Source organism: Amycolatopsis vancoresmycina (assembly GCF_000716785.1).
Classification (GTDB): Bacteria; Actinomycetota; Actinomycetes; order Mycobacteriales; family Pseudonocardiaceae; genus Amycolatopsis; species Amycolatopsis vancoresmycina.
Genome location: NZ_JNYY01000002.1, coordinates 1 through 54,923, shown reverse-complemented (window position 1 = coordinate 54,923; position 54,923 = coordinate 1). Strand labels below are relative to the sequence as shown.

The 54,923-nt window shown below is 70.9% G+C and carries 57 protein-coding genes and 2 tRNA genes (1 of these 59 running past the window's edge); 31 read left to right on the top strand and 28 right to left on the bottom strand.

Features of this window, described 5'->3' with window-relative positions:
- Positions 1–536 carry the 3' portion of a hypothetical protein gene (locus OO60_RS05780; RefSeq protein ID WP_033260982.1) on the top strand. 82 nt of this gene lie to the left of the window's left edge, so the window shows 536 of its 618 coding nt (coding positions 83–618); its start codon lies off the left edge, out of view; it ends in the stop codon at positions 534–536.
- A 2-nt stretch (positions 537–538) separates the two neighbouring features.
- Here the strand turns inward: OO60_RS05780 and OO60_RS05775 are convergent, their stop codons facing one another.
- Positions 539–1,198 carry a response regulator gene (locus OO60_RS05775; protein WP_003100727.1) on the bottom strand — a complete coding sequence of 220 codons (660 nt, stop codon included), beginning with the start codon at positions 1,196–1,198 and terminating at the stop codon, positions 539–541.
- Positions 1,195–2,778, bottom strand: coding sequence for a sensor histidine kinase (locus OO60_RS05770; protein WP_003100729.1), 1,584 nt, complete (start codon positions 2,776–2,778; stop codon positions 1,195–1,197). Before OO60_RS05770 ends, OO60_RS05775 begins: the two co-directional genes overlap by 4 nt.
- A 191-nt stretch (positions 2,779–2,969) precedes the next feature.
- Here OO60_RS05770 and OO60_RS05765 point away from each other — a divergent pair, with 191 nt between their 5' ends.
- The 4 genes from OO60_RS05765 (at position 2,970) to OO60_RS05750 (ending at position 6,653) form a co-directional block, all read left to right on the top strand.
- Positions 2,970–3,776, top strand: coding sequence for an ABC transporter ATP-binding protein (locus tag OO60_RS05765; protein ID WP_003100731.1), 807 nt, complete (start codon positions 2,970–2,972; stop codon positions 3,774–3,776).
- Positions 3,766–4,650 (top strand): ABC transporter permease, encoded by an 885-nt coding sequence (locus OO60_RS05760; protein ID WP_003100733.1) that lies wholly within the window; start codon positions 3,766–3,768, stop codon positions 4,648–4,650. The genes OO60_RS05765 and OO60_RS05760 overlap by 11 nt, the downstream gene beginning before the upstream one ends.
- A 22-nt stretch (positions 4,651–4,672) precedes the next feature.
- Positions 4,673–5,722, top strand: a complete 1,050-nt coding sequence (locus OO60_RS05755; RefSeq protein ID WP_003100736.1) for an ABC transporter substrate-binding protein — start codon at positions 4,673–4,675, stop codon at positions 5,720–5,722.
- Positions 5,723–5,942: 220 nt separating this feature from the next.
- Entirely contained in the window at positions 5,943–6,653 is a 711-nt protein-coding gene (locus tag OO60_RS05750) for a G1 family glutamic endopeptidase (protein ID WP_003100739.1), read from the top strand.
- 16 nt (positions 6,654–6,669) lie between these two features.
- On the opposite strand, the gene OO60_RS05745 is transcribed toward OO60_RS05750, so the two are convergent.
- Both OO60_RS05745 and OO60_RS05740 read right to left on the bottom strand, forming a co-directional pair.
- The gene (locus tag OO60_RS05745; RefSeq protein WP_003100740.1) at positions 6,670–7,278 is read right to left on the bottom strand and encodes a DUF1345 domain-containing protein; all 609 of its coding nucleotides are present in this window, start codon (positions 7,276–7,278) and stop codon (positions 6,670–6,672) included.
- A 67-nt stretch (positions 7,279–7,345) separates the two neighbouring features.
- Complete coding sequence (locus OO60_RS05740; RefSeq protein WP_033260981.1) at positions 7,346–10,270, bottom strand: ATP-binding protein; 2,925 nt, start codon at positions 10,268–10,270, stop codon at positions 7,346–7,348.
- Between the two features lie 447 nt (positions 10,271–10,717).
- Here OO60_RS05740 and OO60_RS05735 point away from each other — a divergent pair, with 447 nt between their 5' ends.
- A complete protein-coding gene (locus tag OO60_RS05735) occupies positions 10,718–11,821 on the top strand; it encodes a S1 family peptidase (protein ID WP_003100741.1) in 1,104 nt (367 codons plus the stop codon).
- 97 nt (positions 11,822–11,918) lie between these two features.
- Here OO60_RS05735 and OO60_RS05730 read toward each other — a convergent pair whose 3' ends face one another.
- Together OO60_RS05730 and OO60_RS05725 are read right to left on the bottom strand one after the other, a co-directional pair.
- Positions 11,919–12,323, bottom strand: coding sequence for an SsgA family sporulation/cell division regulator (locus OO60_RS05730; RefSeq protein WP_003100742.1), 405 nt, complete (start codon positions 12,321–12,323; stop codon positions 11,919–11,921).
- 183 nt (positions 12,324–12,506) lie between these two features.
- Complete coding sequence (locus OO60_RS05725; RefSeq protein ID WP_003100743.1) at positions 12,507–12,980, bottom strand: Lrp/AsnC family transcriptional regulator; 474 nt, start codon at positions 12,978–12,980, stop codon at positions 12,507–12,509.
- Positions 12,981–13,180: 200 nt separating this feature from the next.
- Here OO60_RS05725 and OO60_RS05720 point away from each other — a divergent pair, with 200 nt between their 5' ends.
- Positions 13,181–14,167, top strand: coding sequence for a beta-ketoacyl-ACP synthase III (locus tag OO60_RS05720; RefSeq protein WP_033260980.1), 987 nt, complete (start codon positions 13,181–13,183; stop codon positions 14,165–14,167).
- Here the strand turns inward: OO60_RS05720 and OO60_RS05715 are convergent.
- Positions 14,097–15,641 carry an adenylate/guanylate cyclase domain-containing protein gene (locus tag OO60_RS05715; protein ID WP_244885488.1) on the bottom strand — a complete coding sequence of 515 codons (1,545 nt, stop codon included), beginning with the start codon at positions 15,639–15,641 and terminating at the stop codon, positions 14,097–14,099. The genes OO60_RS05720 and OO60_RS05715 overlap by 71 nt on opposite strands.
- A 64-nt stretch (positions 15,642–15,705) precedes the next feature.
- On the opposite strand from OO60_RS05715, the gene OO60_RS05710 reads away from it, so the two are divergent.
- Positions 15,706–16,203 carry an FBP domain-containing protein gene (locus tag OO60_RS05710; protein WP_003078185.1) on the top strand — a complete coding sequence of 166 codons (498 nt, stop codon included), beginning with the start codon at positions 15,706–15,708 and terminating at the stop codon, positions 16,201–16,203.
- Here OO60_RS05710 and OO60_RS48165 read toward each other — a convergent pair.
- Genes OO60_RS48165 through OO60_RS05700 form a run of 3 tightly spaced genes read right to left on the bottom strand, consistent with a single transcriptional unit; the run spans position 16,200 to position 17,694 of the window.
- Positions 16,200–16,331: a hypothetical protein gene (locus tag OO60_RS48165; protein ID WP_276204570.1), complete on the bottom strand. Its 132-nt coding sequence runs from the start codon at positions 16,329–16,331 to the stop codon at positions 16,200–16,202. The genes OO60_RS05710 and OO60_RS48165 overlap by 4 nt on opposite strands.
- Before the next feature lie 14 nt (positions 16,332–16,345).
- Complete coding sequence (locus tag OO60_RS44430; protein ID WP_003078180.1) at positions 16,346–17,011, bottom strand: class I SAM-dependent methyltransferase; 666 nt, start codon at positions 17,009–17,011, stop codon at positions 16,346–16,348.
- The gene (locus OO60_RS05700; RefSeq protein WP_003078176.1) at positions 17,011–17,694 is read right to left on the bottom strand and encodes a FadR/GntR family transcriptional regulator; all 684 of its coding nucleotides are present in this window, start codon (positions 17,692–17,694) and stop codon (positions 17,011–17,013) included. The genes OO60_RS44430 and OO60_RS05700 overlap by 1 nt, the downstream gene beginning before the upstream one ends.
- Before the next feature lie 55 nt (positions 17,695–17,749).
- Between OO60_RS05700 and OO60_RS05695 the strand changes: the two genes are divergently transcribed.
- From OO60_RS05695 to OO60_RS05685, 3 genes are all read left to right on the top strand, one after another.
- Entirely contained in the window at positions 17,750–18,361 is a 612-nt protein-coding gene (locus tag OO60_RS05695; RefSeq protein WP_003078173.1) for a GNAT family N-acetyltransferase, read from the top strand.
- Complete coding sequence (locus OO60_RS05690; RefSeq protein ID WP_003078170.1) at positions 18,358–18,720, top strand: VOC family protein; 363 nt, start codon at positions 18,358–18,360, stop codon at positions 18,718–18,720. The genes OO60_RS05695 and OO60_RS05690 overlap by 4 nt, the downstream gene beginning before the upstream one ends.
- Positions 18,721–18,781: 61 nt before the next feature.
- Positions 18,782–19,552 carry a sulfite exporter TauE/SafE family protein gene (locus OO60_RS05685; protein WP_003078167.1) on the top strand — a complete coding sequence of 257 codons (771 nt, stop codon included), beginning with the start codon at positions 18,782–18,784 and terminating at the stop codon, positions 19,550–19,552.
- Here the strand turns inward: OO60_RS05685 and OO60_RS05680 are convergent.
- The 3 genes from OO60_RS05680 to hisC form a co-directional block, all read right to left on the bottom strand.
- A complete protein-coding gene (locus OO60_RS05680) occupies positions 19,545–19,724 on the bottom strand; it encodes a DUF397 domain-containing protein (protein ID WP_003078164.1) in 180 nt (59 codons plus the stop codon). The two genes, OO60_RS05685 and OO60_RS05680, sit on opposite strands and share 8 nt — an antisense overlap.
- A complete protein-coding gene (locus OO60_RS05675) occupies positions 19,721–20,593 on the bottom strand; it encodes a DUF5753 domain-containing protein (protein WP_003078161.1) in 873 nt (290 codons plus the stop codon). The genes OO60_RS05680 and OO60_RS05675 overlap by 4 nt, the downstream gene beginning before the upstream one ends.
- 89 nt (positions 20,594–20,682) lie before the next feature.
- The gene (gene hisC / locus OO60_RS05670; RefSeq protein ID WP_003078157.1) at positions 20,683–21,738 is read right to left on the bottom strand and encodes a histidinol-phosphate transaminase; all 1,056 of its coding nucleotides are present in this window, start codon (positions 21,736–21,738) and stop codon (positions 20,683–20,685) included.
- A 135-nt stretch (positions 21,739–21,873) separates the two neighbouring features.
- On the opposite strand from hisC, the gene OO60_RS05665 reads away from it, so the two are divergent.
- The 5 genes from OO60_RS05665 (at position 21,874) to OO60_RS05645 (ending at position 26,591) form a co-directional block, all read left to right on the top strand.
- On the top strand, positions 21,874–22,503 hold the full coding sequence (locus tag OO60_RS05665) for a dienelactone hydrolase family protein (RefSeq protein ID WP_003078154.1): 630 nt from the start codon (positions 21,874–21,876) through the stop codon (positions 22,501–22,503).
- A gap of 85 nt (positions 22,504–22,588) precedes the next feature.
- Entirely contained in the window at positions 22,589–24,568 is a 1,980-nt protein-coding gene (locus OO60_RS05660; protein ID WP_003078152.1) for an acetoacetate--CoA ligase, read from the top strand.
- Positions 24,569–24,605: 37 nt separating this feature from the next.
- Positions 24,606–26,321: a phosphatidylglycerol lysyltransferase domain-containing protein gene (locus tag OO60_RS05655; protein ID WP_003078149.1), complete on the top strand. Its 1,716-nt coding sequence runs from the start codon at positions 24,606–24,608 to the stop codon at positions 26,319–26,321.
- A gap of 65 nt (positions 26,322–26,386) precedes the next feature.
- Positions 26,387–26,476: transfer RNA gene (locus tag OO60_RS05650), tRNA-Ser, on the top strand.
- Positions 26,477–26,517: 41 nt separating this feature from the next.
- Positions 26,518–26,591, top strand: a tRNA-Arg gene (locus OO60_RS05645).
- A gap of 85 nt (positions 26,592–26,676) precedes the next feature.
- Here the strand turns inward: OO60_RS05645 and OO60_RS05640 are convergent.
- The 4 genes from OO60_RS05640 to OO60_RS05630 form a co-directional block, all read right to left on the bottom strand.
- Positions 26,677–27,711, bottom strand: coding sequence for a tyrosine-type recombinase/integrase (locus tag OO60_RS05640; protein WP_003078146.1), 1,035 nt, complete (start codon positions 27,709–27,711; stop codon positions 26,677–26,679).
- 297 nt (positions 27,712–28,008) lie between these two features.
- On the bottom strand, positions 28,009–28,530 hold the full coding sequence (locus OO60_RS46915; RefSeq protein ID WP_162186944.1) for a hypothetical protein: 522 nt from the start codon (positions 28,528–28,530) through the stop codon (positions 28,009–28,011).
- An 838-nt stretch (positions 28,531–29,368) separates the two neighbouring features.
- The gene (locus OO60_RS05635; RefSeq protein WP_003078144.1) at positions 29,369–32,356 is read right to left on the bottom strand and encodes an AfsR/SARP family transcriptional regulator; all 2,988 of its coding nucleotides are present in this window, start codon (positions 32,354–32,356) and stop codon (positions 29,369–29,371) included.
- A 198-nt stretch (positions 32,357–32,554) separates the two neighbouring features.
- Entirely contained in the window at positions 32,555–32,998 is a 444-nt protein-coding gene (locus OO60_RS05630; protein WP_240490669.1) for a hypothetical protein, read from the bottom strand.
- Between the two features lie 345 nt (positions 32,999–33,343).
- Here OO60_RS05630 and OO60_RS05625 point away from each other — a divergent pair, with 345 nt between their 5' ends.
- From OO60_RS05625 to OO60_RS05615, 3 genes are all read left to right on the top strand, one after another.
- The gene (locus OO60_RS05625) at positions 33,344–34,582 is read left to right on the top strand and encodes a hypothetical protein (RefSeq protein ID WP_003078141.1); all 1,239 of its coding nucleotides are present in this window, start codon (positions 33,344–33,346) and stop codon (positions 34,580–34,582) included.
- A gap of 245 nt (positions 34,583–34,827) precedes the next feature.
- A complete protein-coding gene (locus OO60_RS05620; protein ID WP_003078139.1) occupies positions 34,828–36,456 on the top strand; it encodes a glycosyl hydrolase family 18 protein in 1,629 nt (542 codons plus the stop codon).
- Positions 36,453–37,808: a cellulose binding domain-containing protein gene (locus tag OO60_RS05615; protein ID WP_033260979.1), complete on the top strand. Its 1,356-nt coding sequence runs from the start codon at positions 36,453–36,455 to the stop codon at positions 37,806–37,808. Before OO60_RS05620 ends, OO60_RS05615 begins: the two co-directional genes overlap by 4 nt.
- A 43-nt stretch (positions 37,809–37,851) precedes the next feature.
- Here the strand turns inward: OO60_RS05615 and OO60_RS05610 are convergent, their stop codons facing one another.
- Positions 37,852–39,156, bottom strand: coding sequence for an aspartate aminotransferase family protein (locus OO60_RS05610; RefSeq protein WP_003078135.1), 1,305 nt, complete (start codon positions 39,154–39,156; stop codon positions 37,852–37,854).
- Positions 39,157–39,243: 87 nt separating this feature from the next.
- On the opposite strand from OO60_RS05610, the gene OO60_RS05605 reads away from it, so the two are divergent.
- On the top strand, positions 39,244–40,149 hold the full coding sequence (locus OO60_RS05605) for a LysR family transcriptional regulator (protein ID WP_003078132.1): 906 nt from the start codon (positions 39,244–39,246) through the stop codon (positions 40,147–40,149).
- Here OO60_RS05605 and OO60_RS05600 read toward each other — a convergent pair.
- Together OO60_RS05600 and OO60_RS05595 are read right to left on the bottom strand one after the other, a co-directional pair.
- Positions 40,127–40,594 (bottom strand): hydrogenase maturation protease, encoded by a 468-nt coding sequence (locus OO60_RS05600; RefSeq protein ID WP_003078131.1) that lies wholly within the window; start codon positions 40,592–40,594, stop codon positions 40,127–40,129. The two genes, OO60_RS05605 and OO60_RS05600, sit on opposite strands and share 23 nt — an antisense overlap.
- 60 nt (positions 40,595–40,654) lie before the next feature.
- Positions 40,655–41,698, bottom strand: coding sequence for a tetratricopeptide repeat protein (locus OO60_RS05595; protein WP_003078130.1), 1,044 nt, complete (start codon positions 41,696–41,698; stop codon positions 40,655–40,657).
- Positions 41,699–41,876: 178 nt separating this feature from the next.
- On the opposite strand from OO60_RS05595, the gene OO60_RS05590 reads away from it, so the two are divergent.
- The 3 genes from OO60_RS05590 to OO60_RS05580 all read left to right on the top strand — a co-directional run bounded on the left by OO60_RS05590 (position 41,877) and on the right by OO60_RS05580 (position 44,072).
- Positions 41,877–42,548: an HNH endonuclease family protein gene (locus OO60_RS05590; RefSeq protein ID WP_003078129.1), complete on the top strand. Its 672-nt coding sequence runs from the start codon at positions 41,877–41,879 to the stop codon at positions 42,546–42,548.
- Between the two features lie 10 nt (positions 42,549–42,558).
- Positions 42,559–43,197, top strand: coding sequence for an alpha/beta fold hydrolase (locus OO60_RS05585; protein WP_003078128.1), 639 nt, complete (start codon positions 42,559–42,561; stop codon positions 43,195–43,197).
- A 131-nt stretch (positions 43,198–43,328) separates the two neighbouring features.
- Positions 43,329–44,072, top strand: coding sequence for a 3D domain-containing protein (locus OO60_RS05580; RefSeq protein ID WP_003078127.1), 744 nt, complete (start codon positions 43,329–43,331; stop codon positions 44,070–44,072).
- 139 nt (positions 44,073–44,211) lie between these two features.
- Here OO60_RS05580 and OO60_RS05575 read toward each other — a convergent pair whose 3' ends face one another.
- Complete coding sequence (locus OO60_RS05575) at positions 44,212–44,850, bottom strand: nitroreductase family protein (protein ID WP_003078126.1); 639 nt, start codon at positions 44,848–44,850, stop codon at positions 44,212–44,214.
- Between the two features lie 18 nt (positions 44,851–44,868).
- Positions 44,869–45,846 carry an aldo/keto reductase gene (locus OO60_RS05570; RefSeq protein WP_003078124.1) on the bottom strand — a complete coding sequence of 326 codons (978 nt, stop codon included), beginning with the start codon at positions 45,844–45,846 and terminating at the stop codon, positions 44,869–44,871.
- A 47-nt stretch (positions 45,847–45,893) separates the two neighbouring features.
- Between OO60_RS05570 and OO60_RS05565 the strand changes: the two genes are divergently transcribed.
- The gene (locus OO60_RS05565) at positions 45,894–46,373 is read left to right on the top strand and encodes a MarR family winged helix-turn-helix transcriptional regulator (RefSeq protein ID WP_003078121.1); all 480 of its coding nucleotides are present in this window, start codon (positions 45,894–45,896) and stop codon (positions 46,371–46,373) included.
- Here OO60_RS05565 and OO60_RS05560 read toward each other — a convergent pair whose 3' ends face one another.
- The 3 genes from OO60_RS05560 to OO60_RS05550 all read right to left on the bottom strand — a co-directional run bounded on the left by OO60_RS05560 (position 46,374) and on the right by OO60_RS05550 (position 48,048).
- Positions 46,374–46,793 carry an ATP-binding protein gene (locus OO60_RS05560; RefSeq protein ID WP_033260977.1) on the bottom strand — a complete coding sequence of 140 codons (420 nt, stop codon included), beginning with the start codon at positions 46,791–46,793 and terminating at the stop codon, positions 46,374–46,376.
- Between the two features lie 62 nt (positions 46,794–46,855).
- Positions 46,856–47,635, bottom strand: a complete 780-nt coding sequence (locus OO60_RS05555; RefSeq protein ID WP_003078113.1) for a SigB/SigF/SigG family RNA polymerase sigma factor — start codon at positions 47,633–47,635, stop codon at positions 46,856–46,858.
- Complete coding sequence (locus OO60_RS05550; protein ID WP_003078110.1) at positions 47,632–48,048, bottom strand: ATP-binding protein; 417 nt, start codon at positions 48,046–48,048, stop codon at positions 47,632–47,634. Before OO60_RS05550 ends, OO60_RS05555 begins: the two co-directional genes overlap by 4 nt.
- Before the next feature lie 162 nt (positions 48,049–48,210).
- Here OO60_RS05550 and OO60_RS05545 point away from each other — a divergent pair, with 162 nt between their 5' ends.
- The 3 genes from OO60_RS05545 to OO60_RS05535 all read left to right on the top strand — a co-directional run bounded on the left by OO60_RS05545 (position 48,211) and on the right by OO60_RS05535 (position 49,947).
- Positions 48,211–48,519 (top strand): WhiB family transcriptional regulator, encoded by a 309-nt coding sequence (locus OO60_RS05545; RefSeq protein ID WP_003078106.1) that lies wholly within the window; start codon positions 48,211–48,213, stop codon positions 48,517–48,519.
- Positions 48,520–48,749: 230 nt separating this feature from the next.
- Complete coding sequence (locus OO60_RS05540; protein ID WP_003078104.1) at positions 48,750–49,103, top strand: STAS domain-containing protein; 354 nt, start codon at positions 48,750–48,752, stop codon at positions 49,101–49,103.
- Positions 49,104–49,158: 55 nt separating this feature from the next.
- A complete protein-coding gene (locus OO60_RS05535; RefSeq protein ID WP_003078094.1) occupies positions 49,159–49,947 on the top strand; it encodes a metal-dependent hydrolase in 789 nt (262 codons plus the stop codon).
- Here OO60_RS05535 and OO60_RS05530 read toward each other — a convergent pair.
- Positions 49,910–50,116 (bottom strand): nuclear transport factor 2 family protein, encoded by a 207-nt coding sequence (locus tag OO60_RS05530; protein ID WP_003078092.1) that lies wholly within the window; start codon positions 50,114–50,116, stop codon positions 49,910–49,912. The genes OO60_RS05535 and OO60_RS05530 overlap by 38 nt on opposite strands.
- Positions 50,117–50,244: 128 nt before the next feature.
- Between OO60_RS05530 and OO60_RS05525 the strand changes: the two genes are divergently transcribed.
- The 3 genes from OO60_RS05525 (at position 50,245) to OO60_RS05515 (ending at position 51,721) form a co-directional block, all read left to right on the top strand.
- The gene (locus OO60_RS05525) at positions 50,245–50,805 is read left to right on the top strand and encodes a TetR/AcrR family transcriptional regulator (RefSeq protein ID WP_003078090.1); all 561 of its coding nucleotides are present in this window, start codon (positions 50,245–50,247) and stop codon (positions 50,803–50,805) included.
- Between the two features lie 68 nt (positions 50,806–50,873).
- Entirely contained in the window at positions 50,874–51,209 is a 336-nt protein-coding gene (locus tag OO60_RS47370; protein ID WP_033260976.1) for a hypothetical protein, read from the top strand.
- 38 nt (positions 51,210–51,247) lie between these two features.
- Positions 51,248–51,721, top strand: coding sequence for a hypothetical protein (locus OO60_RS05515; RefSeq protein WP_081655812.1), 474 nt, complete (start codon positions 51,248–51,250; stop codon positions 51,719–51,721).
- Here OO60_RS05515 and OO60_RS05510 read toward each other — a convergent pair.
- Entirely contained in the window at positions 51,718–53,355 is a 1,638-nt protein-coding gene (locus OO60_RS05510) for an ABC transporter permease (RefSeq protein WP_051767640.1), read from the bottom strand. The two genes, OO60_RS05515 and OO60_RS05510, sit on opposite strands and share 4 nt — an antisense overlap.
- Positions 53,352–54,248 carry an ABC transporter ATP-binding protein gene (locus OO60_RS05505; protein WP_033260975.1) on the bottom strand — a complete coding sequence of 299 codons (897 nt, stop codon included), beginning with the start codon at positions 54,246–54,248 and terminating at the stop codon, positions 53,352–53,354. Before OO60_RS05505 ends, OO60_RS05510 begins: the two co-directional genes overlap by 4 nt.
- A gap of 93 nt (positions 54,249–54,341) precedes the next feature.
- On the opposite strand from OO60_RS05505, the gene OO60_RS05500 reads away from it, so the two are divergent.
- A complete protein-coding gene (locus tag OO60_RS05500; protein ID WP_033260974.1) occupies positions 54,342–54,830 on the top strand; it encodes a GbsR/MarR family transcriptional regulator in 489 nt (162 codons plus the stop codon).
- Positions 54,831–54,923: the final 93 nt, after the last annotated feature.

Here is a 54,923-nt window from a genome sequence, read left to right as displayed (position 1 = left end):
TCGCGGCGAGCCTGCCCCGGCGCCGCCGCACCGACGACGAAACCCCGGCCGCCGAACCGATCTACACCCGGCCGCCGGTGTGCGACCAGGACCTGCGCCCGAAGTCGGTGGTGATCCGGCGGCGGACCCGCACCTGGCTCGGCGGCGGGGCCGCGGTGCTGCTCGTCGCGGCCGGGTGGCTGGGCGGCGGCCTGTTCACCGGCAGCCTGTTCGCCCCGGCGCCGGACGGGGACGCGGCCGCGCTGGACACGCGCCCGGCCGTCGCCGCGGCGCCCGCGCCGGAGCCGCCGGCCCCGCAGGCGCCGGTCGTCGTCACGCCGGCGCCGAAGACCGTGTACGTGCCGGTGCCCGCGAAGCCGGCCCCGAGACAGGCGCCGGCGCAGGCGAAACCGCAGCCGAAGAAGCCGGTGCCGGACGACCAGGCCGAGGCCCGGGTCGACCTGCCGACCTCGTCGGCCCCGCCGTCGGCCACCAACCCGGTGCAAGCCTGGGTCAGCGCGGCCGAAAGCATGATGCAGCGCTACGGCGGACGCTGACCTCAGGCGCCGGACCAGCGGTATTCGTGCTCCGGGCGGCCGGTGGCGCCGTACCGCAAGCGCATCTGGACCGTCCCCGACTCCGCCAGCGCGGTGAGGTACCGCTGCGCCGTCGCCCGCGCCATCCCGAGTTCCCCGGCGACCTCCGCGGCCGAGAGCGGTCGGCCCGCCTTGCGCAAGGCCTCCGAAACCAGCCTTGACGTCGCCGTCGACTGGCCCTTCGGCGCGGACGTGCGGTCCTGGTCGTGCAGCACGCGGTACGCGCGGTCGACGTCGTCCTGGGCCAGGGCCCGGTCTTCGGCGAGCAGGCCGCGGAACCGCGCGTACGAGGTGAGGCGTTCCGCGAGCTGGCGGGTGGTGAACGGCTTGATCAGGTAGTTGAGCGCGCCCGCCCGGATGGCCGCGGCGACCGACGCGCTGTCGGTCGCCGCGGACAGCACGATCGTGTCGGTCTGCAGCTCCGGCAGCACCGCGAGCCCGGACTCGTCGGGCAGGTAGACGTCGAGCAGGACGAGGTCCGGCGAGAGCTCGCGGACGCGGGCCCTGGCCTCGGCGGCGGTGTGCGCGGTGCCGACCACCGCGAACCCGGCCACCTCCTCGACGAACCCGGCGTGCACGCCGGCGACCCGGAAGTCGTCGTCGACGATCAGGGTGCGGATCATCCGTCCTCCGTCAGCATTCCGGGCAGTTTGGCGACGAACAGCGCGCCCGTCTCGCCTTCGCCGGGGTCGGCCAGCCAGACGTCGCCGCCGCGGGCGCGGGCGGCCTGCCGGGCCAGCGCCAGGCCCAGGCCGTGGCCGGGCGCGATCTTCGTCGAGACGCCTTCGTCGAACAACGTCCGCCGCAGATCCGCCGGCACCCCGGGCCCACTGTCCACAACGGACACATGCAGGGTGCCGTCCTCGGCCAGCAGGCCGACTTCGACCGTGGCCGGCCGTCGCGGGCCCATCCGCGCGGCGTGCAGGGCGTTGTCGACGAGGTTGCCGATCACGGTGTTCGCGGCGATCGGGTCGGTCACCGTCGACGGCACCCAGCTGTCTTCGGCGAGCTTGAGGGCGAGGCCCTTTTCCTGCGCCTGCTCAGTTTTCGCGACGAGCAGCGCCTGCAGATAAGGGTCGGCGACCGCGTCGCCCAGCTCGCTCGGCCGCGCCGACGACGAGTCCGTCAACGTCTGCAGGTACTCGACGGCCTCGGTGTGGTGGCCGAGCTGCAGCAGCCCGTACAGCGTGTGGAGGCGGTTGGCGAACTCGTGCCGCTGGGCGCGCAGGCCGTCGGACAGCGCGCGGATGCCGTCGAGCTCGCGGGTGAGCGTGTCGAGGTCGGTGCGGTCGCGGAAGGTGAGCACGGTCCCGATGTCCCGGTCGTCCAGCCGGACCGCGCGCGAGTTGATCACCAGCACGCGATTCCCGGCCACCGCCAGGAGGTTGTCGACCGGACGACCTTCGGCGACGGCCTTGTGCAGCCGCGGGCTGAGCTCGAGCTCGGACATCGCCGCGCCGATCGGGAGTTCGGTGCCGAGCAGGCGTTCGGCTTCGGTGTTGCGCACCGAGACGCGCGTCGCCTCGTCGACGGCCAGGACGCCTTCGCCGATGCCGTGCAGCACGGCTTCGCGCTCGTAGAGCAACTCGGTGAGCTCGTGCGGTTCGAGGCCGTGCGTGACGCGCCGCAGCCGCCGGTTCAGCAGCGCCGACGCGCCCGCGCCGAGCAGCAGTGCGCCGCCGGCGAACAGCAGCGTGCTCACCAGGAGCTGGTTGAACGCGCCGATCGGCTGGGCCACCTCGAACCCGACGCTCACCTCGCCGACCACCCGGCCGCGGCCGGCCGTCCAGATCGGCGTCTTGCTGCGCACGGACAACCCGAGTGTCCCGCTCTGCACCGCGCTGACCTCGTCGAACCCGGCGAGCGCGCGGTCCGGGGGCGTGCTGACCGGCTTCCCGATCTCACTCGGCGTCGGATGCGCGAGCCGGATCCCCTTGTCGTCGGTGATCACCACGAACAGCGCGTCGTTGACCGTGGTGACGGCCAGCGCGCGCTCCTCGAGCGCCCCGCCCGGGATCTTCGCGGCGGCGTTCGCGACGACGACCGGGTCCGCCGCCACGGACTTCGCGATGGCCAGAGCGCGTTGCCCGTACTGCTCGGTGAGGGTGGACCGCAGCAGGACGCTGACCAGGGCGACCCCGAGTCCCACGACCAAGGCGACCACGCCGATCTGCAGCAGCAGCACCTGCCTGCTGAACCGCATGCGCGGGAAGAGCGCCCACTTTGGCATGGCTCGGAACCATACCCCCTGGTCAGCGGGGTGCGCTAAATGAGCAAAACATGCATAACGCGCACTTGCCACGCAGAACGTCGACAAGCTTCACGCGGCCGCTACGCCTGCTTAACGTCCCTTCCCAACGTGAGCCCCACCACGTGACGAAGGAGTCACTCCCCATGGTTCCCCCACTGATCGAACTCACCGGAGCCACCAAACGGTTCCCGAGCGGGTCCGGTTCCGTGCACACGGCCGTCCGCGACCTGACCATGACCGTGCAGCCCGGCGAGTTCGTCGCCGTCGTCGGCCCCACGGGGTGCGGCAAGTCGACGACGCTTTCGCTGGTCTCCGGGCTGCAGCCGCCGTCCGCCGGCCGGGTGCGGGTGAACGGCGAGGACGTGAAGTCCATTCCGGACGGTGTCGGCTACATGTTCCAGACCGACGCGGTGATGCCGTGGCGCTCGGTGCTCGACAACGTCGCTTCCGGCCCGCGCTTCCGCGGGGTGCCGAAGGCCGAGGCCCGCGCGCAGGCCGTCGACTGGATCGCCCGCGTCGGGCTCGCCGGGTTCGAGAAGTACTACCCGCACCAGCTCTCCGGCGGCATGCGCAAGCGCGTCGCGCTGGCCCAGACCCTCGTCACCAAGCCGAAGATCATGCTGATGGACGAGCCGTTCTCGGCGCTGGACGTCCAGACGCGGGCGCTGATGCAGGACGAGCTGCTGCGGTTGTGGTCCGGTTCGGGGGCCGCGGTGATCTTCGTGACGCACGACCTCGACGAGGCCATCGCGCTGGCGGACAAGGTCGTCGTGCTGACGACGTCGCCGGCCACCGTGAAGGACGTCTTCGAGATCCCGCTGGACCGGCCGCGGAAGGTGGAGGACCTGCGGCTGACCGAGGAGTTCCGCAAGCTCTACGCGGACATCTGGGAATCACTGCGCAGCGAGGTCGACAAGGCCCGTGAGAAGGGAGCGAACCGTGTCGCTTGAGACCCCCGCGGCGCCGGCCACTTCGCTGCCGGTGCTGGAAACCGAACAGGACATCCTCACGAAGGCCAAGCGGGCCACGTCCCGCCGCAAGCGCAACACCTGGCTGCTGCGGCTGGCGCTGGTCGTCGTCTGGCTGGGCAGCTGGGAGCTGACCGCGACCTACTGGATCGACCCGTTCTTCTACTCGAAGCCGTCCCGGATCTGGCAGCGGCTGGTCGAGTGGGTCACCAGCGGCACCGACTTCGGCTCGCTCTGGTACCAGCTGTGGGTCACCGTCGAGGAAGCGCTGGTCGGGTTCGCGATCGGCGCGGTGGCCGGCGTGATCTTCGGTGTGATCCTCGGCCGCAGCCAGTACCTGGCCGACGTGCTCGCGCCGTTCATCAAGGCCGCCAACGCGGTGCCGCGCATCGTGCTCGCCTCGCTGTTCGTGATCTGGTTCGGGCTGGGGCTGGCGTCGAAGGTCGCCACCGTCGTGGTGCTGGTGTTCTTCGTGGTGTTCTTCAACGCCTTCACCGGTGCCCGCGAGGTGGACCGCAACCTGATCGACAACGCGCGCATCCTCGGCGCGGGCCGGATGCAGGTGATCAAGGCGATCGTGCTGCCGAGCGCGACGTCGTGGATCCTGTCCTCGCTGCACACCGCGTTCGGCTTCGCGCTGATCGGCGCGGTCGTCGGCGAGTACGCCGGGTCCAAGGCCGGCATCGGCTTCCTGATTTCGAACGCGCAGGGCACGTTCGATTCCGCGGGCATCTACGCCGCGATGATCATCATCACCGTCGTCGCCCTCCTGGCGGAGTGGGGCATCGGGAACCTCGAGAACCGGCTGCTGCGGTGGCGGCCCTCGATGTCCGCCTCCAGCCAGACCGTCATCTGAGTCATCTGAAAGGACCGAATCGATGAGGATTCGCCGGATCGCCGTCGCGGTCACCGCGCTGACCGTGGTGGCCGGGCTGACCACCGCGTGCCAGGACTCCCGCGTCGCCGCCACGGGCGAAGGGGGCAAACCCAAGGTCACGATCATGGTCGGTGGCCTGGAAAAGGTCATCTACCTGCCGGCCATGCTGACCCAGCAGCTCGGCAACTTCGCCGCGCAGGGCATCGACGTCGAGCTGCAGAGCGAGCAGTCGGGCGCCAACGCCGAGACCGCGCTGGTGGCTGGCCAGGTCCAGGGCGTGGTCGGGTTCTACGACCACACGATCGACCTGCAGGCCAAGGACCAGTGCATCAAGAGCGTGGTGCAGCTGGCCAACATCCCCGGTGAGGCCGAGGTCGTCGGCACCGCGCACGCCGATCAGATCAAGAGCTCGGCCGACTTCAAGGGCAAGAAGCTGGGCGTGACGTCGCTCGGGTCGTCCACCGACTTCCTGACGAAGGCGCTGGCGGCCAAGGCGGGCGTCGGAGCCGACCAGTACACGCCGGTGAAGGTCGGCGCCGGGCAGACGTTCATCGCGAGCCTGGACAACGGCGGCATCGACGGCGGCATGACGACCGACCCGACGATCGCGCAGCTGACCAACACGGGCAAGGCGAAGGTGCTGTACGACCTGCGGACGGAAGCGGGCACGAAGGCCGCGCTCGGCGGGTTGTACCCGGCGTCGTCGCTGTACATGAGCTGCGACTTCGTGGACCGGAACAAGGACGCCGTGCAGAAGCTGGCCAACGCGTTCGTGGCCACGCTGAAGTGGATCGGGGAGCACAGCCCGGAGGAGATCGCGGCGAAGATGCCGCCGTCCTACAGCGGTGGCGACAAGGCGCTGTACATCAAGTCCGTCAAGGACAGCATCGGGATGTTCAACAAGGACGGCAAGATGGACGCCGCCGGCGCGAAGAACGTGCTCGAGGTGCTTTCGAGTTTCTCGAAGAACGTGCAGCCGAAGAAGGATTCGATCGACCTGTCGAAGACCTACACGACGGAGTTCGTCGACGCGGCCGCGAAACAGGGCTGAAGCCCCGCTCACCTGACCGGGCGGTAGGTGAGCGTCATGGACCCGTGAAGGCCTCTTTTCCCCCGCGGAGGCCTTCACGGGTCTTTTCCGCTCAATTCCGGCAAATGGTGAGTATTTCCCGGAATGTGAAGACCCTTCGAAAGTAGCTACCTTCTTTTCGGGGCGGCTCCAACACTGGTGACACGGTTTTCCCGGTCCCCATCGGTGAACGGAGTCCCCCATGTCCAGGTTCCTCGCGTCGCGCACGGTTCGCGTGCTCACGGCGGCCGCCGCGGCCGCGGCCGGCCTCGCCGTCTCCGGTACCGCCCACGCCGCGGTCGAGTATGGCGCCCACTTCCACGGCCACCAGTTCTCCGGCGGCAACTGGGGTGGTTACGTCAGCTTCGGCAGCTTCACCACGGCGACGGCGAGCTGGACCGAGCCGTCGGTGACGTGCAACTCGAGCAACGACCTGTTCGCACCCTGGGTCGGCATCGACGGCGACGGATCGTCCACAGTGGAGCAGACGGGTGTCGAGACGGACTGCTCCAGCGGCCGCCCGGTGTACTCGGCCTGGTACGAGATGTACCCGGCCGCCCCGGTGTACTACAGCGTGTCGGTCAGCGCGGGCGACCACATCACGGCCACGGTGACCCGCACGGCGACGAACACCTACCGCCTCGACCTGTCCGACACGACCAAGGGCTGGTCGAAGTCGACGACGAAGTCCCTGACGTCGAGGCACGCCTCGGCGGAGGCGATCATCGAGTCCCCGACGGACTCGTACCCGTCGATCTCCGGCGGCGTCAAGTTCACCGGGGTCAAGTTCAACGGAACGAACCTGGCCTCGACGAGCCCGTCGGGCCTGAACGCCGACGACCGCGGCACCTACACGTGGATCCCGGGCGCCATCGGCTCGGACGGCCAGAGCTTCACCATTTCGCGCCACTGAGTCATTTCCAGCAGCGTCACTTCAGGTTGTTGATCGCCCAGGCGACCACCATCACCGCCAGCACCAGCGACACGACCGCCTGCAGCATCATCGTCATCTTGGCCCAGATCCGCAGGGGCATGACGTCGGTGGGGCTGAAGGCGGCCGCGTTGGTGAACGAGAAGTACAGGTAGTCCAAATAGGACGGCTCCCAGTCCTGGTGCGCCAGGCCCGGGTCGGCCATCTGCGGGAACTGCAGGTCGGGGAACTCCGCCCGGCCCGCGGCCCGCCGGCCCGGGCCGCCGCGGTCGAACTCCCAGTACCACAGCGAAAACGCGACGATGTTCGTCCAGTACACGATGCCGCCGGTCACCAGGACCGCGCCGGCGCGGTCGCCGATCGTGCCGGTGGCGATGTCGTAGACCAGCGATACCGCGGAGAACGCGTTCACCGCCGTCACGGTCGCGACGAGCAGCAGGGAGATCACCCGCTCGACCGCGCTGAACTGGGTCATCCGGCCCGGGTTGGCCAGCAGCAGCGCGACGACGAGCAACCCGGACACCGCGGGCAGCAGCCACCACGGGTTCAGCGCCATGTCGTCGGGCAGGACGACCTGCAGCACGAGCGTGGCGACGACCACGCCCATCGCGGGCCAGCGCGTCTCGCCGGAGGTGCGACGGCGCCAAGCGGGAAGGGCCTCTTCGGTCACCGGCTCACGTTAGGTCGCCGCCGCCGGGCGCGCCAACGCTCGCCGCGCCCGGCAGTTTGCGGGCCACGTCCGTCCGCGACCGCGCGCCCAGCTTCCGCAGCACCTTCGCCACGTGCTGCTCGACCGTCCGCGGCGAAAGGAACAGCCCGTCCGCGATCTCCCGGTTCGTCCGGCCCTCCGCCAGCATCCGCGCCACTTCGCGCTCCCGCGGCGACAGCTCGCTGCCGTACCCACGCCGTCCGCGTTGCGATGGTGCCCACGCGCCGTGCTCGCGCAGCTGGTGGCGGCAGCGGCCGGCGTCGCGGGTCGCGCCGAGCTGCTCGTACGCCTCGGCTGCCGCGGTCAGCTCGTCGACTGCCGACCGGTTGCCCGCCGCGAGGCGGCACATCGACGCGCGTTCGCGCATGGCCGTCGCGGGGTAGGGCATCGGCAGGGCCGCGTAACCGGACGCGGCTTCGTCGAACAGAGTCGCTGCGGCCAGGTGCTTGGCCCGCGCCTCCAGCAGCACCGCCCGGCCCGCCACCAGCGCCGCCGTGGCGACCGGTGCGTCGCGGCCCTCGATGCCGCGCGCGAACGCCTCGACGACGTTGTCGGCTTCCGGCCAGCGTCCGGCGCGCGCGTACGCCTGCGCCGCCGCCGGGACCAGCGCCGCCGCCCAGATCCAGACGCCCTTGCGGCCGGCCGCGGCGACCGCCGTGTCGGCCGCCGCGCACGCGCCGTCGACGTCGTCGGTCGCCAGCAGCACCGAGATCAGCACCCCGGCCGCCGACAGCACCACCGGGATCGGGCCGCGGTCCGGCGCGTGCACGCTCGCCGCGGCCAGGTGCCGTTGCGCCGCCGCGAACTCGCCGCGCACGGCCGCGAGCCCGCCGAGCACCAGCGACGACTCCATGACGATCGGGCCGAGCTCCGGGTAGCTGTCCCGCAGCTGCTCGGCGGCTTCGGCGAGGCCGGTCCAGCGGCCGCGCACCCAGTCCAGCCGGACGCGGGTGCCCTGGATCAGGCCGATCGCGTACAGCGCGCCGGCGTCGGTCGCGCGCCGGACGCCTTCGGTCACCAGCCGTTCGGCGCGGTCGAGGTGCCCGGCCCACGACTGCCCGTCGGCGAGGTTGCACCACAGCCGGGCCAGCTGGACGCGTTCGGCGACGGTGCCGACCGTGTCCGACAGCGCTTCGAACTCCGCCCACGCCGAGCCGTCGCCGACGTGCGACGCGGCGGCGATGCGGTCGGCGGTCAGCGCGAGCCGCAGCTCGGGGTCTTCGAGCCGCTCGTACACCTCGCCCGCGCGGGCGCGCCAGGCTTCGTGCCACGCCAGCGGCGTCAGCCCGTCGATCGGCTGGGCGAGCAGCGTGATCCCGCGCGCGGCGAGGTCCGGCCGGTCGGTCAGCTCGCCGACCGCGCGCTCGACCTCGAGCCGGCCGCGGCCGAGCCCGCCGGTGGTCCGGACCAGCAGCATGCCGAGGCTCAGCCGGATCGACCCGCGGACCGACGGCGGCAGCGTCACCTCTTCGAGGACGCGTTCGAGCGTGCCGAGCACGTCGGGGCGGAACCCCCGAAGCGCGACCTGGCTCAGCTTGCCCGCCACCCGCCCGATGTCGGCCTGCGCGGGACCGGGCTCGGCGAGCACCGACTGCAGGAGGTCGATCGCGCGGGACGTCTCGCCGCGGGTGATCGCCTCGTCGGCGGCGGCTTCGGCGTAGTGTCGCCACTGGTCGACGCGGCCGGCCGCACGGGAGTGCCGGGCCAGCAGGGTGAGCGGCGGGGACGGCTGCGCGGCGAGCACGCGGATCGCCTGCGCGTGCAGCAACGCGCGTTCGGGACCGCTCACGGTGTCGTAGACCGCCTTGCGTGCCAGCGGGTGCCGGAAGCCGTACCGGCCGTCGCCGACTTCGCCGAGCACACCGCCGGAGAGGGCGGCGAGCAGCGCGCTGCGGAGGGCGTCGTCGGTGAGCCCGGCCAGCTCGCCGAGCACGGCGGCTTCGGCGCCGACGCCGAGCACCGCGGCCGCGCCGGCCAGCCGGACGGCGTGTTCGGGCAGCGCGGAGAGCCGTTCGGTGACGGCTTCCCGGAGCAGCACCGGGACTTCGAGGTTCTCCAGCAACCGGTCCGAGAGCACCTCGCCGACCGGGAGCCGGTCGGCCGCTTCCTTCAGCGCCCGCAGCGTTTCCTCGGTCACGAACGGGATCCCGGCGGTGCACTCGTGCAGCTTCGCGGCGAATTCGTCGGTGACGCGGGGCAGGTCGAGGATGTCGGCGGCCAGCTTGCGCACGGCCGTGACGTCGAGCGCGCCGAGCGCGACCCGGGCGGAGTGGACGGCCGGGTCGGTGCGGAACGGCGCGCCGAGGGGACCGGGCCGGACATCGGTTGCCGACCGGTAGGTGGCGACCACCGCCAGCTCCGGCGGCATCGCCCCGGCGAGGAACCGCACGAGGTCCCGGGTGTCCTCGTCGGCCCACTGGAGGTCGTCGATCAGCACGAGCGTGGGGCCGCACGCGACCAGCAGCTCCCGCACCGCGCGGAACACGCGGTGCCGCTCGGCGACCGGGTCGGCGAGCGGGTCCGGCCGCGGGGGAAGCGCTTCCGCGAGTTCCGGCAGCAACGGCCGCAGCACGCCGGCGACCGGGCTGAGCGGCCCGAGCGGACGGTCGCCCACCGCGCGAAGCGCTTCCAGGACGGGCCCGTAGGGAAAGGGTTCCCGCAGCGGCTGGCAGGCGCCGGTGAGGACGCGGCCGCCGTCGAACTCCTTGCGGCGGCCGATCTCCGCGAGCAGCCGGGTGCGGCCCATCCCCGGCTCGCCCTCGATCAGGACGGCGGCCGGACGCTGTTTCAGCACGGCGACGATGGCGTCGAGCTCGGTGTCGCGGCCGGTCAGCCGGGCGGGTCCGGACCGGACGGATACCGAGGTGGGGCGGGGGGCGGTCAGCCACATATGACCTCCTCGACGCGCACCGAAGACCGTGCGCGGGAGCCTAAGCAGCGCCGATCCGTCCGTAAACCGTTCACCGAATACGTGGTCGCTGCGGTTGTCACACGTCCGCCTACCGACCGTCACCGGTTTGCTGCGGGAACCGGGGGTATCGGGTCACCCTGCGTGCGAAACCCCGGCCGATCGCACGTTCGAACGTCGCTTAACGCGTTCGTGTACAGCAGATGGCTACTGAAAGTAGTTCACGGAAACCCTACTTACGGACCTGTCCGACCGGGTGACACGCGGGGCTTGAGCCCGGCTGGAGCAGGGGATACGTCCGCGGTGAATGCGTATACCCATTCGCCGGGCGCCCGGATTGCACCGTAACGCCCACGCCGGGGACGCTCACCTGGGGGAGTACCACTGCGTGGCCGGTGCGGAGCCGCGCGTAACCACCTAGGGAGAAGCATGAAGATCGCGAGACTTCTCGGTGCCGCTGCGACCGCGGTGATGGCGACGGGCGCGCTGGCCGCGACCGCCGTTCCCGCGTCGGGCCAGGACCTGCTGAACCCGGACATCGTGCCCGCCATGCAGCGCGACCTGGGCCTGACCCACGACCAGGCGCTCACGCGGCTGAAGAACGAGGATGTCGCGAACCGGGTGACCGAATCGCTCACCGCGGCACTCGGCGACGCGTTCGGCGGTGCCACCTACAACGCCGCCACGGGCAAGGCGCACGTCACGACGACGAACGCCGGGCTGGTCGCCAAGATCCGCGAAGCCGGGGCGGAGGCGGAGGTCGTGCGGTTCAGCGCGCGCCAGCTCAACTCCACTGTGGACCGGCTGAACGCCGCCGACAAGGCCGCGCCCGCCGCGATCACCGGCTGGGGTGTCGACGACGCCACCAACCGCGTCACCCTGGACGTGCTGCAGGGCCAGCGGGCCGCCGCGGACGCGTTCCTCGTCAAGTCCGGTGTGGACAAATCCGCGGTGACGATCCGCGAAACGGCGTCGGCACCGACCACCTACGCCAACATTCGCGGCGGCGACGCCTACTACATCGGCGGTTCGGCGCGCTGCTCGGTCGGCTTCGCGACCACGACCGGCTTCGTCACCGCCGGCCACTGCGGTGCGCTCACCGGCGGCGGCTCGCTGACCGGGTCCAACGGCGCCGCGCTCGGCAGCTGGATCACCTACCGGTTCCCGGGTGTCGACTACGCGGCGGTCCGGACCAACAGCAGCTGGACCCCGGTCGCGCAGATGAACAACGGCACCGCGGTGCGCGGGTCGTCCAACGCGGCGACCGGCACGTCGGTCTGCAAGGCCGGCTCCACCACCGGCTGGACCTGCGGCACCATCGGCGCCAAGAACCAGAGCGTCCGCTACTCCGAGGGCACGGTCAACGGCATGACCGCGACCAACGTCCACTCGGCGGCCGGTGACTCGGGTGGCGGCTTCATCGCCGGCAACTACGCGCAGGGCGTCCTGTCCGGCGGCAACACGTCCGTGACCTACTTCTACCCGATCGCCGGCGCGCTCTCCGGCACCGGCACCACGCTCAAGACCAGCTGAGGTTTCCTCCAGGACAGCGAAAGGGCGGGTTTCGGGCGCCTCCAGCGCGCCCGAAACCCGCCCTTCGTCCTCGCCGCGGGAATGGGAGGTTCAGGGGTCAGACGTTGCTGATCTCCTCGATCAGCCCGTCGACGTCGAAGTGCGCGCTCTCTTCGCCGAGCGGCACGAGTTCGGTGGACGCGTCCAGGAAGGTCCGGACGTCCTCGACTTCGAGCTCGAACGACGCATAGCCGTCCGGTGACTCGATTTCCAGGGTGAGGAAGTCTTCGTCTTCGGAGAGGTCCGGGCGGATCCGGACGTCCCCGAGCCCGGCCGGCTCGTCGAGCCCGGCCACGAGCAGGTCACGCGCGAAGGTCCACTCGATCCACCGGCCCCGCTCGGTCCGGAAGGACACGGTCACCGCGAACGGCTCGTGCGAGTGGTAGGACAGGCGCGACAGGACGGGCGTGGTGCTCTCGTTCAGCAGCACGAACTGGCTCTGGTGTACGGCGTCGGTGTGCACGGCCCCTCCTGGAGTCTCGCGGTCGGTTCGCGCGGCGCGAACTGTTCGGCAAGGAGATGACCAGGGGCTTCGGTCATGACGAGGAAAGTCCGACGTTCACTTGATCGGTTGCATCCGTCCATTGTGGTGTAACACCGGGCACATACCCCTTGCGTTCGGGCGGCCACGGCTGGTGACGGCGACCTACGGCTCCAGCGGCAGCGTGAGCCCGACCTTGACCCGGTCCATCGCCACGCTCGTCGTGAAGTGCCGGACGTTCGGGTTGTCGAAGAACATCCGCCGGGTGAACGCCTCGAAGCCCGCCATGTCCGGGCACGTCACGATCAGCACGAAGTCCGCGTTGCCGGTCACGTAGTAACACTGCTGCACGCAGTCGTCGGCGAGGATCTGGCGGCGGAACGCGTCGAGGACCGCCAGGTTCTCCCGCTCCATCTCGACCATCACCACGAACGTCATGCTGAGCCCGAGCGCCGCCGGGGACAGCACGGCCACCTCGCGCTCGATGACGCCCGTTTCGCGCAGCCGTTTGATCCGCCGTTGCACCGCCGCGGCCGAGAGCCCGACCTTCGCGCCGATGGTTTCGGCGATGGTGCGGGCGTCGGCCTGGAGGCAGGCGAGGATGGCGATGTCGAGCTGGTCGAGGTCGGGTGTCGGCACCTCAGCAGGCTAACCGGCACCCCCGACAATCCGCCCGCGTTCACCCCTCCGTGATGTCGCTCACTACTCCCTCCGGGGGGAAGATGAAACAACTTTCTTCGTGACCTGGAACACAACTGGCCGGTCTACCAGGGGGTAGCCCATAGAAGTGGTAGACCAGCCGGTCGCCCGCCTACCCGCCGGCGTGGGGAGGCTCTCCCGTGCCCGCACCTGCCGCCGTGTTGACCGGCCTCGGTTCGTGGTTGCCGACGAAAGTCCTGGACAACCACGAAATCGCCGCCCGGCTCGACACCTCGGACGAGTGGATCCGGACCCGCACCGGGATCCGCGAGCGCCGCGTCGCCGGGCCCGGGGAGTCCACTGTGGATCTTGCGGTGGCGGCGGGCCGCGAAGCGCTCGGGGGCGGCTCCGCCGACGCCGTCGTGCTCGCCACCGCCACGCCCGACCAGCCCTGCCCGGCCAGCGCGCCGCAGGTCGCCGCCCGGCTCGGGCTCGGCACCGCGGCCGCATTTGATGTCAACGCCGTGTGCAGCGGCTTCGTCTACGCGCTGGCCACGGCGGCCGGGTTCATCGCGGGCGGCCTGGCCGAGCGCGTGCTCGTCGTCGGCGCGGACACCTTCACCACGCTCGTCGACCCCAACGACCGCACCACCGTCCCGATCTTCGGCGACGGCGCCGGCGCGGTCCTCCTGCGGGCCGGCGACGCCGACGAGCCCGGCGCGTTCGGGCCGTTCGACCTGCACAGCGAGGGCGAGCACGCCGAACTGCTGTGGGTCGAGGCGGGCGGCGCCCGGAAGCGGCTTTCCGACACCCCGGCCGACCGCTTCCTCGCGATGCAGGGCACCGCGGTCTTCCGGCACGCCTGCGCGCGGATGGCGGAGTCGTCGCGCACCGTCCTGGAGCGCGCGGGCTGGATGGTCGGCGACGTCGACCGCTTCGTCGGGCACCAGGCGAACATCCGGATCCTCCAGGCGACGGCGAAGCAGCTCGGGATGCCGGCCGACGCCGTGGTCGCCAACATCGACCGGGTCGGCAACACCAGCGCCGCGTCCATCCCGCTCGCGCTGGCCGACGCCCGCGCCGATGGGACCCTCGCGCCCGGCCACCGCGTCCTGCTCAGCGCGTTCGGCGCGGGCCTGACCTGGGGTTCGACGGTGCTGCGCTGGCCGGATCTGGGTCAGCTCTGAGGGTCCAGGTGGGCGTCACCGCTTGGCGGCCGCGCAGCTCAAGCTCGCCGTGCTTCTCCCAGTAGGCGGCTTCGCTGGGCAGTGCCGCGGAGACGACGGCGTCGCTGGCGAGGACCCGTGACGGGACCGCCTTGGCGAGCTCGGTGAGCCGCGCGGCCTCGTTGACCGCGTCGCCGATCACGGTGTATTCGAGCCGGCTGCTGGTGCCGAGCTGCCCGGCGAACACGGGCCCGCTCGAGACGCCGATGCCCAGGTCGAGCTCGCCGGCCTCGCGCACGGCGTCCCGGATCGCCCGCGCCGCGGCCAGCGCGGCCGTCTGCGCGTCCGCGAGCCGCGTCGGCGCCCCGAAGATGCACAGCGCGGCGTCGCCCTGGAACTTGTTGACCAGCCCACCGCGCGCGTTGACCGCGGAGACGACGACGGCGAACAGCCGGTTCAGCTTCCCGACCAGCTCCTCCGGCGGGGTGCGGTAGGCGAGCGCGGTCGAGTCGACGACGTCGACGAACAACGCCGTGACCTCGCGGACATCGCCCGAGAGGGAGGCACCGTATTCGAGGGCGTGCCGGGCGACGTCGGCGCCGACGTGCCTGCCGAACAGGTCCCGCATCCGAGCCTGTTCGCGCAGCCCGGCGGAGAGCTGGTTGACCGACGTCTGGAGCCGGCCGATCTCGCTGGAGTCGTCGACGTCGACCGTGACGTCGTTGTTGCCGCGGGCGATCTCGTCGAGCGCCACGCGCAGCCGGTGCAGCGGCGCCGCGACCGCCCTGGCCAGCAGCGCGGTGCCGATCGCGCCGACGCCGAGTCCGATCACCGACAGCATGACCAGGCTCGCGGTGTGGTCGCCCGAGCCCAGGTCCGGCGGCGTGGCGACGAGCAGCACGCCGACGAACGGGACGCCGCTGGCCAGCGCCCAGGTGACGATCAGCCGGGTCAGCACGGTGACCGGCAGCGACCCGCGCGGCGGCAGGACGTCCAGCGCGATCGTCATCACCGGCCGCGCCACCCACTCGGCGGCGAGGTAGGTGAGCCCGACGGTGGTGAGGCCGCCGAGCCCGATCACGGTCGCCATGCCGACGGCGTCGTCGCCCGAGCCGAGCACCCCGGCGAGCACGGACAGGACAACGGTCCCGATGAGCCACAGCGTGCCGCTGACCAGGGCCATGTCGACGGGCAGCCGCAGCGCGCGCCGCGCCTCGCTCTCCGACGGCGGGCGGCCGAGCACGAACCAGATCGCGGTGCGCCGCTGCAGCCACGCCGTCCACAGCGTCCCGGCGAGCAGCGAGCCGGCGACGATCCCGGCGGCGGTCAGCCCGAGCAGCCAGCCGCGGTCCCCGACGTCACTGGGCAGGCCCTGCAGCAGCAGGAGCAGCGCGACGACGCCGGAGCCGGCGACGCTCGAGCCGATGCCCAGCCCGGCGAAGCCCAGGCTGGTGCGCAACACCACCCGGACGTTCTTCACGGCGATCTTGCGCACGGACTTGATCGTACGGCCGAAAATGCGTGGCCACCGCCGGTGGCCGCTGGTTACCGTGCGGATCATGGAGCCACTCGGCCAGGACGAAATCCGGGCCTCGTTCGTCAACTGCACCCGAGGCGAAGCCAAGGGGGTCACGCTGCCCGCCCCGCCGTCGGAAATCCCGTGGGACCGGCGCGAATTCCTCGGCTGGCGCGACCCGAAGGCACCGGCGCGCGCGTACCTCGTGCTGCCCTACGGCGGCGAGGTGATCGGGCTCGCCCTGCGCGCGGCCGCGCCCCCGAAGTCCCGGCTGCGCAGCAACATCTGCGGCTTCTGCACCACGACCCACGGGCTCGCCGACATCACGCTGTTTTCGGCGCGCCGGGCCGGGAAGGCCGGCCGCGAGGGCAACACGCTGGGCACTTACGCGTGCGGGAACCTGGCGTGCAGCCAGTACGTCCGCGGCGAGCTGAAGCCGGACGTGCCGCAGCCGTACGAATCGCTGACGGTCGAGGAACGCGCCGGGCGGCTGGAGGAGAAGCTGCACAAGTTCGTGGCGCGGGTGCTGGAGTCGCGTTAGAAGCGGTACCGCACGATGTGCGCGGTCCGGGCCAGGGCCGGGAAGACCTTCAGCATCCGCAGCTGGAACCGGGTGATCGGGCCCATCCTGGCCAGCACGTCCGGGCTCGCCCAGTGCCCGGCGTCCAAAGCGGACTCGAGGGTCAGGCCGCAGCGCTCGAGTTCACGCGGGTCGTTGACACCCCAGTAGAGCGTCGCCCCGCCCTGCGCACCGGCGTGTTGATCTTCTGGCTCTTGATGGCGCCCCGGCTGAAGAGGTCGCAGATCAGCTCACCGGAGGGGAACTTCGCGGCCAGCCGCCGGAAGAGTTCGGTGCCGGTCTCGGGTTTCAGGTACATCGTGAGGCCCTCGGCCACGATCAGCGCGGGCCGGTCCGACGGCACCCGGTCGAGCCACCCGAAGTCGGTCACCGACGAGGCGATGTGCGACTGGTTCGGCGCCTTCGGGTAGAGCTTCTCGCGCAGCTCGACGACCTCGGGGTAGTCGACTTCGTACCAGTGGACGGTCTCCGGCGGTGCGAGCCGCTGGAACCGCGTGTCCAGGCCGCAGCCCAGGTGCAGCACGATCGCGTCCGGGTGGGCGCGCAGGTACTCGGCGGCCCAGTCGTCGATCGGCTTCGCCCGCAGGACGACGGAGACCGCGCGGTCGGGGGAGATGCCGATCTTGGTGAAGTCGTGGTCGATCCGGCGGACGGCGTCGTCGGCCGCCTTGTCGCCGAGGATCGGGTGCGCGCTGCGGTAGTCGAGCGCTCGGCCGTAGAGGGTGGCCAGGTTGGTGGCCTTTTCCGCGGTGAAGTGGACCTTCTCCATCAGCTCTCCTCCGCGGCGTAGTCGTGCGCGTAGGTCTTGGCGTCCACCAGGTGTTTGAGCGTCAGCTCGCGGGCCGCGGCCGGGTCGGAACGGCGGATGGCGTCGAGGATGGCGCGGTGGTCGGCGACGGCCTTGCGGATCTGGCCCGGCAGCCGCAGCGCGGCCCGCCGTTCCTCGCCGACCAGGGCGAGCACCGACCGCAGCAGCCCGGCGACGTCGTCGTTGCCCGCGTTCTGCGCGATCACCCGGTGGAACTCGGCGTCGGCGGCGATGACGTGCAGCATGTCGCCGTCTTCGGCGGCCTGCGCCATCTCGGCGACGTTGTCTTCGAGGCGGCTCACCGTCCGGGCGGTCGCGTGCCGGGCCAGGCGTTCGGCGAGGGTCGGTTCGACGGTCGCGCGCAGGTCGAAGAGCTTCTCGACGAGCTGGTCGTGCTCGGTGAACCAGGTGCGCAACGGCTGTTCCTGCTGCTCACGGACGTAGGTGCCGGAGCCGGCGCGGATCTGGACGTACCCGATGGAGTCGAGCACCCGCAGCGCCTGGCGGAGTGAGCCGCGGCTGATGCCGAGCTCCTCGCAGAGGACGCGCTCGGCGGGCAGCCGGGAGCCGGGCGGCAGGTCACCGGAGTCGATCCGGGCCCGCAGCCGGTCGACGGTCGCGCTCCAGACCTGCTCGGTGTCCACGGCCTCATCCTGTCAGCTCGCGGAAACTGTCGGGGGTGGCTGTCATGATCACGGCATGGACCACTTCGAGGCGTGGGTGCGCGGCTGGGCGGTGTCCCGGGCGACCCCACCACCGGTCCCGGAGCCCGACGGCTACCGGGTCGACGTCGGCCTGCCCGGGCACCGGGTGCGGTACCTGCTGCGCGCACCGGCGGCGGTGTCCGCGCGGGCGGCCGCGGTGGCCTCGCCCGGCACGTGGCTGAAGACGTGCGGCCCGCGGGCGGAGGTACTGGCGGGCTTGACTCCGGCGTGGACGGCGGGGGAGACGGAGTACCTGATGGCGTTCGACGGGCCCGTGCCGCCGGCCGAGGCGCCGCCGGGCTACTCGGTGAGGGTGACCGCCGACGGCCCGAGGTGGGACGTGCTGGTCTCGTCCGGCGCGGCTCCGGCCGCCCGCGGCCGGGTCGCGGTGGCCGGCGGGGTCGCTGTGTTCGACAAGATCGAGACGGAACCGGAGCACCGCCGCCGCGGCCTCGGCCGCGTGGTGATGCACCGCCTGGGCGAGGCGGCCGGTGCTCGTGTGGGCGTGCTGCTGGCCACGGCCGCCGGGCGCGGGCAGTACCGCGCGCTCGGCTGGCGCGTGGTCTCCGACGTCGTCCCGGCGCACGTTCCGGAGGGAGCGGCATGACAGCGCGGTTCAAAGACCTCGCCCTCGACGCGAACGACCACCAGGCCCTGGCCGACTGGTGGTGCCGCGCGCTCGGCTACGTCCGCCGCGACTCGCTGACCGGCGGCACGCGCCCGGACGACTGGCCGGTCCCGATCGTCGATCCCGTCGGGAAGGGGCCGCTGATCTGGCTGAACCCGGTGCCGGAGCCGAAGGCGGTCAAGAACCGCATGCACCTGGACGTCTTCGGCGACCCGGCCGAACTCGTGGCGATGGGCGCCACCCTGGTCCGCGAGCGCGGCGGTGACACCGAGTGGGAGGTGATGGCCGACCCGGAGGGCAACGAGTTCTGCGTCTTCACCCCGGAGGTGACTGTCTGACCTGACACATCTGCGTCGCGGGAGCGGCCCACGATGCTTAGGCTCCGCACGTGATTGCTTCATGACGTGGTGGCACGCGCTGATCGTCGTGGTCGCCGGGATCTGGGCCGGGACCATCAACGCCGTCGTCGGTTCGGGGACGCTCGTCACCTTCCCCGTGCTCGTCGCGCTCGGCTATCCGCCGGTGACGGCGACGACGTCAAACGCCATCGGGCTCGCGCCCGGCACGCTCAGTGGTGCCTGGGGCTACCGGCACGAGCTCAAGGGTTACTGGCCGCAGGTCGTCAAGTTCGGCGTCGCGTCCTTCCTCGGTGCCATCGGCGGCACCATCCTGCTGCTCTCGCTGCCGAAGGACGCCTTCGAAGCCGTCGTGCCGGTGCTGGTCGGGCTCGCCGTGATCCTCGTGATCGTGCAGCCGAAGGTGTCCGGCTGGGTCGCCAAGCGGCGCGAAGAGAACGGTGAAGAGCACAAGCCCGGGCCGCTGCTGATGTTCTTCATCTTCCTCATCGGCATCTACGGCGGGTACTTCACCGCCGCGCAGGGCGTGATGCTGATGGCCGTGATGGGGATGCTGCTGTCCGAGCCGCTGCAGAAGCTCAACGGCGTGAAGAACGTCCTGGCTGCGGTGGTGAACGTCGTCGCCGGGGTGATCTACGCCTTCGTCGCGCCGGTCAGCTGGGCTGTGGTGCTGTGGCTGGCCGTCGGCTCGACCGCCGGCGGCTTCCTCGGCGCGAAGATCGGGCGGAAGCTGCCGCCGACGGTACTGCGTGGCGTCATCGTGGTGATCGGTGTTGCCGCGGTGATTCAGCTGGTGGTCAAGCAGTTCAGCTGAGTTCGCGGAGGAACGTGGTCCAGGCTTCGGCCGGGAGCGCCAGCTCTCCGGACGTGGGCGCCTTCGAGTCCCGGACGCCGACCAGCTCGGTGTTCAGCGCGACCTCGACGCAGTCTCCGTTGTTGCCGCCGCTGTAGCTGCTCTTGCGCCAGGACCGGCTGTGGGAGGTCATCGCGTTTCGTCCTTCGCTCGGTCGTACTCGCTTGCCAAGGCGGCAAGCCACTCCCGGGATTGTCCTCCACTCAGGGCACGACCGGCCAGTTGCTTGAGCACGTGGCGGTATATCTCCAAGTCGGCCGCGTCCTCCAAGAACAAGCTCGCGGTCTGGTTTTCGACGTAGGCCACGGGCTGGGTGTCGTTGTAGCGCATGATCCGGAAGGCCGCGCCGAGCACACCCGCCGGGCAGGCAGTCTCCGGCACCACCCGGATCACGCAATGCTCCGACGAGGCTGTCAGTACGAGGTGGAGTATCTGCTCGTGCATGACCTGATCCTTGGCGACCGCCGCCCGGACTGCGGCCTCCTGGATGTAGAACGTGAACCGCGGCGGATCCCGCCGCCGCAACAACTTCTGCCTGCTCAGCCGGGCTTTCACCCGGAGATCGATACCGCTCTCATCGTGGAGACCGAACCAGCGGAAAACCGCGCGGGCGTACTCCTCGATCTGCAAGATGCCCGGGATCACCTGGGGCTCGAACATGATGATCTCGGTGGCCTGCGTTTCCGTGACGATCAGCGACCGCAGCTCGTCCGGCAGCTGCTCCCGATGCGGCCGGATCCGGTACCCGTCCGTCTGCTCGCGCACCAGATCCAGCACCCGCACCACGTCCTCGCGAGAAGCCCGGCAGCTCGCGAGGTACATCGTCACGTCCAGCTCGGAGTAACCCCGGACCCCGCTCTCCATCCGCGAAATCTTGCTGGCCGAACACCCCAGCAAGTCCGCGAGATCGGAAAGCAGCAGCCCGGCGCCGACGCGAAACCGCTTCAGCTCGTCGCCGACTTCGCGGCCCGTCGCCGACGAATCGCGGTCTCGCTCGCTCATGCCGGGAAAGCTAAGCCGTCCCCCGCGGGGAACGGCTCAGCGCCACGGCAACATCAACCCATCGGACGCCGCCTTGCCACCGCGGCAAGCTACTGCCGGAACTCCCGCGCCGCAGCCAAGAACAGGTCGTTTTCCTCGCGGGTCCCGATGGTCACGCGGACACCATCGCCCGCGAACGGGCGCACCACCAGCTTGCGGTCCAGCGCGTGCTCCGCGAACGGCACCGCGTCGTCACCCAGCGGCAGCCAGACGAAGTTCGCCTGCGTCTCCGGCACCTGGTAACCCGCCTCGATCAGCGCGTCCCGCACCCGGCCGCGTTCGGCGACGATCTCCTTGCAGCGCTCCAGCAGCTCGTCGGCCGCGTCCAGCGACGCCAGCGCGGCCACCTGGGCCAGCATGTTCACCGAAAACGCCACGTACACCTGGCGAAGCGCGTCCGCGATCGGCTCGGGCGCCACCGCGTACCCGACGCGCAGGCCCGCGAGGCCGTACGCCTTGGAGAACGTCCGCAGCACCATCACATTCGACCGCGTGCGGGTGTACTCGACGCCGTCGGGCACTTCGGGGTCGGTGACGAACTCCTTGTACGCCTCGTCCAGCACCACCAGCACGTGCTCCGGCACCGAAGCCAGGAACCGCTCCAGTTCGGCGCGGCGGACCGCCGTCCCGGTCGGGTTGTTCGGGTTGCAGACGAAGACCACGCGCGTCCGGTCGGTGATCGCCGCGCGCATCGCGTCGAGGTCCAGCTCCTGGCCCTCGGTGATCGGGACCTTCACCGAGACGGCGTTCGCGACCTGCGTGACGATCGGGTACGCCTCGAAGGAGCGCCAGCCGAAGATGACCTCGTCGCCGGGCGCGCACACCGCCTGGATCGTCTGCTGGCACAGCGACACCGAGCCGCAGCCGATGGCGACGTGCGCCACCGGCACGTCCAGCTCGCGGGCCAGCCGCTCGCGCAGGGCCTGCGAACCGGTGTCCGGGTAGCGGTTGATGCCGGCCGCGGCTTCGGCGATCGCCTGCGCGACGCTCGGCAGCGCGCCGCCGGGCACCTCGTTGCTCGCCAGCTTGATCGCGCCTTCGATCGTCCGGCCGGGGACGTATTTCGGCAACGATTCGAGATCGGCACGCGGGGACACGGACGGCATCTTCGGCGCTCCTGGAAATCGACGGGACGACCCGGTCACCGTATCTTTTCCGCCGTCCGCCCCGCGACTCCCTTCCGGCGGACTGTGTGCGGGCCGGGCTTCCTCCCGTTCACCTCGAAGTGATTGAGTGAACGGATGACGTCGACCTCCACCGCGGACTACCAGCGCACCGACGGCCCCACGTTGCGCCTGACCTTCTCGGAACCCGAAGGCGCGCTACGCGGCGGCCTGGTGGTGCTGCACGAGGCCGACGGCGTCACCGACGGGGTGAAACTGCTGCTCGCGAGCCTCGCCACGGAGGGCTGGCTGACCGTCACCCCGCACCTCGACAACGACCACCTCACCCAGCAGGACCTCCTCGACGCGACCGACCTCACCCTGGCCTGGCTGGTCGAGCGGGGGGTCCAGGGCGACCTGCTCGGCGTGATGGGCTTCGACCTGGGCGGCACCGCGGCCCTCGTCGTCGCTTCGCACCGCCGCCTCGGCGCGGCCGTGAGCGTCGGCGGGCAGCAGGCCGCCGAGCTGCCCGCGCTGGTCGAGATCGCCGGGAAGCTCACCAGCCCCTGGCTCGGCATGTACGGCGACGCCGGCGACGAGGCGGGCGGTGCCGACGTCGAGCGCCTGCGTGACGCCGCCGCGTCGGCGAAGGTCGCCACGAACGTCGTCCACTACCCGGGCGCGAACCACCGCTTCGACGCCGACCCGGGCGCGGCCGCGGAGGCGTGGCAGCGCACGTTGAACTGGTTCGACGCGCACCTGCGGTAGGTGTGGGCGGTCCACACCGCCAGCCCGGTTTCCGTGTCGGTTCGAACCACAGTGACATCGCGATCCGAGGGATTAGGCTCGGGACGTGACGCACACCGCCGACGCCCCCGAAGTGCTCTGGCGCCCCGAGCCGGGCCACGTTGCCGACACCAAGATCGACGCCTTCCGCCGCTGGCTGCGCGCCGAGCGCGGCGTCGAGGTGGACGACTACCGCTCGCTGTGGGAGTTCTCCGTCGACCGCGGCCCGGACTTCTGGGCGGCGGTCGCGGACTTCCTCGGCGTCCGCTGGCACGACCAGCCCGGTGACGTGCTCTCCGGCGGGATGCCGGACGCCGTCTGGTTCGAGGGCGGCACGCTGAACTACGCCGAGCACGCGCTCACCCCCGGCGTCGCGGGCGCCGCGAAGGCCGACGACGAGACCGCGGTGATCTTCCACCGCGAAGACGGCTTCGCGAGCCACCTGACGTACGGCGAGCTTCGCGCGCAGGTCGCCGCGGCCCGGGCCGCCTTCCTGGAGCTCGGCGTCGGCAAGGGCGACCGGGTCGTCGCGCTGGCGCCGAACTGCCCGCAGACGCTGGTCGCGTTCCTCGCCGCGGCGAGCATCGGGGCGATCTGGTCGTCGTGCTCGCCGGACTTCGGCGTCCGGGCGGTCGCGGACCGGTTCGTCCAGATCGAGCCGAAGGTGCTCTTCGCGGTCAACGCCTACGCCTACAACGGCCGCCAGTTCGACATCCGGACGACGCTCGCCGACCTGCAGGCGCAGCTGCCGTCGCTGGCCGCGACCGTGCTCGTCGAGTACGTCGGCGAAGGCCGGATGGACGGCACGCTCGACTGGGCCGAGCTGCTCGAAAAGCACGCGGGCGCGCCCCTGCTGTTCGAGCCGGTCGAGTTCGCGCACCCGCTGTGGGTGCTCTACTCCTCCGGCACGACCGGCCTGCCGAAGGGCATCGTGCACGGCCACGGCGGCATCACGCTCGAACACCTCAAGGCCCTCGCGCTGCAGACCGACCTCGGGCCCGGCGACCGGTTCTTCTGGTTCAGCACCACCGGCTGGATGATGTGGAACTTCCTCATCTCCGGCCTGCTGGTCGGCACCACGATCGTGCTCTACGACGGCAGCCCCGGGTTCCCGGACCTCAACGCGCTCTGGCACCTGGCCGAGCAGCACCGCGTCACCTACTTCGGGACGTCGGCGCCGTTCATCCAGAGCTGCCTCAAGGCCGGCCTCAAGCCGGCCGAGCGCTACGACCTGACCGGGCTGCGCGCGCTCGGCTCGACCGGCGCGCCGCTGAGCGTCGAAGGCTTCCGGTGGATCGTGAACGAGATCGGGCGGGACGTCCAGATCTGCTCGGTGTCCGGCGGCACCGACCTGTGCGCGGCCTTCGTGGCGTCGGCGCCCGACGTGCCGGTGTGGCTCGGCGAGCTGTCCTGCCCGGCGCTCGGAGCTGCGGTGAACGCGTTCGACGAGGCCGGCAAGGCCGTCGTCGAGGAGGTCGGCGAGCTGGTCATCACCAAACCGATGCCGTCGATGCCGGTGTTCTTCTGGAACGACCCGGACGGCTCGCGCCTGCGTGAGGCGTACTTCGAGATGTACCCCGGGCTGTGGCGCCACGGCGACTGGATCCGGATCACGAACCGCGGCTCGGCGGTGATCTACGGCCGCAGCGACTCGACGCTCAACCGCGGCGGCGTCCGGATGGGCACGGCGGAGTTCTACCGGGTCGTCGAGGGCTACGACGAGATCGCGGATTCCCTGGTCGTGGACACCTCGGCGGCCGGGAACGAAGACGGCCAGCTGATCTGTTTCGTGGTGCTCGCCGGCGGTGTCGCGCTCGAAGACGTCGAGCCGCGCCTGCGCAAGGAGCTCCGTAGCGCACTGTCACCGCGCCATGTACCCGATCGGTTCGTCGTGGTTTCCGAGATTCCTCGTACCTTGAACGGTAAGAAGTGTGAGGTACCGGTGAAGAAGATCCTCGCCGGTGTGGCTCCCGACCGGGCCGTCAGCCGCGACGCGCTGGCCAACCCGGCGGCGCTGGCGCCGTTCGTGGAGCTCGCCGGGGGGTAGATGGGGGAAGCATGATCATCCACGGCGGGTTGTACAGGTGGTGACGGGGACACGCGCGCAGATCACCTGGAAGGTGGCGGGGGCCACCACCGTGGGGGTGATCACCTGGGTGACCCGGCTGGCGGGCCTGATGACCCTGGGCTCGATCCTGATCCCGGCCGGCCGGCGCAGCCTGCGCGGGCACCTGGCGGAGTGGCTGGAGCTGCCGCAGGAGGCCACGGTCGCCGCGGCGACCGTGGCGCTGGTCATGGGCGTGCTGCTGGTGCTGCTGGCCGCGGGGTTGCGGCGCCGCAAGCGCCGGGCCTGGCAGCTGGCGGTCGGCGCGACGGTGCTGCTCACGATGTCGCACCTGGGGCTCAAGCACGTCTTCGGCGCCGGCCTGGTGTCGGTGGTGCTGCTGGTGGGCCTGATCGCGAACCGGCGCTACTTCGTGGCGAAGCCGGATCCGGTGGTCGGGCGCTGGCGGGCGGTGCGCGTGTTCGTCCAGCTGGCGCTGGCCGGGTTCGTGATCAACGTCATCCTGCTGTCGGTGGCGCCGCGCGCGGCCCTGGAGCCGATGGGCTTCGGCGACCGGCTCGCGGAGTCGGCGCTCGCGCTGGTCGCGGCCAGCGGGCCCGCGGTCTTCCACCAGATGTGGATGGAGGACCTCACCGCCGCCGTCGGCCTGCTGTTCGGCCTCGCCGCGGTCCTGGTGTCGGCGTACTTCCTGCTGCGTTCGGCCGAGCCGGCGCCGCGGCTGACCGACGAGGAAGTCGCGCGCCTGCGCCGCTTGCTGGACGAACACGGCGAGCGTGACTCGCTCGGCTACTTCGCGCTGCGGCGGGACAAGTTCGCGGTGTTCTCGAAGACGGGCAAGGCCGCGGTCACCTACCGCGTGATCGCCGGGGTGGCGCTGTGCTCGGCCGACCCGCTGGGCGACCACGAGGCGTGGCCGGGCGCGATCGAGGAGTACCTGGAGGTCTGCCGGCGCAACGGCTGGACCCCGGCGGCGATGGGCGTCTCGGAGCTGGGCGCGACGGTCTGGGCCCGGTTCGGCCTGGAGGTCCTGGAGATCGGCGACGAAGCGGTGGTCGACGCGGCGGGCTTCACCCTGGACGGCCGCACGATGCGCGGCGTCCGCCAGGCCGCGGCCCGGACGAAACGGGCGGGCTACAAAGTGCTGGTGCGCCGGGCGGAAGACCTGCGCCCGGGCGAGCTGGACGAGCTGACGGTCCTGGCGGCCAACTGGCGCGGCACGGACACCGAGCGCGGCTTCTCGATGGCACTGGGCCGCATGGGCGACCCGGGTTCGGTGCTGGTGACGGCCGAGCAGGGCGGCCGCGTGCGAGGGGTGCTCCAGTTCGTGCCGTGGGGCACGACGGGCCTGTCACTGGACGTCATGCGCCGCGACCGCACGGCCGACAACGGCGTCAACGAGCTGATGATCTCGGAACTCCTGCTGTCGGCGGGCCGCCACGGCGTCACCCAGGTCTCGTTGAACTTCGCGGCGTTCCGGGCGTTGATGGAGCAGGGCCAGCGCATCGGCGCGGGCCCGGTCGCGCGGATGTCGGCGAAGGTCCTGCACTTCTTTTCGCGCTGGATCCAGATCGAGACGCTGTACCGCTTCAACGCGAAGTTCCAGCCGCGCTGGGTGCCCAGGTATCTGGTGTACCCGAAGGTCCGCGACCTCCCGCGGGTGGGCATCGCGACGTTCGAGGCCGAGGGCCTGGGCGGCCGCTCTCCGCGCCTGCTCAGACTGCTGCAACGGGCTTAAGGGGGGTGCTCTTCGAGGGGCATTCGGGGGTGTGTAACCTATCTGAGCAGTGGTCGTTGGGCCCAGGAGGCTTCGCCTAGTCTGGTCTATGGCGCCGCACTGCTAATGCGGTTGGGGGTAACCCCCCCTCCCGGGTTCAAATCCCGGAGCCTCCGCTGGTACTCGGTTCGCCGGGTGCTAGGTTACAACTGAACACGCGCCCGTAGCTCAGCTGGATAGAGCATCTGACTACGGATCAGAAGGTCAGGGGTTCGAATCCCTTCGGGCGCACGTCTGGTTGAGACAGCAGTACAAAGAACCCCCTGGTGACAGGGGGTTCTTTGCTGTTTGCCCCTACCGGTAGTCCCGGCTGTAGTCAGCCGGTTGCCGGTTTATTGCCAGTTTTCCCCAGGGGCAGCGACCCGAGCGCGTCGGCGCCGGCGCGGGACTTCTGGCTCCGGCCCATGTAGACATCCTGGGTCATCGACGGGTGCGCGTGCCCGAGGATGTCGGCGATCTGGCGGGCGGTGAGGCCGGCCTCATCGAGGAGCGTGGCGAGCGTCTTGCGCAGGGTCTTGAAGGTCACCCATTCGTAGCCAGCCCGCCGACGGAACGGGAGCCAGTGGCGGTTGGTCAGGTTCTGGAAATTCAGGTACCCGCCCCGGCTGTTGCAGTGGATCGGCCCGGTGGGGTTGATCACCCCGAGCCGGTCGCGCCGGTCCACCAGCATCACGACATACCAGTCCGGCAGCGGGATACCCCGCTCGGCGTTCCCCGTCTTCCCTCCGTTCTTGGTCGTCCCCTTGCCGCGGGCCTGGGTGAGGCCGCCGCTCACCTGCAGCTCCTTCGCCTCCTCGTCGAAGTCGGGCCAGTCGGCCCCCAGTAGCTCACCCCGTCGCTCCCCGGTGGCCAGGAAGCCGCGGACCAGATCCGGCAGGTCGGCCGCGATCGCCTCTTCATCGGTGTCGAGCTTGCCCAAGAAGTCGAACAGCTCCTCGGTGGTCAAGGTACGCGGCTTGGCCTTCTTCGCCCGGCGTTCGAGCAGCGGGGCGACGTCCTTGACCGGGTTGACCTTGATCAACCCCTCGTTGATCGCGAAGGTGATCACGTTGCTGATCACGGCCCGGACCTGACGCGCCAGGCTCAAGCTGTGAGCCTTGAGCTTGGCCTGGCACAGGCGGTTGATCACCGGCGTTTCCACTTCGATCAGTTCGAGCTTGGCCAGCACCGGCAACACGTGGTTCTTGAGGTTGTACCAGTGGTTGTCCACCGAGGTGAACGAGAAAACGCCCATCTCAGCGTCCTTGCGGTGCTCCGCCAGCCACGCGGCAGCGACGTCCTCGAACAGGCTGTGCGCGGTCAGCTCAGCCCCGGCCGTGCGTGTCACCTTGGCCTTGACTGCCTCGCGCACGGCGTCCCGGGCGGGTTCCTTCGTCCGACCGCGCCGGCGGGGCCGCGAACGTCACGCTGAACAAGAGATGTCCTCGCCGAACGGCCAGGTCTCCGAGATGGCCAGCAATCCACGGAAGTCACGTTCGTGTGCGGCCAACGGCATCCCGTCGACCTCCTGACGGGCTATCACGCCGGGTCAAGGAGGCGACTCAGCAGATTAGCTACGGGCGCCGTGGATGAGTCCCCTCGACCCGGCGTGATCGGGCTACGCCAGGTCGACGAGATGCCGAAGGGCCACCCGCTTGTAGGGGGAATGCTAGCTCGGGCAGCCCGTTAAGGTGTCGTGCACCATCGCCTTTGCCGCGTTAGTAACTTTCTCACTACCGCTCGCGAATTCCACTGCGCGTCCTGAGCGCGTCCTGGCCTTATATGCCCTGTTCAAGCCGAGAGACAGCGCCTCAAGCATCTGGGTAACTAGCGAGGAGCCAGGTTTCTGGGGTGCAACGTTGAATGGGCCACGGGCTTGCACCCAACCTGCGTTACTCAACGCGAGTACTCCCTGCCGGCCCTCAAGTTGCTCGTGGATTCCTTCGAGCAGCGGCTCTTCGGGATGGTCTACTACGTACTCAGCTTCCTCGTCAGTGAGAGGAAGGTACAGCCACAAGCCGATGTCCGAACCATGTCCGAAGAATTGCCAGAACAGAAGTGCCCCAAAGTCGGTCGCGACGAGCCCGGCGCTAGGCCGCCCATTGAAGGAGCTCAGCTCCACTCCGTCTGGAGCAGTCGCAAGCCACGGCCTGCTGTCCAGGCCGGGCGCGTTGCCTCCCAGTGTGTCCATGGGCTCTACTCCTCCTCTGCGCTGGTATGAGTGCCGTCTAAGACCAGGAGCTCCAGCATGGGCTCTCCTTGCGAGCTCCACCAGTCTTGTGCGTTCCACCCTTCGGGTGACTTCACACTCACATGGTACGGGATGCGGGCGCTCGGAGTGTGACGAACATCATACCCTGCCGCTCTTAACGCTCCTACCTCGAAGTATCTCACTGCGTCATGCGGTCCACACGTCTTGTGAGCACATACGTACGCCATGGCCTCTCTGACCGTATGCTTCCCGACGAGCATGGAGACGTCTTCCTCCCCGTTGCTGAAACGGGGTTGCCCCCTGAAGTCCATGAGGCCAGGCAGCGCTTGACCGTACTGCGTCAGGATCTCATCATCCTCAAGGAGTCTTGGGGGCGGCTTCTTGTCGCGATCGCGACTCCAATTTGGTTGCGGCAAGAACCCTCCCTCCGAACTTTTTGATCTATAGGGTTGTCGCCATGCTGGCGGATTGTGTTTCACGATGTCGGTCTCGTTCTTGTAAGAACAGTGTGTCAAGACTGAATCGGATTTGATTCACCAAATTGTCGGCCAGGTTGGCCCTTGCTAACGCGCGAGTCGTTGCCTGTCTGGCGCGACGAGCTTTCTCGCGCTGCTCGCGATCTGCCTGAGCTCAGTTGCCGGTATAGCCAGTAACCAACGCTTAGCAGTGCCTGTCTGTGAGTAGTACCGATGGCTTGGAGGCCCGCATCTGTGCAGATGACGTCGCATAACGATCGAGGATGACCGTTGGTCTTGATCGACGTCGGATCAGAAGGTCAGGGGTCCTCCTCCGGGAGAAGCTGGGCCTGTTGTGCTTTTCACCCTGAGCCCGATGACCGGCCCGAGCAAGCAGCGATCCGGAGGCTCAGGCCGGCCACTTGCCGTTGCACCCGTTCGGCGTCCTCGCCGCGGCCCAGCTGCCGGTACAGCTCCACTGCCTCCCGCCACACCGCGCGAGCCCGATCAGCCCGGCCGAGGGCCGCGTACGGTCGGCCTACCGCGTCGAGGGTCCTGGCGACTTCGTAGGTGTGGCCGATAGCCCGGCGCAGCGTGAGAGCTTGCTGGTAGTGGCAGACCGCCTGACGATTGCGGCCGGTGTGGTGATCAATGTAGCCCAGGCTGTCCAACGTGATCGCCTCACCGTCGAGGTCCTGGTGGCGGCGCTGCAGGACGAGCGCGGCCTGGCAGTTCCGCCGGGCCTGCTCGTACTCGCCGAGCTGGGCGGAGATCCAGCCCACCAGGTTGAGCGTGGCGGCGTGCCACACCGGATCGTCGAGGGTGCGGAACAGGTTCAGGGCGTGCGTGGCGTGCTCGAGGGCCGGCCGCGATTCACCGCGCTGCTCCCGGGCCCGCGCGAGTGCGTGGTGGGCGAGCGCCTGGTTGGCGCGGTCGTCGTGGAGGCAGGCGACGGCGAGGGCGCGACGCAGGTGGTCGATCGCCTCGTCGAGCCGCCCCAGATCGGCGTAGGCACGTCCGAGACGCAGGTGCGCGCGGATTTGGCTGACGGGATCGGGGAGGTGCTCCGCGGCGCTCGCGCCGGCCTGGAACACGGCGAGCAGGTCGTGGCGGTGCCCCCGGCGGAAGTGGAAGGTGTAGACGGCGCAGGCCAGCTGCCAGACCGTCCGGTGCCATTCGTTCGAGATCGCGACGCGATGAGCGGCCAGCAGGCACGCCTGCTCGGTGTCGAACCAGGCGAGGGCCGCCGTGGCGTCGGGCAGCGGGTGGGGGAGGCAGCCGGGCGCGGGCGGATCGAGCCGGATGGGCGGCCGGTGGGGGTCCAGGAACCGGTCGGCGGCGTCGGCCGTGTGCAGGTAGAAGGCGACGACCCGGCGCAGGGCCGCCTCCCGGTCGGCAGGGGGCTGGTCCTCGCGGGCCCGGTTGGCGGCGTAGAGCCGGACCAGGTCGTGCATCCGCCACCGGCCGGGAACGTGCTGGTGCACCAGGGAAACCTGGTCCAACGCCCGCAGCTCCCGCCGGACCTCGTCGAGGGGCAGGCCGGTGAGGGCGGCCGCGGCGGGCAGGCCGATGTCCGGCCCCGGCGCCAGTCCGAGGAGGCCGAACACCCGTGCCTGCCCGGGAGTGAGGGCGCGGCAGGACCAGGACAGCACCGCCGGCACGCCCGCGCCCTGTTCGGGGTCGTCCAGGGCGGCCAGCCGCGTCGCGGCGTCACGCAGTTCGGCGGCCAGCGCCGCCAACGGGAACTGCGGGTGAGCCAGGGCCTGCGCGGCGACGATGCCCATCGCCAGCGGGAATCCGCCGCAGCAGGCGACCAGTTCGGTGACCGCGCCGGGTTCGGCGGCGGGCCGCTGGGTCCCGATCCGGGCCTGCAGCAGCTGCCGGGCCGCGGATTCGGGCAGCACGTCCATCGTCAGCGGGTGGGCGCCGTGCGCGGTGACCAGCCCGGACATCCGGTTGCGGCTGGTGACGAGCACCGCGCAGCCCGGGCTGCCCGGAAGCAGCGGCTCGAGCTGGGCCAGGTCGCGGGCGTTGTCCAGGACGAGCAGCATCCGCTTGCCGGCGAGCAGGCTGCGGTACAACCCCACCTGCGCGTCCAGCTCGGCCGGGATGGCCGAGGGCTCGACGTGCAGCGCCGCCAGGAATCCGCGCACCGCCGTCTGCGCGGGGAGCGGATCCCCGGTGGGGTCGAAGCCGCGCAGGTTGACGAACAGCTGCCCGTCGGGGAAGCGGTCGATGTGCCGGTGGGCCCAGTGCAGGGCGAGCCACGTCTTGCCGATGCCGCCGGTGCCGCCGATGGCGGAGGTCACCACGGTGCGGCCCGGCTCGGCCTGGTCCCGCATCGCCGCGGTGAGTTCGGCGAGTTCGGCGACCCGGCCGGTGAACGGGCGGGGCGGGGCGGGCAGCTGGCGGGGGACGGGTGCCCGCCCGGCCCCGTCCGGCTCGGCGGTGCGGACGCGGTGGTGCCCCTGCCGCAGCGGTGCGCCGGTGCCGATCCCCAGGTGCTGCTTGAGCGGTGCCGAGGGGCGGCCGCTCCGGTGGTGGGCGGGCAGCAGGCGGCCGGCCGAGCTCTCGGCCTGCCGGACCACCGTTGCCGGCGCCGGTGTTTCCTTGACGAGCATCGCGTGCGCCTCGGCCAGGCCGGGGCCGGGAGCGACGCCCAGTTCCGCGGCGAGCCGCCTGCGGGTCGCGTCGTACACGGAAAACGCCTTGTCCCGCTGCCCGGCCGCCGTGTACATCCGGACGAGCACGGCCGCGAGGGCCTCGTCCAGCGGGTGCGTCGCCGTCTCCTCGATGACGACCGGCAACGCCTCGGCGGCGCTTCCGGTGGCGAGCAACGCCTCGGCGTAGGCCAGCACGGCGTCACGCCGGGCCTCGAACAGGGTGAGAACGGTCGGATGGCCGCCCAGCGCAGGCAGGTCGGCGAGTGGCTGCCCGCGCCACAACCCGAGTGCCTCGCCCAGCATCGCCGCCGTCTGGTCCGACCGGCCCGCCAGGCGCGCCTGCTCCGCGGCCTGCAGCCGGCGGTAGAACCGCTCGACGTCGTTCTGCTCCGGGGAGATCCGCAGGGCGTACCCGTCGCCGACCGTGGGAATCCGCTGGCTGCGCGCGTACGCGTGCCGCTCCGGGTCGAGCAGTCGTCGCAGGTGCTTCACGTGCGTCTGGATGATGTTCGTCGCGCTCGGTGGCGGCGTGCCGTCCCACAACGCGTCGACCAGGGTGGTCCGCCGGAGAGCCCGGCCCCTGGCGAGGGCGAGCACCCCGAGCAGGGCCCGGCGGCCCGGCGGACCGAGGTCGAGTTCCTCGCCGTCCCGCCACACCCGCACCGGCCCCAGCACCTGTACCTGCACAGCACCTCCCCGGTTGCGCAGCAACAGGTCGCCCACTCTTCGCAGGGATGCGCGCACTGTCAATGGGGAGGCTGGAAGCAACAACGTCCGGTGCTCCGACCGTTGTGGGTAATTGGACCGAACAACGCAGGAAGCCTTCGGGGGAACCGGTCCTCTCCGCTGTGCGGGGGAGAGGACCGGTCCGGTCGGACGTCCGGTTCAGGCGAGCTGGTTGGCGCCGAAGTTGACCAAGCTCGCCGGCGGACCGCAGATGGCCCGCGAGTTGTAGGTGCCCACGGCGCGCATGACGGCGCTGACCAGGTGGCGGCCGTCCGTGCAGTTCACCCAGAGCTGGATGGCGCCCTGCGTGACGTTGCAGGTGAAGTCGATGACGTAGTAGGGGGAAACGCTGTAGTAGTTGCAGGTGAAGACCGCGTTGACGGTGTCGGTTCTCGCTTCGCCGCTGCTGCTGCTGAGTTGCTTCGAGGTGTCGGTGACGGGCTTGGCGAAGGTGGTCCACCCCGCGGTCGCCGCGGTACCGGTCCCGGGCGCCGCGGACGCTGCGCCCGGGGCGACGGCGAAGGCGGCGATGAGAGCCGCCAGGACAACCGTGGGCTTCGCCACCGAGGCGAGGAAGCCGCGAGCAGAGAATGGCCTGCGCATAAGACATCTCCTGGAGTCGATCGGCCGGAACGGGGGACCCGTCCGGTGCTGACGGGCACCAGCCTGCTGCGCGTCCTTGGACGCCGGCTGGACAGCGATTGGACGCGCGTTCCAGCCGGTCCGGCACCGGCTCGCCCGAGCCGGCGACACCTGGCGCGGGAAGCCGCGACCGCTGGTCGAGAGAGCGCTTACCCATGGCGCAGCTCGCGCCCCGATGGGCAGCGATCCCTGCCCGTACGGGACTGCCGGTCAACGGGTCGTCACCGGTAGTGTCCGGTCACCACTGTCGGAAAGGCCTGCTCGCGGGCCGCCAAGGCCCGCCTCCGGTCGGAAAGCCGGTGCCCCGTGGAAGAACACGCCGAACTGCAGCCGGAACCGCAGCGTCGCCCGGTCCGGGCCGCCGGTGGTCCGCCGGTGCACCCGCTCCTCGGCTGGCAGCGGCTCGCCGGGAACCAGGCCGTGGTCGCGATGCTCGGGAAGAGCGAGCCGACGGTGCAGCGGCTGATGGTGCGGATGCCCAACCCCTACGGCGAGGGCATGCACAACATGGTCGGCAACGCCGAGGTCGACGAGATCGAACAGTCGCTGACCGCGAAGGGCGCCGCCGGGGCCGGCGGGAAGCACGCCTGGAGTGGCTCGTGGACCCTGCCCCCGACCCCCACCACCGAAGCCTCGGTCTTCTACGGCCACGGCAACCGGGCGAAGCTGGGCGGGATCGCCCCGGCCGACTTCGTCGCCGAAGTCTCCGACGACCAGCGACAGCTGAAGCGGGACACCGCGTTCAAGTTCGTGGCCTGCGGCGGCGGCCGGGCCCAATCCGCCGAGGGCTTCGCCTACGGAAATGAGGTGGCCGAATTCCTCCGGCTTTCGCAGGCCGCCGGGTCGGGCGAGGCGTGGAGCGGGGCGCTGAAAGCCACCGAGGGGCTGGTCTACTACACGAACACCTACAAGACTGTCGTGCCGGAGATCCCGCCGGCCATCGACAAGCTGCTGGCGTCGCGGACCGCCATTGCCGAGTCGAACGCGCGCAAGACCGTGACCGCCATGGTCAAAGATCGGCTCAACCCGTTGCCCCCGGCCCGGCGGGCCCAGGACTTCGCCGAGTTCCGGGATGCGGTGGCCACCTGGTACGAGACCAAAGCCGCCTTGGCGCGCCGGGCGGAGAGCGTGCGCAAGATCGGCATTCCGGTCGGCGGGCTGTCCAACACGTGGCTGGGCGGCAAGCTGAACAACGCGATGGACACCATGTTCGGCGGTGACGTCGGTTGGCTCACCCTTCGGCTGGCCTTCCTGCAGTCGCTCTCGGCCGACAACTGCCTCGGCGACGTGTGGCAGTTGTTCGCCGGCATCGAAGACGACATGAAAAAGGTGGCCAAGCAGATCTGGATCGAGTTCCGGGACGAACTCCAGCGCAAGGCCTCCGTCCCGGACCGTACTGCCGGCCAGGCCGCCAGGATCGGCACGTACGACCCCCTCACTGCGGCGAGCCCGGACGAGCGCTTCGCGAAGTGGCAGAACTTCGGCGACGTGCTGTGGGCCCAGTGGAAGGCGGACCGGGTGCAGGGCGGCGGCAACCCGACCTGAGCGCCACGGAAGGAGCGGCGGCCGGTGCGCACCGGCCGCCGCTCTTTCGTGTGCGCAGCGTCACCATTCGGACGCGGCACGCGGGTGGATCAAGCATTGGTCTCGACCATTAACCACGCTCCGTGGTGACACTTCCGTAATTGGTCTGGACCACGTAACGTTTGGGCAAACGGCGCAAAACACCGCCCTGGTCCCCGCCGGTGGTGTTGGTGTCCGCCGTCCTGCACCTGGCTCAAGGGAGAGCGATGTCCAGAAAGAGATGGCACCTCCTCGGTCTTCTCACCGCGGTCGGCGCGGTCACGGTCGGTCTCGTCACCGTGCCGGCGAGCGCCGCCGGTGGTGTCAGCGCCGCCTTCACCAAGGGGTCCGACTGGGGCACCGGGTACGAAGGCAAGTACACGATCAACAACGGCTCCGGCGCGACGCTGCCGAGCTGGACCGTCGAGTTCGACCTGCCGAGCGGCGCGAAGATCTCGTCCCTGTGGGACGGCAGCTACACCGCGTCCGGGCAGCACGTCATCGTCAAGAACAGCTGGAACGGCAACGTCGGCAACGGCGGCAGCGCCAGCTTCGGCTTCAACGTCGCCTACTCGGGTAGCTACGCGGCGCCGTCGAACTGCAAGCTGAACGGCGGCTCCTGCGACGCCGGCGGTGGCACCCCCACCACCACGCCGACCACCCCGACGCAGCCGACCACCACGCCGACCACCCCGACCACGCCCACCACCCCGACGACGACCACGCCGCCCCCGCCGGGCGGGCTGAAGAACGTCGGCTACTTCGTGCAGTGGGGCGTCTACGGGCGCAACTACCACGTCAAGAACATCGAGACGTCCGGTTCGGCCAGCAAGCTGACGCACATCAACTACGCGTTCGGCAACGTCAAGAACGGCCAGTGCACCGCGAACGACGACCCGTACGCCGACTACCAGAAGACCTACGACGCCGCGGGCAGCGTCGACGGCGTCGCCGACACCTGGGACCAGCCGGTGGCCGGCAACTTCAACCAGTTGCGCAAGCTGAAGAAGCTGCACCCGGGCCTCAAGGTGATCTGGTCGTTCGGCGGCTGGACCTACTCGGGCGGCTTCGGCCAGGCGGCGCAGAACGCGGCCGCGTTCGCGCAGTCCTGCTACAACCTGCTCAAGGACCCGCGCTGGGCGGACATCTGGGACGGCATCGACATCGACTGGGAGTACCCCAACGCGTGCGGCCTGTCCTGTGACACCAGCGGTGCCGCGGCCTACAAGAACCTCCTGGCCGCGCTGCGGGCGAAGTTCGGCTCGTCCTTCCTGGTCACCTCGGCCATCTCGGCCGACGGCAGCAACGGCGGCAAGCTCGACGTCGCCGACTACGGCGGCGCGGCGCAGTACGTCGACTGGTTCAACGTCATGACCTACGACTACTTCGGTGCCTGGGCCCCGCAGGGCCCGACGGCTCCGCACTCGCCGCTCACCAGCTTCAACGGCATCCCCACGCCGGGCTTCTACTCCGACGCGGCGATCCAGAAGCTCAAGAGCAAGGGCGTCCCGTCGAGCAAGCTGCTGCTGGGCATCGGCTTCTACGGCCGCGGCTGGACCGGCGTCACGCAGGACGCCCCGGGCGGCACCGCGACCGGCCCCGCGCCGGGCACGTACGAGCAGGGCATCGAGGACTACAAGGTCCTCAAGACCAGCTGCCCGTCGACCGGCACCGTCGCCGGCACCGCGTACGCCAAGTGCGGCAGCAACTGGTGGAGCTACGACACCCCGGCGACCATCGGCGGGAAGATGTCCTACGCCAAGCAGCAGGGTCTCGGCGGCGCCTTCTTCTGGGAGCTGACCGGTGACACCGCGGGCGGCGAGCTCATCACCGCGATGAAGAACGGCCTGTCGTGAGCCGCCGGTGGTTGCCCGCACTCGGGCTGGCGGCCGCGGCCGCCACGATCGGCGCGATGTTCGTGATCGCGCCCGCGAACGCGGCGGGCGGCGTGTCCGCGACCTTCACCAAGGGCTCCGACTGGGGCACCGGGTACGAGGGCAAGTACACGATCGCCAACGGCTCGGGCTCGACGTTGCCGAGCTGGACCGTCGAGTTCGACCTGCCGTCCGGCGCGAAGATCTCGTCCCTGTGGGACGGCAGCTACACCGCGTCCGGGCAGCACGTCACGGTGAAGAACACGTGGAACGGCAACGTCGGCAACGGCGGCAGCGCCAGCTTCGGCTTCAACGTCGCCTACTCGGGTTCGTACGCGGCGCCGTCGAACTGCAAGCTGAACGGGGGTTCCTGCTCCGCCGGGGGCACACCCCCCACGACCACGACGCCTCCTCCGACGACGACGACGACCCCGCCCACGACGACCACCCCGCCGCCGGCGGGTGGCCGGGGCGCGCCCTACCTGTACATGGGCTGGGGCAGCCCGCCCAACCCGCAGACGGTGATGTCCGCGACCGGGGTCAAGTGGTTCACCATGGCGTTCGTCAACGCCTCCGGTGGCTGCAACCCGGCGTGGGACAGCAGCCGTCCGCTGTCGGGCAGCGCGGACGCGAACGCCATCGCGCAGATCAAGGCGGCGGGCGGCCAGGTCGTCCCGTCGTTCGGCGGCTGGAGCGGCAACAAGCTCGGCCCGAACTGCTCGACGCCGGCTGCGCTGGCCGGGGCGTACCAGCAGGTGATCAACGCGTACGGGCTGAAGGCGATCGACATCGACATCGAGAACTCCGACGAGTTCGAGAACGAGGCCGTGCAGGACCGCATCCTGAACGCGCTGAAGATCGTCAAGCAGAACAACCCGGGGATCCAGACGATCCTGACCTTCGGCACGTCGACGACCGGCCCGAACTACTACGGCAACCGGCTCATCGACCAGTCGAAGGCGCTGGGCGCGAACGTGGACGTGTTCACGATCATGCCGTTCGACTTCGGCGGCGGCGCGAACATGTACAACAGCACGGTGAGCGCGGCGAACGGCCTGCGTGACAAGCTGAAGTCGACGTTCGGGTGGTCGGACGCCACGGCGTACGCCCACCTGGGCATCTCGGGTATGAACGGCCTGTCGGACCAGCAGGAGCTGACGGATCTGTCGACCTGGACCCAGATCACCAACTGGGCTAAGTCGAACAAGATCGCCCGCCTGGCGTTCTGGTCGGTCAACCGCGACCGGGGCTGCCCCGGCGGCGGCGTCCAGTCGGCGTGCAGCGGCATCGCCCAGAACGACTGGGACTTCACAAAGGTGACAGCGGGCTTCTGACGCCCTCGTGAGTGGTAAGGAGGGTTAGAACCCTCCTTACCACTCACGACATCCTTTTGGCGGCGTCGCCGATTGCCTGGTCCAAAATAGACACTCCGAGCGCGATCTCCTCTTCGGACGCCGTCAGCGGGGGTGCGATCCGGAACACCCCGCCCATCCCGGGCAGCTGCACGATGTTCATGTGCAGCCCCAGTTCCAGGCAGCGCTGCGTGACCCGCGCGCCCAGCTCGTCCGAACTCCGCTTGGTTTCGCGGTCCACCACCAGCTCCACGCCGGCCAGGAGGCCGCGGCCGCGGATGTCGCCGACCACCTCGTGCCGGGACGCGAGTTCGTCGAGGCCCCGGCGCAGCAACGCGCCCAGTTCGAGGGCCCGCGAGTCGAGGCGGTCGCGGGTCAGCACGTCCAGCACCGTGTTGCCGACCGCCGCCGGGAGCGGGTCGGACACGTGCGTCGTGAAGAACAGGAAGCCGCGGTCGTGGGCCTCCTGCTCGATTTCCGCGCTGGTCAGCACCGCGGCCAGCGGCAGCCCGGCGCCGAGCGTCTTCGACAGCGTCAGGATGTCCGGGACGACGCCGTCGCGCTCGAACGCGTACCAGTTTCCCGTGCGGCACAACCCGGTCTGAGCTTCGTCGAGGATCAGCAGCATGCCGCGTTCACGGCATTTCTCGGCCAGGGCGGCGAAGTACCCGGGTGGTGGCTCGATGATGCCGCCGGAGCTGAGGATCGGCTCGACCAGGCAGGCGGCCAGGCTGCCCACCGACTGCGCGTCGATCAGCTCGAACCCGAAGTCCAGCTGGCGACGCCAATCCAGCGCACCGGACGCGTCGGTGAAGTCCGGCCGGTACGCGTTCGGCGCCGGGATGGCGAAGTTCCCGGGCGCGGCCGGGCCGTAGCCGCGGCGGCCCGCGCTGTAGGTCGCGCTCGCCGCCGCCTGCGTCATCCCGTGCCACGACCGCGCGAACGAGACGATCTCGTGCTTGCCGGTGACCAGCTTGGCCAGCCGGACGGCGGCCTCGTTCGACTCGGCACCCGTGGTGAGCAGCAGCGCCTTCTCCAGCGGCGCCGGCAGCGTCTCGGCGAGCCGCCGGGCGAGGTCGACGACCGGGCGGCTCAGCATGCCGCTGAACAGGTGGTCGAGCCTGCCCACCTGCCGCCGGACGGTCTCGACGATCTCCGGGTGCGCGTGCCCGAGGATCGCGCTCATCTGGCCGGACGTGAAGTCGAGGATCCGGCGGCCGTCTTCGGTGAAGACGAAGCTGCCCTCGGCGTGGTCGATGATCTCGCGGGTGAAGGCGCCGCCGTACCGCACGAGGTGCCGGTCGACGTCGGCCCAGAAGGAGTCAGCCATGGCTTCGACGGTAAGTCCGCGGCGAGCGACACGTCCATCTCACAATTCCGGCTTTCCTGTTCGGTTTCGCCGAACAAAGATGGCGGCATGCTGAACCCGTGGCGCCTGCGCCTGCTGAGCCGCCTCGACACGCTGGGCACGGTCCGCGCGGTCGCACAGGACGCGAACCTGAGCGCGTCGAGCGTGTCGCAGCAGCTGGCCGTGCTCGAAGCGGAAACCCGCACCCAGCTGCTGGAACGCACCGGCCGCCGGGTCCGCCTGACACCGGCGGGGCTGATGCTGGCCCGCCGCGCGCGGGCGATCCTCGACCACTTGGACACGGTCGAGGCGGAGCTGCGCAGCCTGAGCGAGGAGCCGGCCGGCCTGGTCCGGCTGGGCGCGTTCCAGAGCGCGATCCACACCCTGGCGGTCCCGGCGGTCACCCGGCTGGCGCACCCGCACCTCGAGGTCCAGCTGCTGGAGCTGGAGCCGCACGAGAGCATCCCGGCCCTGCGCGGCGGCGACGCCGACGTCATCATCACCACGACCGATTTCGTCGAGCTGCCACTGGGCCCCGACCTCGACATCATCCCGCTGGCCACGGACCCGATCGTGCTGGTGACCCCGCCGGACGCCCCCCGCGGCCCCGCGGTGCTGTCGGCGTACGCGGACGAGCCGTGGGCGCTGGACGTGCCCCAGTCGTACATGGCGAACCTGACGCTGCGCCTGTGCCGCGAGTCGGGTTTCGAACCGCGGGTGGTGTGCCGCTTCAGCAACTACCTGATGACGCTGCAGCACGTCGAAGCGGGCTTGTCGATCGCGCTGCTGCCGGGCTTGGCGGTGGACCGCCGCTATCGCGTGGCAACGCGGGAGCTGGCCACCCCGGTGACGCGCACGATCGCGGCGGTGGTCCGGCGGGGCTCCCCACCCCGGGCGGCGGTCAACGTGGTGCTCGAAGCCCTGCGGCAGCTGCCGGACCCGGTGGCGCAGGTCAGACCTCGGTCTTCTCCTTGACCGGCAGCGCCGGGCTCGCGCCCCACGCCAGTTCGGTGACCACGCGCACCGCGGCCGGGACCGCGGCGCCCACCTCCGCGGACAGGCCGATCCCGCCGTCGACGCACGCCGGTTCGCAGGACAGCACCAGGACGCGGCCCGCGTCGCCGCCCAGGAGGCGGAGGAGGCGGACCACCGCGTCGCCCGGGAGGTCGTGCGTTTCGGTGGCCGAGGTCAAGGTCAGCGTGCCCGGTGGGCCGCCGTGCGGGGTGGCGTCCAGGAGGATCGTCGTGTCGTAGCCGCCGGTCAGGTCGTACGCCAGGTGGACCGTGGCGATGTCGTAGTCGGCGATCTGCACCCACGGGGGCAGGCCCGCCCGGTCCAGTTCCCTGATCACTTCGACACCGAAGCCGTCGTCGTGCAAGAAGACGTTGCCGATACTCGCGACCAGGACTCGTGGCCTCATTGCGCAACCTCCTGGGGTGCGCTCTCAGGCTAGAACTGTGAATTGGATCACACAATAGGGTCAGTGCTGGTGTTCACGCTCGTCCTGCACGGTTTCGGCGCGCGCCAGCCACAGGTCGGCCTCGTGTGACGCGCCCCGCGCCCGCAGCATGCGCGCCAGGCTGAGCATGCCCTGGACGTCGCCCGTCTCGGCGGCGCGGCGGAACCACTGCTCCGCCGCCGCCAGGTCCTCGCGGTGCTCGGCGAGGTGGCCGAGGTTGGTGAGGGCGGGGATGCTGCCGTGCTCGGCGGCCTTGCGGTACCAGGCGGCGGCTTCGCCCTCGTCGCCGCGGTTGCGGGCCAGGACGCCGAGGTTCGTCATCGCCGCCGGGTCGCCGCGCTCGGCCGCGTCGAGGTACCAGTTCTCGGCTTCTTCGAGGTCGCCGCGGCGGTGCAGCAGCAGCCCGAGCCGGGTGATCGCCTCGACGTGGCCGCCGGTCGCGCCCTGGCGGTACCACCCTTCGGCGTCGGCCGGCCTGCCGAGCCGTTCGGCCTGCCTGCCGAGCTGGCAGGTGGCCGCGAGGTCGCCGGCCTGCACGGCGGACCGCCACCAGCGGGACGCTTCGGCGGCCTGCCCGCGGTCGCGCAGCACGATGCCCAGGTCGACCATCGCGCCGGTGTACCCCGCTTCGGCGGCCTGGCGCAGCCACGACTGGGCCTCTTCGCCGTGCCCCTCTTCGCGGAGCAGCCGTCCCAGTGCGGCCATCGACGGCAGGTCGCCGGCGCGGGCCGCCTCGCCGTACCAGTGCCGGGCGTCTTCGCGCTTGCCGCGCCGCTCGTAGGACTTGGCGAGGAACTGCATCCCGTGCGGCTCGCCGGCCAGTGCGGCCTCGTGGTACCAGCGTTCGGCCTCGTCCGCCGCGCCGCGTTCGGCCAGCAGGTGGGCCAGCGCCGTCATCGAGACGCGGTCACCGCCCATGGCGGCCTTGCGGTACCACGACTCGGCCTCGGCGAGCTCCCCGCGTTCGCGCATCGCCGCGCCCATGCGGGCCATGGCGACGACGTTGCCGCCCTCGGCGGCTTTGCGCTGGAAGAACTCGTCGAACTTCTTGAGCCGGCCGGGCATCGGCTGCTCCCTCCGGATGGGTCCTGCTCCGGTAGTCGCAGTTGATCGGCTCCGTGTGACACGTCCGCCGTGGGTGGGCGACGTCACATTCGCGCCAGGTCGTCGTGTCGGCGCGGTTGTCCCGCGCCGGCAGAGGTGAGACTACGCCGCGCGACGGCGCAGGTGAGAGGAGAAAATCGTGGCGGCCCGAGGCTTTCGGCTCAGCGTGACGCAGCGAACTCTGCTGGTAATCGCGGTACTGGCCGTCGCGCTCTTCGGGTACTGGGCGACGCGGGGCGCGGGCGCGGCCCCGCCGCCGTCCTCGGCACCGGTCCCGGTCAGCGCGGGCGACGCGCAGAAGCAGCTCGACGAGCTCACCATCGCCGCGCGGACCTCGATGGACGGTTACTCCCGTGAAAAGTTCCCGCACTGGGACAGCCAGGGGTCCAATTGCGACACCCGCGAGGTCGTCCTCAAGCGCGATGGCAAGGACGTCAAGACGGACAAGGACTGCAAGCCGACGTCCGGCACCTGGACCAGCGTCTACGACGACGAGACCTGGACCAAGCCCACCGACCTCGACATCGACCACATGGTCCCGCTCGGCCAGGCGTGGGCGAGCGGCGCGAAGGCGTGGACGACCGAGAAGCGCGAGCAGTTCGCCAACGACCTGACCCGCCCGCAGCTGTTCGCCGTCACCGACAACGTCAACCAGCAGAAGAGCGACAAGGCGCCCGACCAGTGGAAGCCGCCGCTGGTGGCGTTCTGGTGCACCTACGCGACCGACTGGATCGTCGTGAAGCACTACTACGGGCTGACGATCACCCAGGCCGAGAAAACGGCGTTGACCGACATGCTGCGCCGCTGCTGAGCTGGCCGGCGTGACGACTTTCGCGCTGATCCACGGAGGCGGCGGCAGCGGCTGGGACTTCCACCTGCTCGTCCCGGAGCTGGCCGCCCGCGGGCACGACGCCATCGCCCCGGACCTGCCGATCACCGATCCCTCGGCCGGGCTGACGGAGTTCACCGACACGGTGCTGGCCGCGCTCGGCGACCGCACCGACGTCGCCGTCGTCGGCCACTCGTACGGCGGGTTCACCGCGCCGCTCGTCGCCGCGAAGGTCCGGGCGCGGCTGCTGGTCTACCTGGCCGGGATGATCCCGGCACCCGGCGAACCGCCGGGGCAGTGGTGGGGCAACACCGGTTTCGAGGCGCCGAAGGGGCTGAGCGAGACCGAGCAGTTCTTCAACGGCGTCCCGGCGCCGCTGGCCGAGGCGTGCCAGGCGCACGGGCGCGAGCAGGTGAGCAAGGAGTGGGACGAGCCGTGGCCGCTCCCGGCCCACCCGGACGTCCCCACCCGCGTGCTGCTGGCCCGCGACGACCGGTTCTTCGTCCCGGACTTCCAGCGGCGGGTGGCGCGCGAGCGGCTCGGGATCGAGCCGGACGAACTCGACGGCCCGCACTGCGTCCCGCTCAGCCACCCGGGCGCACTGGCCGACCGCCTGGTGGGTTACCTGTAGGCGTTGCGCCGATCGGCGATAAAAGGTCTAGACCTATTGACGGAGTGGTCCAGGCCACTTACGGTCTTGACCAGCGGCGAACCCGCTTGCGTCACCTCCACCCCGGTCCCCACCACGGAGGTTTCCTCGCCATGCGCCTTGCCCACGTCCTCGCGCTGGCCGCCTTCGCGGCCGGCAGCGTGCTCGTCGCCCCCGCCGCCTCGGCCGCGACCCTGCCCGCGTGCCAGCACTTCTACTCCGGCCCGATCCCCGACCGCCCGGTCACCGGCGGGCACGGCCCCGGCACGCTCGCTGGCGCCGTCGACGTGAGCAACCGCCTGCCCGCGCCCGGCTCGGTCAGCGGGGGACTGGGCACCGACGGCAAGGTCACCTTCACCTTCGCCAGGGTCGCCGGCGCGAAGGCCTACCGCGCGTTCCGCAACGGCCAGGCCCTGCAGTGGATCAGCGACTGGGGCCAGCCGACCCTCACGGTCACCGACGCGAGCCCGTGCCAGAACGCGAACTACCAGCTCTACGCGATGACCGCGGAGGACAACTCGCCGGGCTCGCTCGGCCAGATCTCGACCGCCTACCGCCTCGACGGCGCGGACCGGCTCGCGGCCTACCGCGTCCCGGCGGGCACCACGCTGAACTACCGCGTCACGTCGTACAACGACGTCGCCCAGACCGCGCTCGGCTACAACGCGGGGCCGGGTTTCTGCGCCGTCGACGCCCGGAACATCCCGTGGGGCACCCGGTTCACCGTCCCCGGTTACGGCGAGTGCTACGCCGCCGACATCGGCAGCTGGATCAAGGACGACATCGTCGACGTCTGGCTGCCCGGGTCCCAGGCCGACGCCTGGGGCATCCAGCGGCTCACGCTCACCGTGCGGTAGACCACCCGGCCGCCGAAAGGCCGTGACGGCCTCCTTGCCGACGTCCCCCAACTGCCCCGGCAAGGAGGCTTTCACGGGGGTCCGGGTGGCGGAGCCCCCGGCCCGGGGCGGAGCCCCGGATGGCACGGGCCTTCGCGGGTCACCAGCGGTCGAGGTGCAGGACCTCCTCGAGGGGCTGCCGCGCCGCCGGCTTGAACGTCTCGCCCGTGTAGAACGCCGTCGGGATCAGGGCGGCCTGGTGCACGTTCTTCGGCAGCTCCAGCACCTCCGCCGCCTCCTGCTCGTACTTCAGGTGCAGCGTCGTCCACGCCGTGCCCAGCGTCACCGAGCGCGCCGCGAGCATGTAGCTCCACGCCGCCGGCAGCAGCGAGGCCCACAGGCCGGCCTGGTTGCCCGCCGGCAGCTCCGCCGAATCCGTCTCCAGGCAGGGGACGACGAGCACCGGCACGTCACCCATCCGGTCGGCCAGGTAGGCGACGCTGTCGCCCACGCGCTGCTGCACCTTCGACCGCTCGGGGTCGTCGGCGAACAGCTTGCCCGCCGCCCGCGACGACTCCAGGTACTCCTGGCACGCCCGGCGGTAGATCCCGCCGAGCGCGGCGCGCTGCCCGGCGTCGGTGACCACCAGCCACTGCCACCGCTGGGTGTTGGAACCGCTCGGCGCCTGCAGGGCCACCTGCACGCAGTGCTTGACCAGGTCGAGCGGGACCGGGCGCTCGAGGTCGAGGCGCTTGCGGACGGTCCTGGTGGTCGTCAGGAGCTCTTCGGGCGTCATCATCGGCCCATCATGCCGGGCCTACCAGCGATCGTGCACCAGCGGCCGGATCAGCTCGTCGTAGGTTTCGCGGACGCCGGCCAGCGCCTCGTCGGACAGCGGGGGCAGCGCGGCCGCCGCCGTGTTCGCCGAAGCCTGGGAAGCGTTGCGGGCGCCCGGGATGACCGTGCTGACCCCCGGCTGGTCGATGATCCAGCGCAACGCGAACTGCGCGAGCGTCTGCCCGGACGGCACGAGCCCGCGCAGCCGCTCGACGGCCGCCAGCCCGACCTCGTAGGGCACGCCGGAGAAGGTCTCGCCGACGTCGAACGCGTCGCCGTTGCGGTTGTAGTTGCGGTGGTCGTTCTCGGCGAACTCCGTGTCCGCGGTGTAGCGGCCGGACAGCAGGCCGGACGCCAGCGGCACCCGCGCGATGATCCCGGCGCCCGCCTCCGCCGCCGCGGGCAGCACGCGCTCCAGCGGCTTGAGGCGCAGGCAGTTGAGGATGATCTGGACGGAAGCCACGTGCGGCCGCGCCAGCGCGGTCAGCGCCTCCTCGGCCGTCTCGACGCTGACGCCGTACGCCTTGATCCGGCCTTCGTCGACCATCGCGTCGAGGGCGTCGTAGACCGCGTCGGAGGAGTACACCGGCGTCGGCGGGCAGTGCAGCTGGACCAGGTCGAGCGTGTCGACGCCGAGGTTGCGGCGCGACCGGTCGTTCCACTCGCGGAAGTTCGCGGCGACGTAGTTCTCCGGCACCTGCTCGACCCGGCGGCCCATCTTGGTCGCCACGAAGACGCCGCCGCGCTCGGTCAGGAACCGGCCGACCAGCCGCTCGCTGCGGCCGTCGCCGTAGACGTCCGCGGTGTCGAAGAAGGTGACACCGTTGTCGGCCGCCGCGTGCAGCACGGCCAGTGCGTCGTTCTCGTCGACCTCGCCCCAGTCCGCGCCGAGCTGCCAGCAGCCGAGCCCGACGACGGACACCTCGCGGCCCAGACGGGCGATCTTGCGGTTCTCCATGCCGCGATCCAAGCACACGCGCCCGCCTATGATCGGCCGTCATGGCCATGACTTCGGGTCCGGACGGGCTGGGGACCCGGCTGCGGCACGTCCTCGAGATCCTCGACGGCGACGTCGCCCGGTTCCTCGCCGACATCGGCCTCGAGGGCTACCGGCCGCGGTACTCGCCGGTGGTGCGGGCGCTGCTGGCGCGCGGCCCGCTGGCCATCCGCGACCTCGCCGCCGAGATGCGCGTGACGCACTCGGCGGCCAGCCAGACCGTTGCGCAGATGAGCCGGGCCGGCCTGGTGACGCTGGAACCGGGCGCCGACGCCCGGCAGCGGATCGTGTCGCTCACCGCGAAGACCCGTGATCTGCTGCCGCTGATCGAGGCGGAGTGGGCGGCGACGACCGAGGCGGCGGCCGCGCTGGAAGCCGAGCTGCCGTACTCGCTGCGGGCCCTGCTGGACGCGATCGTCGAAGCCCTCGACCGGAAGCCGTTCCGGGAGCGGATCGGCGAGACCGATGCCGCGCGGAAGGTGCGCTGATCAGGCGGGCGGCACCTGGAAGACCGCCCAGACGTACTTGCCGGCGGGGCAGCGTTCGAAGCCCCAGTCGAGTGACAGGGCCTGCACCAGGACGAGCCCGCGGCTGCGCGCCTCCGCCGGGGACGGCGCCCGCAGCGCGGGCAGCCGCCGTCCGGTGTCGTAAACCCGCAGCGTCACCCGCACGCCGTCGTACTCCAGCTCGAGCCGCTGCGGCCGTTCGCCGTGCTCGAAGGCGTTCGTGACCAGCTCCGACGTCGCGAGCAGGATGTCGTCGAACTGGCACTCCTGCAGGCCGAGGCGCAGCAGCGTCTGCCGCACCTCGTGCCGGGCCAGCGCCGGAGCCGTGACATCGGCGGGGAGGAGCACCCTCAGCGGGGCGGCCGGCGCAGCTGCGCGCTGCGGCATTCTCGACGTCGTCATCCGGTCCCCCTCCCAGTGAGTTCGGTACCGCCCGCGAAATACCCAGGCGGTCGTTCGGCTAATCAGGTGCCGTCGGCGAGCTCGGATTCGTCCAGTCCGGAGCGCAGCTTCTTGAGCGTCGCAGCGAGTAGCCGTGACACCTGCATCTGGGACACCCCGACGCGGCGCGCGATGTCCGACTGGCTCATCCCCGAGCCGAACCGCAGCGCGACGATCTTGCGCTCCCGCTCCGGCAGGCTCTCCAGCATCGGGCGCAGCGCTTCGCGCAGCTCGGCCTGGCCCAGCTCGGCGTCGGGCGCCCCGAACCGGGTGTGCGCCGCGTTCTCCAGCAGGTGGTCCAGTGACGCCCCATAGCGGCCCTGACCGGCGCGGAGACCTTCGAAGACGTCCTCGACGGGCACGCCCAGCCGGGCCGCGATCTCACTCGGCTTCGGGGCGCGTGAGAGCTGCACGGTGAGCTCTTCGCGCGCGGCGGAGATGTTCGCGTTCAGCTCCTTGAGCCGCCGCGGCACCCGCACCGACCAGCTGTTGTCCCGGAAGTGGTGCCGCAGCTCGCCGGAGATGGTCGGCACGGCGAAGGCCAGGAAGTCCGTCCCCTGGCCGGGGTCGAACCGGTCGACGGCGTGGATCAGCCCGACCGTGGCGATCTGGACCAGGTCTTCCATCGCCTCGTCGCGGTTGCGGAACTTCCGGGCGAGGTTGCGCGCCAGCTCCAGGTGCGCGCGCACGAGGGTGTCGCGGATGCGCTCCCGCTCCGGCGAGTTCGCCGGCGCGGCGGCGAGTTGGGTGAACAGCGCGCCGACGTCGAGGTCGTCCCCGCTGCTCCCGGCGGGATCGCTCACGAGTCCGCCGCCTGGCTCTCCCGGACGAGGTCGACCCGGGACAGGTAGCGCCCGTTCTCCGGGGTGATCGTGCGCTCGGCGGTCGTCGCCAGCGCGGTCAGCAGCTGCCACGACAGGCCGGCGTCGTCCTCGTGGTCGGCGCTGTCGGCCAGCACCGAGACGGAAACCTCGATGCGCGGCCCGTTCCACGAGAAGATACAGGTCAGGCGCCCGTCCGAGCTGGCGGGGAGCAGGAGCGAGCAGGCTTCGTCCACCGCCATCCGGAGGTCCTCGACGGCGTCGAGGTCGAAGTCCTGGCGCATCGCGATGTCCGCCACGATGGTCCGCAGGGTCGGCACGACGTGCGGGATCGCTGCCGTCCGCACCTCGATGACCTGCGCGCCTTCCGGGACGAGCGGGGCGTTGTCCTCCACGTTTGTTCCTTTCTCCGCACTCGCGCTCCAGGTGATCGGCGGTGTCCTCCACGCCCGGCAGCGAGATGCCCGTGGGGTGAGCAAACCAAACCCGGGTTTGATCCGCTCCACCGGCGGGCATGTAGCGGTCGACATGCTGATCCTGGGAAAGGCGGGGACGACATGGCTGACGTGAGCCGGCTGCCCAATGTGGTTGCTGAAGAGTGGGACTGGCAGCTGCACGGCTCGTGCCGGGGCGCGGACAGCAGCCTGTTCTTCCACACGGACAACGAGCGGGGTTCGGCGCGGGAGCGGCGCGAGGCGCGGGCGAAGGCGATTTGCCAGTCCTGCCCCGTCCTGGCCCAGTGCCGTGAGCACGCGATGACCGTACAGGAGCCGTACGGCATCTGGGGCGGCCTCGGCGAGATCGAGCGGCGGCAGCTCTTCCTGCGCCAGCGCCGGGCGGCGCGCAAGGCGATGAGCACGCACTGAGCAGCGCGCTGAACAGGCAGGATTTGATCGCAGGTGAGCAGTCCACGCGAAAGAGCGGCGGCCGTGGCGGGCGCGGCCGCTTCCTGGGTTAGGGTTGGCGCCGGAGTTGCCTGGACCGTGTCCGGTGCGGGGTCGTGCCCCGGGCCGCGGAAGGCACGGTGACACGGATGCCGCTTGAGACAACAGGCGCGTACCCGGCGCAGGAGCAGCGCCTGACGAGGAGAAACTGCATGCCCGCAGCCGACCAGAACGCCACCCCGCCCGGGTTCGGCATCACGCTGGACACCGACGCGACGGAGCCCCGGGTGGTGGTCACCGGCGAGCTCGACCTGCTGACCAGCCCGCAGCTGCAGGAGGCCCTGGCGGGGCTGATCGCGGACAAGCGCGCGCAGCGGGTCGTGGCCGATCTGACCGGGGTGACCTTCTTCGATTCCTCCGCGCTGAACGTGGTGCTCCGCGCACAACGCCAGGCCGGCGAGCAGGACGTCGAACTCGCGGTCGTCCCCAGCCCCGCGGTCAGCCGCGTGATCGAGCTCACCGGCGTGGCCGAACACCTGAGCGTGTCGGAAGACCCCCAGGCCTGACCGCCCGCTAACGTTCCGCCTCACTGGTTCCGCGGATCCTGGGGGCGGCACGATGATGGGGCGCACGCATGCCCTGACCGGCTGGTGCGCGGGCCTGGCGCTGGCGCCCGCGGTCGGGGCGGGTTCGGTGCACCAGGCGGTGATCTTCGCGGCGACGACGGCGGGCTTCGCCCTGCTGCCCGACCTCGACCACCCCGGTGCGAGCGCGTCCCGCCTCCTCGGCTGGCTGACCGGCGCCCTGTCGTGGGTCCTGCGCCGCGTTTCGGCGGGGTTCTACGCGCTGACCAAGGGCCCGCGCGACGAGAAGGTCACCGGCAAGCACCGCCACCTGTCCCACACGGTCCTGTTCGCGGCCGGCCTGGGCCTGCTGACGTCGTGGGGCACCACCGAAGGCGGCCCGTGGGCGGTCGTCGGCGTGGTGGTCTTCGGGTTGATGCTGGCCGAAGGCGCACTGGGCGACTGGCTCCTCCCGGTGAGCGGAGCGGCGGTGGCCTGGTGGTTCTTCACCGCCCCGCCGGACCGGGCGGGCGAACTGGCATCCATTTCGGGCTGGCTCGGCATCGCGGTGGCGGCCGGCTGCCTGACCCACTGCCTGGGTGACGCCCTGACCGAGGCCGGCTGCCCGTTCCTCTTCCCGATCCCGATCGCGGGCGAGACGTGGTACGAGATCCGGCCGCCCAAGGTACTGCGCTTCCGGACCGGCAAGAAGGTCGAGAAGCGGCTGATCTTCCCGGTGTTCGCGCTGCTCGGGGTGCTGCTGGTACCGGGGGTGTGGGACCACGCGGTGAGCACGTTCGAGCGGCTGTTCATCCCGCCGTCGAGTCAGCAGGCGACAACGCCCTGAGCCGCGCGGCCGCGGCGGCTGTGTCGGTGTAGTCGCGCGAGTGGGTGATGAGGCCGTTCCGGACGGTCATGACCATTACGTAGGTGGCGGCGAAGGCCGAGCCGCTGGCGTCGCCGTGGAGGTCGAACTCGGCCACCAGCACCGCCGGGTCGGTGGTCGCGTGGACCACGACGTTGTCGGCGCGGGCACAGTGCGCGGCATCGGAATTCTCCTGGAAGACTGGACGTTGAATCGGAACGGTGGACCCGCTTGCGACGATACGGAGCGTGCGTTCCGGTTGTCAACGAGGAGAACGTGATGGAGAAGATGCGCGCCGACGCCCGGCGCAACCGGGCCAAGGTGCTGGCCGCCGCCGAAGAGGCGTTTGCGCTCGACGGGCTGGCCGTGCCGCTCGACGACATCGCGCGGCTGGCCGGCGTTGGCGCCGGCACCGTCTACCGGCACTTCCCCAGCAAGGAAGCGCTGTTCCAGGCCGTCGTCCTCGAACGCATCCAGCAGTTCGCCGAGGAAGCCCGCGCGCTCGTGACCGCCGCCGACGACCCGGGGGCCGTCTTCTTCGACTACTTCGTCCGCGTCATCCGCCAGGCGTCACTCAACCGGGCCATCTGCGACGCCCTCGCCGAGTCTTCGGGCCACGCCTTCAAGGCCGGGGCGGGCGACGAGTTCCGCGCGGCCCTCGCGGAACTGCTCGCTCGCGCCCAAGCGGCGGGCGCCGTCCGGCCGGACATCGACGGCGACGACCTGCGCGCGCTCATCGTCGGGTGCCTCGCCGTCGAGCGGTACGCCCCCGGCAGCGAGCACCTGCTCCGCGTGGTCGTCGACGGGCTGCGCCCCGTTGAGCGGGTGCGGACCGGGTAACACGACGTAAGATCAACGCGAGTTAGTCCTCGTACCTGCGCTGCGCGTGGCGAGGGGGTGGTGCCCGGATGACTGGCCGACCTACCTGGGGTTCCGCCGCGGTGACCGGGCTGGCGGGGTTCGCCACCGGGTTGCTGGTCGCCGCGCTGCTCGTGGCCGGGCGGCCGGTGCCGCGCACCACCGAGACCTCCGACACCCCGCCGCCGACCGCGACCGTTTCCGCGGTGCCCGTCACCGTGACCGAGTCGTCGCCGCCGTCCACCGTCACCTCGGTCGTGACGCCGCCGCCGACGACCACCACCAGCGTCGTCGAGGTCACCGTGCCGCCTTCGACCACGGCGACCTCCGGTACGCCGACCTCCGCGTCGCCCGCCTTTCCGCTGACCTCCGGGTGGCGCGACTGATGATGCAACCCGGCGGGCGCGGGGCCCGTCTGGCCGGTATGCGAGCTTTCCCTTGGATCGCCGTGGCCGCCGCGTTCGCGGTCGGCTGCGCCGGGCCCGGGCCGGCGACCGCCTGCCCCGCCATCGGCTACGTGACCGGGATCAGCCTGACGATCCCGGCGCCCGCGGGCATCACCCGCGCGACGCTCGACGCGTGCTGGCGCGGGCAGTGCGTCAACCGGCCGGTCGACCTCACGCCCGAGACGACCGCGGGCGCCTCGACCTGCGTCGGCACCGGCCCGGACAGCTCCTGCGGTGCGCCGATGGTGCCGACGGGCGGCCTCCACGGCTTCGCCGAGGTGCCGGGCCTGCCCGCCGAACCGGTCCGGATCACCGTCCGGTTCGACGACGGCAAGCCGCACACCGCCGACGTGACGCCGGCCTTCAGCGAGCCGAACGGCCCCGCCTGCGGGAAGGCGGGGCCGCAGGTGCAGCTCCTGGTCGGGCCGGACCGGGAGCTCAGCCCGGTCTAACCGACGTCGCGGCGCTTCCAGCCGAGCAGCCCGGCGGCCAGCGCGACGGCCGCGACCGCCAGCAGCCAGGCGATCGGTGTCGCGGTGAACGCCTGGCCGGGGAGCTTCGGCGGGTGCTGGAACGGCGACACGTCCAGCACCGCCTGCGGCAGGTTGACGACCGGGCCGAACAGGCTGAGCAGCAGTGCCAGGGCACCGACCGCCCAGGCCGCCGCCGAAGAGCCCGGCACCAGCCCGAAGATCGCCACCGCCAGCGCGACCACCACCCAGGCCGCGGGCAGCTGGACGAGCATCCCGGCCAGGCTGTCCGCGATCGAGCCGCCGGTGTCGCCGGTGCGCAGGCCGTTGGCCAGTCCCATGAACAGCCCGCCGGTGAGCAGCAGCGCCGCCGTGCCGAAGAACGCGAACACCAGGTGGCCGCCCGCCCAGCGCAGCCGTCCGACGCTGGTGGCCAGCACCGGTTCGAGCCGGATCGCGGTCTCCTCGCCGCGCATCCGCAGCACCGCCTGGACGCCGTAGAGCGACGCGACCATGGCGAACATCCCGGCCATCGCGGCGAGGAACGCCTGCGTCAGCGCGTGGCTGCCGCCGAGCCGCGCGAAGATCTGCTGCGCCTGCGGGCTCGAACCGACCAGGTCGCCGATGCCGCTGGCGATCGAGCCGAACACCGCGCCGACCACGGCCACGCCGATGAGCCAGCCGAGCAGCGGGCCGCGGTGCAGCCGCCAGGCCAGCGCGAGCGGCGACCGCAGGCTCGGCGCCGCCGTCGCCGGGCCGGGCCGCGGCGGCAGGATGCCGACGCCGACGTCCCGGCGGGGGAGCAGCCAGTACCCGAGAGCGCCGACGACCAGCGTGACCGCCAACGGCAGCAGAAGCACCCACCAGCGTTCCCCGGCGAACGCCCGCACCTGCTGCACCCAGCCGATCGGCGACAGCCACGACAGCCAGCGGGCGTCCACAGTGGAGTCTCCGGCGCCGCGCAGCAGGAAGGCGGCGCCGACCACGGCGGTCCCGATGCCGTTGGCGGTGCGGGAGTACTCGGCGAGCTGGACGGCGACCGCCGCCACCGCGGTGAACACCAGCCCCACCAGCGCTTCCGACGCGCCGAAGGCGACCGAACCGGCCGCGGGCAGGCCCGCGCCGATCATGGTCACTGCCTGGATCAGCCCGGTGAGCACGCTCGCGCCGCCGGCGACCAGCAGCGACGCCGTCAGCGCCGCGTACCGGCCGACCACCGCGGACGCGAGCAGCTCCGCCCGCCCGGTGTCCTCCTCGGCGCGGGTGTGCCGGGTGACGGTGAAGACCACCATCAGGCCGGTGAGCAGGGCCAGGAACCCGCACATGCGCCAGGCGATGAACCCGCCGACCGTGGTCAGGTCGAACGGCGGGCCGTAGAGCAGCGCGTACGACGGGTTGGCGTTCGCGCCCGCCTGCAGGGCGAGCCGGTCGGCGACGGTCGGGTAGAACTGCGTGAACGTGTTGACCGTGCTCGCCGGGACGACGCTGAGCAGCACGATCCAGATCGGCAGGATGACGCGGTCACGCCGCAGCGCGAGCCGGGTGAGGTGCCAGGTGCCGGCCAGTTCGTGCGCGGGCGCGACCTCGGCTTCGGCACGCGAGAGCGTTGCGGTCATTTCCCACTCGCTTCGGTCGTGTAGTGGCGCAGGAACAGCTCCTCCAGCGTCGGCGGCTGGCTGACCAGGCTCCGGACGCCGACCTCGGTGAGCCGGCGCAGGGCTTCGTCGAGCGAGCGCGTCTCGACGTCGAAGCGGACGCGGTTGCCCTCGACCTTGAGGTCGTGGACGTTCGCCAGCTTCGTGAGCCCGTTCGGCGGGCCGGCGAGCTCGGCGGTGATCGACGTCCGGGTCAGGTGGCGCAGCTCGGCGAGCGTGCCGGACTCCACCGTGCGGCCGTTGCGGATGATGCTGACCTTGTCGCACAGGGCCTCGACCTCGGCGAGGATGTGGCTGGAGAGCAGCACGGTCCGGCCCTGCTCGCGCTCCTCCTGGATGGCGTACTGGAACGTCGCCTCCATCAGCGGGTCCAGCCCGGACGTCGGCTCGTCGAGGATCAGCAGGTCGACGCGCGAGGCGAGGGCGGCGACGATGGCGACCTTCTGCCGGTTGCCCTTCGAGTACGTCCGCCCCTTCTTCTTCGGGTCGAGGTCGAAGCGCTCGATGAGCTCGGCGCGGCGCTTCTCGTCCAGCCCGCCGCGCAGGCGGCCGAGCAGGTCGATCACCTCGCCGCCGGAGAGGTTGGGCCAGAGGTTGACGTCGCCGGGCACGTAGGCCAGGCGGCGGTGCAGGCTCGCGGCGTCCTTCCAGGGGTCGCCGCCGAGCAGCCGGACGTCCCCCGAGTCCGCGTGGAGCAGGCCGAGCAGGACCCGGACGGTGGTCGACTTCCCGGCGCCGTTGGGGCCGAGGAAGCCGTGCACCTCCCCGGCGGGCACCTGCAGGTCCAGGCCGTCGAGGGCCTTGGTCCGGCCGAACGACTTGTGCAGGCCGGTGACCGAAATGGCGTTTTCCATGGTTCGGAAGCTACACTTGCTTCACAAAGTTGTGAAGTTAAGAAAGTGTCTGGATTGAGTGATCTTGGGAGACGGGTACGGGAGGATGGGCCGATGACGACGCCTGACACGAAGCGAGATGAAGACGCCGTCCGCCGGTACGTCGAGAGCCTCGGGCTCGTGCTCTCGCAGATCGGCATGCAGCGCATGCCCGCGCGGGTGTTCGCCGCGCTGATGACCACCGACGAGGGCCGCCTGACCGCCGCCGACCTCGCCTCGCAGCTGCAGGTCAGCCCGGCCGCGGTGTCCGGTGCGGTGCGCTGGCTCGAACAGATCGGCCTGGTGGCCAAGGAGCGTGAGCCCGGCGAGCGCCGAGACCACTACCGGCTCTACGACGACCTCTGGTACGCCACGTTCCTCAAGCGCGACCGCATGATCATCATGTGGCGCGACGCGGCCGAAACCGGCATCGACGCCCTCGGTGAGGACACCCCCGCGGGGCAGCGGCTCGCCGAGATGCGGGACTTCCTGTCCTTCATGCTCGAGGAGCTCAACGGCATGTACGAGCGCTGGCACAAGCTCCGCGAGGAGAAGAACGCCTAGGAGCTGTCCTGTAAGTCATCGGAGCCAGAGGACGATGGCGGCGATGGTGAGTTCGGCCTGGTAGTAGGCGGCGCGTTTGGCGTAGCGGGTGGC

Excerpts from the sequence above, each read along its gene's own strand:
- OO60_RS05775 (WP_003100727.1), bottom strand. The coding sequence starts at position 1,198 with ATGATCCGCACCCTGATCGTCGACGACGACTTCCGGGTCGCCGGCGTG.
- OO60_RS05770 (WP_003100729.1), bottom strand. The coding sequence starts at position 2,778 with ATGCGGTTCAGCAGGCAGGTGCTGCTGCTGCAGATCGGCGTGGTCGCC.
- OO60_RS05765 (WP_003100731.1), top strand. The coding sequence starts at position 2,970 with ATGGTTCCCCCACTGATCGAACTCACCGGAGCCACCAAACGGTTCCCG.
- OO60_RS05755 (WP_003100736.1), top strand. The coding sequence starts at position 4,673 with ATGAGGATTCGCCGGATCGCCGTCGCGGTCACCGCGCTGACCGTGGTG.
- OO60_RS05750 (WP_003100739.1), top strand. The coding sequence starts at position 5,943 with ATGTCCAGGTTCCTCGCGTCGCGCACGGTTCGCGTGCTCACGGCGGCC.
- OO60_RS05745 (WP_003100740.1), bottom strand. The coding sequence starts at position 7,278 with ATGGGCGTGGTCGTCGCCACGCTCGTGCTGCAGGTCGTCCTGCCCGAC.
- OO60_RS05740 (WP_033260981.1), bottom strand. The coding sequence starts at position 10,270 with ATGTGGCTGACCGCCCCCCGCCCCACCTCGGTATCCGTCCGGTCCGGA.
- OO60_RS05735 (WP_003100741.1), top strand. The coding sequence starts at position 10,718 with ATGAAGATCGCGAGACTTCTCGGTGCCGCTGCGACCGCGGTGATGGCG.
- OO60_RS05710 (WP_003078185.1), top strand. The coding sequence starts at position 15,706 with ATGGAGCCACTCGGCCAGGACGAAATCCGGGCCTCGTTCGTCAACTGC.
- OO60_RS44430 (WP_003078180.1), bottom strand. The coding sequence starts at position 17,011 with ATGGAGAAGGTCCACTTCACCGCGGAAAAGGCCACCAACCTGGCCACC.
- OO60_RS05695 (WP_003078173.1), top strand. The coding sequence starts at position 17,750 with ATGGACCACTTCGAGGCGTGGGTGCGCGGCTGGGCGGTGTCCCGGGCG.
- OO60_RS05690 (WP_003078170.1), top strand. The coding sequence starts at position 18,358 with ATGACAGCGCGGTTCAAAGACCTCGCCCTCGACGCGAACGACCACCAG.
- OO60_RS05685 (WP_003078167.1), top strand. The coding sequence starts at position 18,782 with ATGACGTGGTGGCACGCGCTGATCGTCGTGGTCGCCGGGATCTGGGCC.
- OO60_RS05680 (WP_003078164.1), bottom strand. The coding sequence starts at position 19,724 with ATGACCTCCCACAGCCGGTCCTGGCGCAAGAGCAGCTACAGCGGCGGC.
- OO60_RS05675 (WP_003078161.1), bottom strand. The coding sequence starts at position 20,593 with ATGAGCGAGCGAGACCGCGATTCGTCGGCGACGGGCCGCGAAGTCGGC.
- hisC (WP_003078157.1), bottom strand. The coding sequence starts at position 21,738 with ATGCCGTCCGTGTCCCCGCGTGCCGATCTCGAATCGTTGCCGAAATAC.
- OO60_RS05665 (WP_003078154.1), top strand. The coding sequence starts at position 21,874 with ATGACGTCGACCTCCACCGCGGACTACCAGCGCACCGACGGCCCCACG.
- OO60_RS46915 (WP_162186944.1), bottom strand. The coding sequence starts at position 28,530 with ATGGACACACTGGGAGGCAACGCGCCCGGCCTGGACAGCAGGCCGTGG.
- OO60_RS05630 (WP_240490669.1), bottom strand. The coding sequence starts at position 32,998 with ATGCGCAGGCCATTCTCTGCTCGCGGCTTCCTCGCCTCGGTGGCGAAG.
- OO60_RS05620 (WP_003078139.1), top strand. The coding sequence starts at position 34,828 with ATGTCCAGAAAGAGATGGCACCTCCTCGGTCTTCTCACCGCGGTCGGC.
- OO60_RS05610 (WP_003078135.1), bottom strand. The coding sequence starts at position 39,156 with ATGGCTGACTCCTTCTGGGCCGACGTCGACCGGCACCTCGTGCGGTAC.
- OO60_RS05605 (WP_003078132.1), top strand. The coding sequence starts at position 39,244 with ATGCTGAACCCGTGGCGCCTGCGCCTGCTGAGCCGCCTCGACACGCTG.
- OO60_RS05600 (WP_003078131.1), bottom strand. The coding sequence starts at position 40,594 with ATGAGGCCACGAGTCCTGGTCGCGAGTATCGGCAACGTCTTCTTGCAC.
- OO60_RS05595 (WP_003078130.1), bottom strand. The coding sequence starts at position 41,698 with ATGCCCGGCCGGCTCAAGAAGTTCGACGAGTTCTTCCAGCGCAAAGCC.
- OO60_RS05580 (WP_003078127.1), top strand. The coding sequence starts at position 43,329 with ATGCGCCTTGCCCACGTCCTCGCGCTGGCCGCCTTCGCGGCCGGCAGC.
- OO60_RS05575 (WP_003078126.1), bottom strand. The coding sequence starts at position 44,850 with ATGATGACGCCCGAAGAGCTCCTGACGACCACCAGGACCGTCCGCAAG.
- OO60_RS05570 (WP_003078124.1), bottom strand. The coding sequence starts at position 45,846 with ATGGAGAACCGCAAGATCGCCCGTCTGGGCCGCGAGGTGTCCGTCGTC.
- OO60_RS05565 (WP_003078121.1), top strand. The coding sequence starts at position 45,894 with ATGACTTCGGGTCCGGACGGGCTGGGGACCCGGCTGCGGCACGTCCTC.
- OO60_RS05560 (WP_033260977.1), bottom strand. The coding sequence starts at position 46,793 with ATGACGACGTCGAGAATGCCGCAGCGCGCAGCTGCGCCGGCCGCCCCG.
- OO60_RS05545 (WP_003078106.1), top strand. The coding sequence starts at position 48,211 with ATGGCTGACGTGAGCCGGCTGCCCAATGTGGTTGCTGAAGAGTGGGAC.
- OO60_RS05540 (WP_003078104.1), top strand. The coding sequence starts at position 48,750 with ATGCCCGCAGCCGACCAGAACGCCACCCCGCCCGGGTTCGGCATCACG.
- OO60_RS05535 (WP_003078094.1), top strand. The coding sequence starts at position 49,159 with ATGGGGCGCACGCATGCCCTGACCGGCTGGTGCGCGGGCCTGGCGCTG.
- OO60_RS05525 (WP_003078090.1), top strand. The coding sequence starts at position 50,245 with ATGGAGAAGATGCGCGCCGACGCCCGGCGCAACCGGGCCAAGGTGCTG.
- OO60_RS47370 (WP_033260976.1), top strand. The coding sequence starts at position 50,874 with ATGACTGGCCGACCTACCTGGGGTTCCGCCGCGGTGACCGGGCTGGCG.
- OO60_RS05515 (WP_081655812.1), top strand. The coding sequence starts at position 51,248 with ATGCGAGCTTTCCCTTGGATCGCCGTGGCCGCCGCGTTCGCGGTCGGC.
- OO60_RS05510 (WP_051767640.1), bottom strand. The coding sequence starts at position 53,355 with ATGACCGCAACGCTCTCGCGTGCCGAAGCCGAGGTCGCGCCCGCGCAC.
- OO60_RS05505 (WP_033260975.1), bottom strand. The coding sequence starts at position 54,248 with ATGGAAAACGCCATTTCGGTCACCGGCCTGCACAAGTCGTTCGGCCGG.
- OO60_RS05500 (WP_033260974.1), top strand. The coding sequence starts at position 54,342 with ATGACGACGCCTGACACGAAGCGAGATGAAGACGCCGTCCGCCGGTAC.